Here is a 55,645-nt window from a genome sequence, read left to right as displayed (position 1 = left end):
CGGAGGGGATGCGGTTCGAGGTCGTCATGGGCGACTCGTTCTACACCGCGAGCCGGGTGCTGGCGCTGGACAGCGTCGTACACCAGGTCACCGGGCGCCGACTCGGCACGGACGGGGCGCTGGTGGCGTTCCCGTTCCGCCATCAGCTCGCGTTCCACGTCATACGTGACGCCACGGTCATCCCGTCGCTGAACGCGATGGCGTCGTTCGCCGCGTCCGGCTTCGAGGACACGCCGGGCGCGATCAGCCCGTACGTCTACTGGTGGCGCGACGGCACGCTGACGCAGCTCAGTGACAAGGACGAGGGGAACACCGAGGCGGGCGGGCTGCGCATCGTGGTCGGTGACGACTTCCAGGAACTGCTGGAGCGCCTGGTCTCACCGTCGGGCCCCGACGAGGACTGAGCGGGGACCGGGCGGGGTCCGAGCGCCCGCCGGGGGTCAGAGGACGGCCAGCAGGTCGTCGAGCGGGGCGGGTACGCGGTCGGGGTCGAGGGCCTCCACGAGGACACGGCCGTAGTGGATCTTGCGGCCCTTCTTCGTACCGAGGAAGCGCCGCAACTGCTGCTGTGCGGAGCGGCCTTGCTGCGCGGGCTGCCGCAGGAAGGTCTGCAGGGGGCGCAGGTCGCCCTCCGCGCGGACCAGCTCCTCGACCCGTGTCACGCCCAGCGCGCGGATCAGTTCGTCCTCAAGATCCGCCGCGCAGACGAAGAACCCGTCCTGCGCCGCCCCCGCCCGCTCCCAGCCTCGGGTGTAGTAACGACGCTCGCGCTCGTCGCACAGTCCGGTGAGGCGCAGGCCGAGGCCGGACGGCCCGAGGAGCTGGGCGAAGCGCCCGACGCTCATCGCCCCGCCCATCGGCAGGACGCAGACTCCCTCGGCCGCCAGATCCCGCCCGCGGCTCGCCGCCAGCGCGTCGACCGCGGCGACGTCGCTCGGCCCTTCGAGCAGCACGACCGCCCGCACGGGCAGCCTCGCGGCCAACTCGCGCGCGGAGTCGCCGGGGTGGTGGGGGCCGTGGGAGTCGCCGGGGTCCTTCGGGCCACCGGCCGCCCACGCGATGACCGCCTCGCGGAACGCCCCCATGTCAGCCATGGGACGAGTCTCCGCCGTTCCCGCCCACCACGCCAAGGAATTTCCGGCGGCACGCCGGTCTCCCACCGGATGTCGGGGCCGGCGACCGCACACGCCCTCCTACAGCGCGCGCAGCCACGCGGCTCCCCGAGGGGAGAGCGTGTAGCCGGTGTCGAGGCTGAGCGTGAGACCGAGGTCCTTCAGCTTGCGGATGTCGCGCTTGAGCGTGTCCTTCTCGACGCCGAGGGACGCCGCGAGATCCACGGCACGCGTACCCGGGTTGCCCTCGATCAGCCGCAGCGTCTCGCGCGTCCACGGACCGCGCGCGGCGCGTCCGTCGAGCCGGTCCAGCGCCGCGCCGATGTGCGCGACGTCGTCGGCGCCGAGGTCGGTGTCGGCCGCCATCGCGTGCCGGGGGTCCGGGCCGCCGTAGGACAGGGTGATCCGGAAGACCGGATCACGGGAGGTGCCACGCAGCGCGGCCAGCACGTCCTCGACGTGGCGGGCGCCCGCGGCGTGGGCCTCCTCGGTGGTGATCGTCGCCGGATCGACGCGCTCGACGGCGTCGATGACGATCACCCCGGCGACGGAGAGGAACGTACCGCCGGGGGAGACCCTGCTGGTCGCCCAGCGCCGGAACGCGAGCGTGATGTCGCCCCGGGCGACGCCTTCGGCGACGACCCGTGTGAGCATCACGGCGCTGTGCCGTTCCGAGCGGTCATGGGCGTACTCCTGGCGGCCGGTGGGCTGGTCGCCCTCCATCCTGCCGTACGCGCCGCCGCCTTCTCACAGACGACCCGCCTCCACGATCCGCCGCAGGAACTGCCGGGTGCGCTCCTCCCGGGGGCCGCCGAAGACCTCCTCCGGGGTGCCCCGCTCCAGCACCACCCCGGCGTCCAGGAAGCAGACCTGGTCGGCGACCTCACGGGCGAAGGCCATCTCGTGGGTGGCGATGACCATCGTCATGCCCTCGCCCTTCACCTCGCGTACGAGGCCGAGCACCTCGCCGACCAGCTCGGGATCCAGCGCGGCGGTGATCTCGTCCAGGAGCAGCAGGCGGGGGCGTACCGCCAGCGCCCGTACGATCGCCGCCCGCTGCTGCTGTCCGCCGCTGAGCCGATCCGGGTACTCACCGGCCTTCGCCCCGAGGCCGAGCCGCTCCAGCAGTTCGCGGGCGCGTGCGTCCGCCTCCGTGCGGGAGAGCCCGTGGACGCGCCGGGGAGCGAGGGTGATGTTCTGCAGGACGGTGAGGTGCGGGAAGAGGTTGTACGCCTGGAACACCACCCCGATCCGGCGGCGCACCGCGTTCGTGTCGGTGCGCGGATCGGTGATCTCCTCGCCGTCCAGCCAGATGGCCCCGTCGTCCACCTCCTCAAGGAGGTTGACGCAGCGCAGCAGGGTCGACTTGCCGGACCCCGAGGCGCCGATGAGCGCGGTCACCGTGTGCGGGGCGACCTCCAGGTCCACGTCGCGCAGCACCGGTGACGTGCCCGTGCCGAACGACTTGCGGACGGCCTCCATCCGCAGCACGGGAGCCCCGGGCGCGGCGGCCCCTGCCGCCCCCGGTCCCGTGCCCGATCCCGTGTCCTGTGTCGCGTCCGTCGGCGCGCTCATACGATTCCTCCCTGTGCCCGTCGCCGGTCCATCCGGGCCGTCACCCAGTCGGTGAACCGGGTCATCGGGATCGTCAGCGCGACGAAGACCAGACCGGCGACGACGTACGGGGTGTAGTTGAAGTCCTTGCCCGCGATGATCTGCGCCGCGTACACGGCGTCGACGGCGCCGGCGATCGATACGAGACCGGTGTCCTTCTGCAGCGACACGAGGTCGTTGAGGAGCGGCGGCACCACGCGCCGCACCGCCTGGGGCAGTACGACGAAGCGCAGCGCCTGCCCGCTGCTGAGCCCGAGGGAGCGTGCCGCGGCCCGCTGGGAGGCATGGACGGACTCGATGCCCGCCCGGAAGACCTCCGCGACGTACGCCGAGTAGGTCAGTACGAGGGCGGTGCCGGCCAGCAGTACGGGATCGTTGGTCACCCCCTGGAGGCGCAGCGCCGGCACTCCGAAGACCACCATCAACAGGCAGATGATGAGCGGCAGTCCGCGGAAGAAGTCCGTGTACGCGGTGGCCAGCGCCCGTACCGGGAAGAACACCGGCCCGCGCAGGGTACGCGCCACCGCGAGCAGCAGCCCGAGCGCCAGCACGGCGGCACCGCACACCGCCAGCAGCCGCAGATTGAGCCACAGGCCCTCCATGACCTGGGGGAACGCCACGCGCGCGTAGTGGGCGCTGAAGAAGGTCTCCTTGGTGCGCTCCCAGCCGGGGGAGTTGGTGATCAGGACGAACAGCACCGCGCCCGTCACAAGGGTGCTGACCGCGGCGATCGCCGTCGCGCGCCGGGCGCGGGCCCGCCGGTGGCGTTCGCGGGCGAGGCGGCGCTCCGAGGGGACGTAGCCGTCGTCGCTGCCGGGCCCGGCGAGTCTCTTCTTCAGCGTTTTGTGCGGCGACTTGTCCGGGGTCTTGTCCAGCGTCACTTGAGTACCGGTGCGTCGACGGCGTCCGAGAGCCACTTCTTCTCCAGGGCGGCGAGGGTGCCGTCCTTACGGAGGGCGTCCACGGCGCCGCTCACGCAGGAGGTCAGCGTGCTCTCCTTGTCGAGGACGAGACCGAACTGCTCCGGCTTGTCGCCGGAGTCCGGGAACTGACCGACGACCTCCGCCTCCGGCACCTCGGCGCCGGTGATGTAGAAGGCGGTGGGCAGGTCCACGACGATGGCGTCCACCTGGCCGCTCTTCAGGGCCGACTTGGCGAAGTCGTTCTTCTGGTAGACGGCGGCCCGCTGCGTGGGCTTCACCAGGTCATTGATGAAGTCCAGGCTGGTGGTGCCCACTTGGGCGCCCAGCTTCACGTCCTTCAGATCGGCCACGCCGGTCGCCCGCGCGGCCTTCGACGACTTGAGGGCGACGACGGCCTGGCGTACGTCGTAGTAGCCGGAGGAGAAGGCGACGGCCTTCTTACGCGACTCGCTGATGGAGACCTGGTTGATGTCGAAGTCGAACTTCTTGGCGCCCGGCGCGAACGAGGTGTTGAAGGGCACGGTCTGCCAGACGACCGCGTCGCGCCCGTAGCCGAGCCGCTCGGCCACGGCGTACGCCACCGCCGACTCGAACCCCTTGCCGTTGGACGGCTCGTCGTCGGCGAACCAGGGGGCGTACGCGGGCTTGTCGGTGCCGACGGTCAGCTTCCCCGCCGCCTCGGTGGCAAGCCCGCCGGGTGCGCAGGACTCCGCCGTGTCCTGCGTGCCGGACGCCTTGCCGGACGCCTTGTCGTCCGGCTGCGGGGAGCAGCCGGTGAGGGCGGCGCCGAAGGCGAGGGCGGAGCACAGAGCGGTGACCAGGGAACGGTTGACGAGATGCATAGCGGGAGACTCGCAGTGCTCGGGCCGGTCTGTCGAGAGATCAGGGCAGCTGTCCGCATGTTGGGAACGGGTGTTGCGGCACTGTGAACAGCACCGCGACACCCGCCTGTTACACGCCGCCCGGCACCGTACAGCGGAGCCGTACCCGTGCCGTCAGGGCCGTACCGCGGCGCCGTACAGGATCCTCAGACGAAGCGCGCCAGCACGTTGTACGGATACGGCAGCGGGCGGGCGCTGGCCTCGTCCAGCCGGCTCGTCTGAGCCGCCGTCAACTCCCACCCCACCGCGCCGAGATTGTCCGTCAGCTGGTCCAGTGTCCGCGCGCCGATGATCGGGGCCGTGACTCCCGGGCGGCCCAGCAGCCAGCGCAGTGCCACCTGTGAGGGGGTGCGGTCCGACTCGGCGGCGACGGCCTGGACCGTCTCCACGACCCGCCAGGTCTCCTCGTTGTCGCGGCCCCGCCAGCTCTCGCCGTCGCCGTGGGACTCACGGCTGCCGGGCGGGACCGACGTCATGCCGCGCCGGTACTTGCCGGTCAGCCAGCCGCCCTGGAGAGGGCTGTACGGGATCACCCCGACGCCCGCCGCCTCGCTCTGCGGCAGCAGCTCCCACTCCACCTCGCGCGCGAGGAGGTTGTAGATCGGCTGGAGGCAGACGTACGGCGCCCAGCCCCGCCGGTCGGCCACGTCGAGCGCCCGCTGGAGCTGGCCGGGGGAGACGTTGCTCGCGCCCAGGTAGCGGACCTTGCCCGCCGTCACGAGGGTGTCGAGCGTGCCGAGGGTCTCCTCGATCGGGGTCCGGAAGTCCCAGACGTGCGTCTGGTAGAGGTCGATGTAGTCGGTGCCGAGCCGCCGCAGGCTCGCCTCCACCGACGCGATGATGTGCTTGCGGCCCAGCCCGGCCTCGTTGGGGCCCTCGCCCATCGGGAGAGCCACCTTCGTCGCGATGACGAGCCCGTCGCGGTCGCGGCCCTTCAGCCAGCTGCCGAGAACCTCCTCCGAGACGCCCCGGCCGTACGCGTCCGCCGTGTCCAGGAAGGTGCCGCCGGCTTCCGTGAAGGTGTCGAGGATGCGGTGCGCGCCCGCCTCGTCGTCCTTGGTGAAGGTCATCGTGCCGAGGCAGAGTTCGCTGACGCGGAGCCCTGTCCTGCCGAGAGATCGCTGCTTCATGGTGCAGACGCTAGGCGTTCGAGCGCACACGAGGGCGTCGATTTTCCTTGCCGCAGAATTCCCTTCCCGACTCTCCGCCCTCCTGACTCGCTTTCTGCCGGTGGCGGGAGTTCAGCCGCCCGCGAGTACCGCGCACGACTCCGGCGGCAGCCGCAGCACCCCGTCCCGGCCGGGCGGCTCCACCGGGCCCCAGGCCACCAGCACCTGGCCGGTCCGGCCGCCCAGGGGGATCTCGACCGGCCGCGCGGACAGGTTCAGCGCGATGCGCAGATCGCCGCGCCGGTACGCGAGCCAGCGCGCGCCCTCGTCGTACGCCACCTTCACCGTCGCCAGGTCCGGGTCGGACAGGTCCGGATGGCTGTGGCGCAGGGCGATCAGGTCGCGGTGCCAGGCGAGCAGGCGGGCATGCGGCTCGCGGGCCGCCTCCGCCCTGTCCAGGCACGAGCGGTCGCGCGTGGCGGGGTCCTGCGGGTCGGGAATGGACTCGGCCGCCCAGCCGTGCGCCGCGAACTCCCGCCGCCTGCCGTTGCGTACGGCCTCCGCCAGCTCCGGGTCCTGGTGGTCGGTGAAGAACTGCCAGGGCGTACGGGCGCCCCACTCCTCGCCCATGAAGAGCATCGGTGTGAAAGGCCCCGTCAGTACGAGCGTCGCGGCGCACGCCAGCAGACCGGGGGAGAGCGTCGCCGACAACCGGTCGCCGAGCGCGCGGTTGCCGATCTGGTCGTGGGTCTGGGCGTAGCCGAGGAAGCGGTACGAGGAGGTCCTGCCGGGATCGACGGGGCGGCCGTGCGCCCGGCCCCGGAAACTCGAATACGTACCGTCGTGGAAGAAGCCGCGGGTCAGGGTCTTGGCCACCGCGGCGACCGGCCCGGCCGCGAAGTCGGCGTAGTAGCCCTGTGATTCGCCGGTGAGCGCGGTGTGCAGCGCGTGGTGGAAGTCGTCGTTCCACTGGGCGTGCAGCCCGAGACCGCCCTGCGGGCGCGGCGTGGTCGTCCGGGGATCGTTCAGATCGGACTCGGCGATCAGGAACAGCGGTCTGGCCAGCTCCGCCGAGAGCGCGTCGACGGCGGTGGACAGCTCTTCCAGGAAGGTCAGCGCGCGAGTGTCGGCGAGGGCGTGCACCGCGTCGAGACGCAGCCCGTCGAAGCGGTAGTCACGGAGCCAGGCGAGCGCGCTCTCCAGCAGATACGCGCGCACCTCGTCCGAGCCGGGGGCGTCGAGGTTGACGGCCGATCCCCAGGGGGTGTGGTGCGTGTCGGTGAAGTATGGGCCGAACTGCGGCAGGTAGTTGCCGGACGGGCCCAGGTGGTTGTGCACCACGTCGAGCACGACGCCGAGTCCCAGCCCGTGCGCCGTGTCGACAAAGCGCTTCAGTGCCTCGGGTCCGCCGTACGGCTCGTGCACCGCCCAGAGCGACACACCCTCGTACCCCCAGCCGTGCGTCCCCGGGAAAGGGCACACCGGCATCAGCTCGACGTGGGTGATGCCCAGCGCGGCCAGCGGGGCGAGATGGGCCCCCGCCGCGTCCAGGGTGCCCTCGTCGGTGAACGTGCCGACGTGCAGCTCGTAGAGGACCGCGCCCGGCAGCGGCCGGCCGCGCCACGGCGTGGACCACTCGTACGAGTCATGGTCGACGACCGCGCTGAGCCCGTCCGGGCCGTCCGGCTGGCGGCGGGAACGGGGGTCGGGCAGCACAGGCCCGTCGTCCAGGGCGTAGCCGTAGCGGGTGCCGTCGGCGGCGGGCGAGTCGGCGGTCCACCAGCCTTCGCGCAGCGGGTCGCGGGTCATGGTGGTGTGGCCGGTGGCGTCTTCCAGGTGGAGCGTGACGCGGTCCCGCGCCTGCGGTGCCCAGACCTCGAACTGCATGAGTCGTCCCCCTCTGTCGCCGATGTCGTCGGCACTCATCACCCACATAGTGACAAGAGTGCAGGCAGGAGGCTCGGTGATCGCGTCGATTCGGAGGACACGACCGGATCCGGCCAGCTGGGTCCCGCTGCCGGACGGGTCCCGTGGTCGGACCGACCCGGCCCGACCGATCCGACCCGGCCGATCCGCCCGCTCACACCAGGTTGATCCGCTCCGTCACCACCGGATACCCCGCGCGCGCGAATTGCGCGGCCATCGGGAAGTTCCCCCGGTCCGTCGCGCCCGCGATGAACGTCGCTCCGTTCTCCGCCAGCACGTTCGTGCACTCGACCAGCAGGTCGTACGCGTACCCGTGACCGCGCTGCTCCGGTACGACTCCGATGAACGCGACGCACGGCCCCGACGGGTTGTGCGCGGGTACGTGGATGCCGACCAGCTCGCCCGCCGGGTCGTACGCCAGCTGCCACCACTCGCGCGGCGACGGGCACCAGCGGAAGAAGTCCAGCTCCTCCTGGGCGGCGCTGTCCGGCCCCGACGTGTCGATCGCGCGCAGCGCGTGCGCGTCGAGCGTGCCCGCCTGGACGCGGCGCAGCACGTCGAAGATCACGTCGTCGTCCGGCTCGGGGCGGAACTCCAGCCGGCCCGGCCGCGCCGGCAGCGCCAGATCGGACGTCCACCGGTAGGTGAAGCGCTCGACCAGCGGCTTCATCCCGGCGGCCCGTGCGGCGTCCGTCCGGGACTCGACGGCCGCGCGGAGCTTCGCGTCCTCGCGCCAGCCGGCGGGCGCGATCAGCTCGTACTCGACGTTCCACGGGGCGCGGCGGAGCAGTTCCGCGCCCGCCTCGTCCTCGCCCTCCGCGATGTCGAGCCAGTTGAGCACCAGCGGCTCCCGGTCCTCGGGTCCGCCCCACCAGGCGGCGCGGGCCACGACGACGCCGTCGCGCAGCGCCACCCAACTCCACTCGGGGCGGTAGTCGCCGCCCTCGGCGACGGTGCGGTACTCGACCCCGGTGATCGCGCGGCCGACGAGTCCCGCGTCGGGCAGAGAACGGAACAGCGGAGCTTCGGAATCGGCGATCTGACGGAAGACCGGATCGGTCATGTAAGTGAGCCTCCAGGAAGGGGCGCTCACCGTAAACGAGCGGCAAGTGGCCGGTCGAACCAATTTTGTCACCGTGCGATGGCCGTTCTGGACACCTCACCGACTCGGCCCGACAATCAGTCATGTGACGTCCTCGTTCGAGTTCAACACGTATCCCGCGCGGCTCTCCGACGCCGAGCGCGACCGTGTGCTCGCGGTGCTGAGAGAAGGAGCGGCACAGGGCAAGCTGTCGCACGACACCTTCATCCGCCGCATGGATCTCGCGCTGGCCGCGCGCAGGTCGGACGAGTTGCAGGTGCTCACGGCCGACCTGGACACCGACGGCCGTTGGACACGGCGGTTGTTCGGCGCGGTGGGGCGGGCGTCCGCGTTCTCCGTACGGTTGCGCAGGGCCTGGCAGGTCGAGCGGCTGCCGAAGCTGCTGCTGCCCGACCCGGGCCCGATTCCGCTGCGTATCGGCCGCGATCCGATGAACGGGCTGCGGCTCAGCCACGACACCGTCTCCCGGCTCCACGCCGAGTTGGGTATGCAGGGCGGGCGGTGGATCCTGCGGGATCTGGGGTCGACCAACGGCACGACGGTCAACGGGCGTCGGGTGACGGGGACCGTCGTGGTGCGCGACGGCGACATGGTGAGTTTCGGTCAGCTGAGCTTCCGGCTCGCGGCGCACTGACGGCGCCCCTCGCGGCGCCGGTGCCGCGCCGAACCGCCCGCCGAACCGCGTGCTGAGCGGCTCGCCGAGCGGCTTTCCGTAGCCGCTTGCTGGGGAAAACCGCAGGCAGGTTGTGCGGTGTACCCCAGTGACCCGGATACACCCCGGGCGGGAACCTGATCATCAGCAGCGAATCAGGTTCGTCCAGGGGGAGGTGCCCGTCATGTCGGGCAGAGAGCAGTTCACCGTCGGAGTCGCGCGCTGGTGCGCGACCCACCCATGGCGCGCGGTCGTCGGGTGGGTCGTGTTCCTCGCGCTCTGCGTCGGCGCGGGCGCCGCCGCGGGCACGAACAAGGGGAAGTTCGAGGACTTCTGGGTGGGCGAGGCGGGTCGCGCGGAGGCCATGGCCCAGCACAGCGGTCTCACGCCCGCGCCCCAGGAGGACGTGCTCATCACCTCCCGCGGGGGGCCGCTCGACACCCGGGCCGCACGGGCCGCCGCGAGCGCCGTCGAGCAGCGGATGGAGAGGCTGCCGGCCGTCGTGTCCGTCGCCGGCCCGGTCGCCTCCAAGGACGGCGGGTCGCTGCTCGTCACCGTCACCCTGCGCGGTGACAAGGAGACCGCCAAGACCGACGTCGACGCGCTGCTCGCGCAGACCGAGGCCGTACGCGACGCACACCCCGGCCTGACGATCGAACAGACCGGCAGCGCCTCCATCTCCAACGGAGTCAACGACAAGCAGGGGACCGACCTTCAGCGGACCGAGATGATCAGTCTGCCGATCACGTTCATCATCCTGTTCGTCGTCTTCGGCACCGTCCTGGCGGCCGGGATCCCGCTGCTGCTCTCGGTCTCCGCGATCGGCGGTGCCATCGGGCTGTACGGGCTGGCGTCCTGGGTCTTCCCCGACGCGGGCGGCGCGGTCATCAGCGTCGTCTTCATGCTGGGCATGGCCGTCGGTGTCGACTACTCGCTCTTCTATCTCAAGCGGGCCAGGGAGGAGCGCGAGCGGTCCGGCGGCACCATCAGCCACGTCGCCGCCGTGGAGCTGGCCGCCGCCACCTCGGGGCGCGCGGTCGTCGACTCCGGACTCGCCGTCGTCCTGGCGCTCGGCGGCCTCTACGTCGTGGACGACGTCATCTTCTCGTCCATCGCCACCGGCGCGATCCTGGCGACGCTCGTCGCCGTCGCCGCGTCACTGACCGTCCTGCCCGCGCTGCTCGCGAAGCTCGGCCCCCGGATGGACGGCCGGAAGAGCCGCCGCGCCGGACGGCCGGGCGCCGACGGCTCCCGGATGTGGACGGCCATGCTGCGCCCGGTGATGCGCAGGCCGCTTCTCACCCTCATGGCCGGCGTCGCGGCGACAGCGGCCCTCGCGCTGCCGGCGCTGGGCATGGTCATGGGTACGGAGGGCAAGGAGACCTTCCCGGACAGCGTCCCGTCGGTCGCCGCGTACGACAGGCTGACGGAGGCGTACCCCGCCCGGGGAATCGCGCATCTCGTCCTGGTGAGGGCGGACGACGCGCACGCCGACGAGGCACGGACAGGGCTGCGGCAGCTCGCCGCCCGCACCCAGGGCGATCCGCTCTTCGCCCAGGACGGTCCGCCGAAGCCCGTCGTGTCCAAGGACGGCCGAACGGCCCTGCTGCGGCTGCCCGTTCCGTACACGCAGAACTCCGACGAGGCGGAGCGTTCACTGACGCGCGTACGGGACGTACTCATCCCCGCGACGGTCGGGCGGGTCGACGGCGCCGAGACCGCCGTCTCCGGGGAGACCGCCGGCGGTGTGGACTACGCGGCCCATCAGGAGGGGCGACTGCCCTGGGTGATCGTGCTCGTCTCGCTCACCACCCTGGTCATCATGTACATGGCCTTCCGCTCCGTCGTCCTGGCGGTGCTGGGCGTGGCGCTCAACGTGGCCGCCGTCGCGGTCTCCTGGGGTGTCCTCGCGCTGGTCTTCCAGGGGACGTGGGCCGAGGGGCTGCTCGGCTTCGACTCCACCGGCTTCGTCGGCTCCCGCAACCCGTTGATGATCTTCACGATCCTGGTGGGGCTCTCGACGGACTACCAGATCTTCGTGGTGAGCCGGATCAGGGAACGGGTGCGGCGCGGGGTGCCGACGCGGGAGGCGGTGGTCGAAGGCATAGCCGGTTCGGCGAGTGTCGTCACGAGCGCGGCGGTCATCATGGTCTCGGTCTTCGTCAGCTTCCTGTTCATCGACCGGATCGAGATGAAGCAGATCGCCGTCGGGCTGACGGTGGCCGTGCTCTTCGACGCGATCGTGCTGCGCGCGCTGATCCTGCCGTCGGCGATGGCGCTGCTGGGCGACCGGGTGTGGTGGCCGGCCAAGCCGGAGCGGCTGCGCGAGGCGGCCCCGGCACCGGCTCCGGTGCCGTCCGGAGCGGTGCCCGGTGCGGCGGCGCGCGGGGACCGATGATTTCCGCCGCCGCGGACGGTCATGACCTTGTATGTGCGTATCAGGCGCACGGCCAGGACCTGGACACGCGTGGACAGGCGCAAGGACAAGAGGGAGGCACACCTCATGGCAGCCCAGAGCAACATCACCGGACTCGGCGTCATCCTCGGCAGCACGGACCCCGAACCGCTCATCGAGTGGTATCGCGCCGCGCTGGAGCCGTTGGGTGCCCGCTGGGACGAGCACATGCTTGTCGTCGGGCAGGAGACGATCATCGGTTTCGACCGGCGTGACGACGTCGCGGACAAGGCCGCGGAGCCCGGGAGGCATCTGATCAACATCACGGTGCGCGACATCCGAGCGGCCGAGAAGCACCTCAACACGCTCGGAGTGACCTGGGTGCGGCCGGTCGAGGACGTCGGAGGAGGGTGGATCTTCTCCACCGTCTCGGACCCGGTCGGCAACTACCTCCAGATCCTCCAGGCCCCAGCGGCGGGCTGAGCCGCCGGAGCACCCGGCCGCCGGACGGACGCCCGTCACGCCCCTCACGTCCGTCCGGCGCCCGCGCCCGGCCTCCGCACCCCGCCCCGCGGCGCTACTCGCGGCGGGACAGCAGCGCCACCGGGCTCGCCGACAGCAGCTCCGTCAGGGAGATCGGCCCGCCCGGGAACTCACGGTCCGGGGAGAGCGCGTCCGTCCAGCGGCCCGCCGGGAGTTCCAGCACCGTGCCCGACCAGCCGCCCGCCGCCGCCAGGCGCAGGGACAGCCGTGTGACCGCCGTGATGACCTCACCCGAGCGGGAGAACGCCGTGCAGTGGTCCGCCGCCGGGCCCGTCGCGTTCAACGGTGTGTACGTGGCCGACTCCGCGAAGGCGTGGGGGCGTTCGCGGCGCAGTCGCAGGGCCGCCACCGTCAGCACCGTCTTCTCGTCGGGCGGGCCCGTACGGAAGCGTTCGCGGTTGTCCGGGTCGACCAGGGCCAGATACTCCCGCTCCGTGCGCTGGTAGATGTCCGGCACGCCCGGCATCGTGAGATGGACCAGCGCCGCGCCGAGCGTGTTCGCCCGTACGTACGGGGCGAGTTCACGGGTGAGCCGGGCCACCGCCTCACGCGGCCGGCCGGCCGGGCCGGCCGCCACGAAGTCCCGTACCGCCTGCTCGTACACCGGATCCGGCTCCGTCCAGCTGGTGTGCAGCCCCGCCTCCCGTACGGACTTGAGCAGCGCCGGCTCCATCCGGGCGCCGTCCGGCGGCGCCTCCGCCGGGGTGAAACCGACGGCCGTCTGCCACGCCTGCCAGGCGAGTTGGGCGTCCGGCGCGGCGACCCCGGCCAGCTGGCGCAGCAACGCGTCCCACCGCTCGGGGCACTCGGACAGGACGGTGATCCTGGCCCGTACGTCCGCGCTGCGCTTGGTGTCGTGCGTGGTCAGCACGGTGCCGGTGGCCGGCCAGTCGCGGGCCAGGCGCGCACAGTAGTCGTGGAAGCGCTCCGGGCTCACCGCCGGCCGCCCGGGGTCACCGCCGACCTCGTTCGCGGACAGCAGCGGCACATGGCGGTAGAACGCCGTGTCCTCCACGGCCTTGGCGCGCAGCGCGGACGACGTCTGGGCGAAACGCGCGCAGAACGCCGTCCGGTCGGGGCCGCCGCCGAGCCTGCCGAGCGCCAACTCCCGTACGACGTCTACCGCCGCGGCCTCCTCCGGTACCGCGAACGCCGCCTTCGCCTGCCGCGCCGCCTCCTCCGACACCGCGGCCTCGTCGGACTTCCGGCAGGGCCCGCCCGCGACCGTGTAGGGCCGGTAGACGGGCACCCGTACCAGCAGCTCCCTGATCGCCGTCCGCAGCGCCCACGGCGCGTGGTCGCGCAACGTGACGTCCGCCGCGCAGATCCGCTCCGCGATCCGGGCCAGCGCCCCGGTCTCGGCGGCCAGTTCGTCGATGACGACCTTGTACATCGCGCGCCGCACGGTCGCTTCCCAGTAGCCGCCCCGGTCGCCCGCCGGGCCGGTGAAGTCCCGGAAGCGCTGGGCCAGTTCGTCGGCGCCGACCGGATCGGTGAACAGCCCGTCGATGCGGTGCAGCGCGTCGTACCCCGTCGTGCCCGCCACCGGCCAGCTCGCGGGCAGCGGCTCGTCCCCGGTGAGGATCTTCTCCACCACCGTCCAACAGGCCCCGCCCGTGGCCTCGTTGAGGCGGCGCAGATACGCCTCCGGGTCGGCCAGGCCGTCCGGATGGTCGATCCGCAGACCGTCGACGACCCCGTCCCGTACGAGTTCGAGGATCTTGGCATGGGTCGCGGTGAAGACCTCCGGGTCCTCCACCCGCACCCCGATCAGCTCGGAGATGGTGAAGAAACGCCGGTAGTTCAGCTCGGTGCGCCCCAGCCGCCACCACGCGGGCCGGTAGTGCTGGGCGTCGAGGAGCGCGGGCAGCGGCAGCTCCTCCGTGCCGGCGGCGAGCGGGAAGCTCTGCTCGCCGTGGTGCAGCATGCCGTCCTCGACCCGCAGTTCGGCCAGTTCACCACCCACCGGCCCCGGCAGCACGGGCAGCAGCAGCTTCCCGCCGCCCGCCTCCCAGTCGATGTCGAACCACCGCGCGTACGGGGACGCCGGACCCTCCCGCAGCACCTCCCACAGGGCCCTGTTGTGCCGGGGCGCGGTCGCCATGTGGTTGGGCACGATGTCGAGAACGATCCCGAGCCCGTACTCGTGGGCCCGGTCGGCCAGCTTCCGCAGCCCCTCCTCGCCGCCCAGCTCGGCGCGTACGCGCGAGTGGTCGACGACGTCGTATCCGTGGGTCGAGCCCGGTACGGCCTCCAGCACGGGTGACAGATGGAGGTGCGAGACCCCGAGCGCGGCCACGTACGGCACCGCCTTGGCGGCGGCGGCGAAGGGGAAGTCCGGCTGGAGCTGGAGTCGGTAGGTGGCAGAGGGCGTCATGCGAACGTACGTACCCCGCTGAGCGGCTTCTGTGTCATCCGCTCATGCATTCGGCAGCCCGGCCCGACCGGAGGTATGCCCGGAGACCTGCCCGGAGACCCCGGGGGCCCGTCCGACGGGCGGGCCCGACCGGGGCGGGGCACGGACCCGCACCCCGCCCCGGTCCCGGTCACACCTGCCGCATCAGCACGGTCATGCTGCGGCCGATCATCGTGATCCGCTCGCCCGCGTCCACCTTCGGACCGTCGCCCGGCGGCACACCCTCCGGACGGGCCGTGTCCACGACGATCCGCCACTGGCTGCCGTGATTGGCGGGCACGGCGAACTCCAGCGTCTCGGCGCTCGCGTTGAACATCAGCAGGAACGAGTCGTCCGAGATCCGCTCACCACGCGGCCCCGGCTCCGAGATGGCCTGCCCGTTCAGGAAGACCGACATGGCCTTCGCGTCGGTCGCGTCCCAGTCGCCCTGGATCATCTCTTCACCCTCAGGGGTGAACCACGAGATGTCCGACAGCTCGTCGTGCGTCCCCTCCACCGGACGGCCGTGGAAGAACCGCCGCCGCCGGAACACGGGATGGTCGCGCCGCAGCCAGACCATGGTCTGGGTGAAGGCGAGCAGACCCTTGTTCTTCTCGTCGCCCTTCTCGGGCCAGTGCACCCAGGCGACCTCGTTGTCCTGGCAGTACGCGTTGTTGTTGCCGCCCTGCGTACGGCCGAACTCGTCACCGTGACTGAGCATCGGCACGCCCTGGGACAGCATCAGCGTCGCGATGAAGTTGCGCACCTGACGGTCGCGCAGCTCCAGCACCTCCGGGTCGTCGGTGTCCCCCTCCGCCCCGCAGTTCCACGAGCGGTTGTGGCTCTCGCCGTCCCTGTTGCCCTCGCCGTTCGCCTCGTTGTGCTTGTCGTTGTAGGCGACCAGGTCGTGCAGGGTGAAGCCGTCGTGGCAGGTGGTGAAGTTGATGGACGCCAGCGGACGCCGCCCGTCGTCCTGGTACAGGTCGGACGAGCCGGTGAGCCGGGACGCGAACTCCGCCAGGGTGCGCGGCTCGCCCCGCCACAGGTCGCGGACCGTGTCGCGGTACTTGCCGTTCCACTCGGTCCACAGCGGCGGGAAGTTCCCCACCTGGTAGCCGCCCTCACCGACGTCCCACGGCTCGGCGATCAGCTTCACCTGACTGACCACCGGGTCCTGCTGGACCAGGTCGAAGAACGACGACAGCCGGTCCACCTCGTGGAACTGGCGGGCGAGTGTCGCGGCGAGGTCGAAGCGGAAGCCGTCGACATGCATCTCCTCCACCCAGTACCGCAGCGAGTCCATAATCAGCTGGAGCACGTGCGGACTGCGCATCAGGAGCGAGTTCCCGGTGCCGGTGGTGTCCGTGTAGTAGCGCGGATTGTCGGCGCCGAGCCGGTAGTAGGAGGCGTTGTCGAGGCCCCGGAAGGAGAGCGTCGGGCCCAGATGATTGCCCTCGGCCGTGTGGTTGTAGACCACGTCGAGGATCACCTCGATGCCCGCCTCGTGCAGCGCCTTCACCGCCTGCTTGAACTCCAGCACCTGCTCGCCCCGGTCTCCCCAGGAGGCGTAGGTGTTGTGCGGGGCGAAGAAGCCGATGGTGTTGTAGCCCCAGTAGTTGTTGAGGCCGGCGTCCACCAGCCGGTGGTCGTTGACGAACTGGTGCACCGGCATTATTTCCAGCGCGGTCACACCCAGCTCGGTCAGATGCTCGATCACCGCCGGATGGGCCAGCCCCGCGTACGTACCGCGCAGCTCCTCCGGCAGATCCGGGTGCAGCATCGTCAGGCCCTTCACATGGGCCTCGTAGATGACGGTGCGGTGGTAGTCGGTCCGCGGGCGGCGGTCGTCGCCCCAGTCGAAGTACGGGTTGACCACGACGGCCGTCATCGTGTGCGGCGCCGAGTCCATGTCGTTGCGCGAGTCCGGCTTCCCGAAGTGGTAGCCGTACACCGACTCGTTCCAGTCGATGCTGCCGCTGATCGCGCGGGCGTACGGGTCCAGGAGCAGCTTCGCCGAGTTGCAGCGCTGCCCGTTCTCGGGCTCGTACGGCCCGTGGACCCGGAAGCCGTACCGCTGACCAGGCATGATGCCCGGCAGGTAGGCATGCCTGACGAAGGCGTCTGTCTCGCGGAGCTCCACCGCCGTTTCTGAACCGTCGTCGTGCAGGAGGCACAACTCGATCCGGTGCGCGGCCTCTGAGTAGACCGCGAAGTTGGTTCCGGCGCCGTCGTACGTGGCGCCGAGGGGATACGTCTGTCCCGGCCAGACCTGCATAGATATGACTCTTCCACTTCTGATCCGGGTGCTGGGGCTTTCTTCGATCAGATACTCCCCGAAAGAAGCGCAACCTCCTAGGAGGCCGTCGCCGAAGCCGGGCCGGAAGCAGTCGGACCGACCCGGCGGGTCAACTTCGCGTTCCCGGAGCACCACCCCGTTGCCGGACCGTGTCCTGACGTCGTATATGGCCGGATTCAGACCATACGCCGCCCCTGAGTCGACCATCCGTCACCAGGCCCAATCGCTATGAATCATCCCACTCCGGCCGAGATCGGCACACAGAACGCCCGGCCGCGCCTGGGCAGTTGAGAAACGAGCCTGCGCATCCGGCTGCGTCTCCTCCTGTTTGCGCAGTACCCTTCCTTGATCGTTGAAAGGGGAGGGAAGGCGGTGCGCGGGTGAGCTCGGGAGGGCTGGAGCTACCCCCAGGTGACCCAGGTCACGAGGGGGTTTCCGGCGACATCCCGCCCGGAGCGGTCTCCCTCGCACGGCCGATGGAGATCGGGGCGGAACTGGACTGGGGCCCGGAGGCCTGGAGCGAGGTGCGTACACGCGCCCAGCGGGCCGGCCGGGCCTATATCTGGCTGAATCTGGTCGAACAACGGCTTCGTGCGGTCGTCTCGGCGATCCTCAAGCCCATCTACGAGCCGGTGCACGGCGACGACTGGGTGGTGGCCGCCGCCGGACCGGCGGGGCAGGAGTGGGTCCAGCGCGCCGTCGCCGTCCGCGAGGTCTCCCGACGTAAGGGCTATCTGCTCGACCCGGCCGACGACAACGTCCTGAGCTTCCTGACGCTCCCGCAGCTGCGGGAGCTGATGGTCCAGCACTGGCCGGGCTTCCAGCCGTACTTCGACGACCGCAGGGACGTCGAGCTGGCCCTGGACGAGCTGGAGGTGGCCCGTAACGTCGTCTCCCGCAACCGGGCGCTGTCCGAGGCCGTCCTCGCGCAGGCCGAGCGGGCGTCGGCGCGGCTGCTGGAGATCCTGGGCAACGGGACGCCCGTGCCGTCCGCCGAGCGGCTCAGGGTGGACGCCGTGGAGGACCTGGTCGGCGACCGGTACGCGGACGTGGTCTCCGTCCACCCGGACCGGGTCCGCCTCCAGCGGCAGATCCCCGCCGAGGACCTCTTCGGGGGCGCCCGGCGCCTCGACGCGGTCGGGATAGGCCTGAACCTCCTCGTGCAGAACTTCTCCGGCCGGCGCCTCGTGAGGCTCGCCGAGTCCGGCTGCCGGATACGGCTGCTCTTCCTCAACCCGGCCAGCAGCTCGGTCAAGCGCCGCGAGCGCGAACTGGGTCTCAAGAAGGGCGAGCTGAGCCGCTCCGTGGAGATGAACATCCTCCATATGCGCCGGGTCCGCTCCCGGCTCCGCGACCCGGGCGCCTTCGAGATCCATGTCTTCGACGAGACCCCGCGCTTCACGGCGTATCTGGTCGACGGGGACGGCGCCGACGGGCTGGCGGTCGTGCAGTCGTATCTGAGACGGGCCCGCGGCATGGAGGCGCCGGTGCTGGTGCTGCGGGGTGCCGGGCGCGATGTCGTACGGGTCGGCCAGGACCAGGAGCACGGGCTGTTCCAGACGTATCGCGAGGAGTTCGAGTCGGTGTGGGCCGACTCGCGACCGGTCTCCTGAAGCCGTGTCTCCTGAAGCCGCGTCAAGGCTCCGGCCGGCGTTGTCAGTGCCGCGTGCGAGGGTGAAAGCCGAACGGGGAGAAGCATGAGGGAGGACCGGGATGGGCTGGCACGGGGAGCCGTTGGTCGGATTCGATCTGGAGACGACGGGCACGGAGCCGCTGGAGGCGCGCATCGTGACCGCCGCGGTGATCGCGGTGCGGGACGGTGCGGTGGAGGAGCGGCGGGACTGGCTGGCGGACCCGGGCATCCGGATCCCGGAGCAGGCGTCGGCGATCCACGGGGTCACCAGCGAGCGCGCGTCGGCGGAGGGCCGGCCCGCGCGTGAGGTGGCGGACGAGATCGCTTCGGCGCTGGCCGGCTACTGGACGCGGGGCGTGCCGGTCGTGGCGTACAACGCGTCGTTCGATCTGACGCTGCTCGCGGCGGAGTTGGCGCGACACGGGCTGCCGTCGCTCAACGACCGGACGGGCGACGGGCGGATCGGCCCGGTGATCGATCCGTACACGATCGACCGCGCCGTCGACAAGTACCGGCGGGGCAAGCGGAATCTGGAGGCGGTCTGCACCGAGTACGGGGTGGTGCTGGACACCGCGCACGACGCGGGCGCGGACGCGCTGGCCGCCGTGCGGGTGGCGACGGCGATAGCGGGCCGCCACCGCCAGGTCGCGTCCCTGACGGCGGCGGCGCTGCACGAACAGCAGATCGTCTGGTACGCGGAGTGGGCGGCCGACTTCCAGAGCTTCCTGCGCCGCAAGGGCAACACGGACGCGGTGGTGAACGCGGACTGGCCGCTGCGGGAGCTGGTCCCGGCGGCGGGCTGATCGCGCGGCGGGGCATTCAGCCCGTCGGCCCTCTCCGATCCTTCCGGCGCCACGGAGCCACGGAGCCCCGGAATCCAGCCCGCCCGGCGTTCGAGGGCACGGCCGAAGGCCGTAAGGGGTCCGGGGCGGAGCCCCGGTTGAGGGAAGGGGCGGGCAGGCGACAGGCCCGCGCGGCGACCGCCCGTCAGAACCCGTCAGAAGGGGTACCAGCGGACCTCGGGGTCGCCGTCGCGCAGCGACGCGACCCGGCGGCGGAATTCCATGAGCGCCTTCGGGTTCGTCGGGGCGTGCTGCGCCACCCACGCGCAGCTCGCCGTCTCACGGGCGCCGCGCAGCACGGCGCAGCCGGACCAGTCGCGTACGTCCCAGCCGTAGGTGTCCGTGAAGGTGTCGTACGCCTCCGAGGGCATGCCGTACCGGTCGCGGGAGAGCGCCATCACCACCAGGTCGTGCTCGCGCAGATCGGTGGAGAAGGTCTCCAGGTCGACCAGGACCGGTCCGTCCGGGCCGACATGGACGTTGCGGGGGAGCGCGTCGCCGTGGATCGGGCCGGGCGCGAGGTGCGGTGCGAGCGCCGCGGCGGCGGTGGCGAAGCCGTCCCTGCGCTCGCGCAGATAGTCGGCGTCGGCCGGGTCGACCGCGTCGCCCGCGAGGCGCAGCCACCGCTCCACGCCGCCGAGCAGTTCCCTGCGGGGCAGCTCGAAGGGCGGCGCGGGCAGGGCGTGGACGAGGCGGAGCAGGGCCGCGAGATCGGCCGGGCCTGCGGGGCGTACGGCGTCGGCCAGCCGCCGCCAGAGCGTCACCGGGTGGCCGTCCACCGTACGGACCTTGGGCTCGGCCGCCCGGACGGCCGGGACGCCGTTCTCGGCGAGCCAGTCGGCGACGGCCAGTTCACGCTCGGCACGCTCCAGCAGCTCCGGCGCGTCGGCGAGGTTCCGGCCGACCTTGACGACCAGCCCGCCGACGCCGAACACCGCGTTCTCGCCCAGCGCCAGCAGCTCGGCGCCGCGTGCCGACAGGCCCGTGGCGTTCAGTACGGCCCGCGCCTGTGCCTCGTCCATCGAAACTCTCCCTCGGTCCTGCCGTTCGTGGCCCCAGTCTCGCATTCACGCAGGTTGGCTTGACGAACCCACCGCTCGTCAGCACGATGACGGGGGCCGCAAGACACCCCCTCGGGCGGCCATCCCCACAAAGCCGCCCGAAGGAGCCGAATTCGTGACAGTGGCGACCGCAAAGGCGCGGTCCGGCAAGAGGACACCGGAGGACGGACGGCCACGGGAGAAGGTGGTCGACCGCGGTGCCTGGTTCCTGGTGCTGCCGGCTCTGATACCGATCCTCGTCCTGAGCGTCGGCCCCCTGCTCTACGGCATCACTCTCGCCTTCACCGACGCGCAGTCCGGGCGCACCGAGCCCACCGAGTGGATCGGGACGCTCAACTTCCAGGACCTGTACCACGACACGCTCTTCTGGGAGTCCTTCCGGATCGGTCTGCTGTGGGCGGTCGGCGTGACCGTCCCCCAGTTCGTGCTCGCGCTCGGCCTCGCCCTGCTGCTGAACCAGCGGCTCCGCTTCCGCTGGCTCGCACGGGCGCTGGCGATCATCCCCTGGGCCATGCCCGAGGTGGTCGTCGGCATCATGTGGCGCCTCGTCTACAACGCCGACGCCGGGATCCTCAACGAGACCATCCGCGACTTCGGTCTCGGTGACGGCCGCGACTGGCTCACCGGTCTCGCCACCGCCCTGCCCGCCGTGATCGTCGTCGGGATCTGGGCCGGTATGCCGCAGACCACCGTCGCGCTCCTCGCCGGACTCCAGAACACCCCGGACGAACTGCACGAGGCGGCGGCGCTGGACGGCGCGGGCGCCTGGCGCCGGTTCCGTACCGTCACCTGGCCCGCGCTCAAGCCGGTCGCCCTCGCCATCACGGCGCTCAACTTCATCTGGAACTTCAATTCATTCGCCCTGGTCTACGTGCTGACCAACGGCGGGCCCGGCGGCCGCACCCGACTGCCCATGCTCTTCGCCTACGAAGAGGCGTTCCGCTACGGCCAGTTCGGCTACGCCGCCGCCATGGGCTGTGTCATGGTCGCCGTGATCTCCGTTCTCCTCGCCTTCTACCTGGTGGGACGTCTCAAGTCGGGGGAGGAGAAATGAGTCTCCGCACCAGTAGACCCGCGCGCGCCGGGCAGTATCTCGCGCTCCTCTGCTACCTGGTCTTTCTCGCCTTCCCGTTCCTGTGGCTGATCTCCACCGCCTTCAAACCGGCGCGTGAGCTGGGCAGTCTGCATCCCACCTGGATCCCCGACAGCCCGACCCTGGAGAACTTCCGGCAGGCGTTCGACGAGCAGCCCCTGCTCAGGGCCGCCGGCAACAGCCTCACCGTCGCGCTCTGCGCCTCGCTGATCGCCGTCGTCATCGCGACACCCATGGCGTACGTGATGGCCCGGCAGCGCAGCAGGCTCGCGACGGCGGCGACCGGCTGGGTCGTGATCAGCCAGGCGTTCCCGTTCGTCCTGGTGATCATCCCGCTCTTCCTGGTGCTGAAGAACCTCCATCTGATCAACTCCCTGTTCGGGCTGATCATGGTGTACGTGGTGTGGTCCCTGCCGTTCGCGCTGTGGATGCTGGTCGGTTATGTACGGGCCGTACCGGCCGAGTTGGAGGAAGCGGCGTCCGTCGACGGCGCCGGCCGGCTCCGTACGCTCGTCTCCGTCACGGCCCCGCTGCTGGCGCCGGGCATCGTCGCCACCGCGATGTTCGCCTTCATCACGGCGTGGAACGAGTTCTTCTTCGCGCTGGTCCTGCTCAAGAGCCCGGAGAAGCAGACACTGCCGGTGATCCTCACCCACTTCCTCGGCGCCGAGGGCGTCGCCGACCTGGGGCCGCTCGCGGCGGCGGCGTTCCTCGCGACGATCCCCTCACTCGTCATCTTCGCGATCATCCAACGACGGATCACGGGCGGCATGCTCGCCGGGGCGGTGAAGACCTGATGCGTATCAGAGCGAGGTGGGTGGCCGCCGCGGCCACCCTCGGACTGCTGCTCAGCGGCTGCTCGGGCTCCGACGGCGACTCGGCGGACGGGCGGATCACCCTGCGCTTCCAGTCCCTCGCGTGGCAGGACGAGTCGGTCGCCGTCAACAAGGAGCTGGTGAAGGAGTGGAACGCCGCCCACCCCGACGTGCGCGTCGAGTACGTGCAGGGCAGTTGGGACAGCGTCCACGACCAACTGCTCACCTCTTTCGAGGGCGGTGAGGCGCCCGACATCATCCACGACGCCTCCGACGACCTCGCCGACTTCGCGTACGGCGGCTATCTCGCCGATCTCGACGGGCTGCTGCCCGACCGGCTGAAGCGGGACATCCCGGAGCGCAGTTGGGAGACCACGGAGTTCGGCGACGGGGTGTACGGCGTGCCGTTCCTCCAGGAGCCGCGCGTGCTGATCGCCAACAAGAAGATCCTGGAAGCCTCCGACGTCCGGATCCCGACCGTCGAGAAGCCGTGGAGCTGGGCCGAGTTCAGGGCGGCCGCCAAGGAACTCACGGCGGGAGAGGGGCGGAAGCCGGGGGCGGGGCAGGCGGAGTACGGGGTGGCCTGGCCGCTCAAGGACCCGGTCTCCGCGACGCTCAACCTCAGCCGGTCCACCGGCGGGCAGCTCTTCCACCGGGGCGCGGACGACAAGGTGACGATTCTGTACACCGAGGCCGACGCCGAGGTTCCCGCCGTCATCCACGACCAGGTCAACAACGACGGCAGCGCGTCGGGTGCCACGCTCGGCATGGGCGGTTCGGACACGCTGCCGGGGTTCTTCGGGAAGAAGTACGCGATGGTGCCGCTCGGTTTCTCGTACCGTCAGCAGATCATCCAGCAGGCGCCGAAGGGCTTCGAGTGGACGGTGCTGCCGTCGCCCGCCGGAGCCGACGGCGCGACGCAGGGCGTCAGCCCGCAGACCCTGTCGGTCTCCGAGGACACACGGCACAAGGAAGAGGCCGTCGCCTTCATCGACTTCCTGCTCCAGCCCGAGAACATGGTCCGCCTCGCCCGGGGCGACTGGATGCTGCCCACGGGTACGGCGGCGCTCGCCGACCCGTCCCTGCGCACCGAGAAGGACGGCTGGTCGACGGGCGCCGCGCTCGCGCGCGAGCTGCTGCCGGCGCCCGCGCAGTCGGTACGCGGCTATCCGGAGTGGAAGGACAAGGTCGCGACGCCCGCGCTCCAGGAGTACTACAGCGGCTCGATCGACCGCGCCGAACTGGAGAAACGGCTGGTGAAGGACGGCAATCTGGTGCTGGCCCGCTATCAGCGCTGATCCGGGCTGATCCGGGCCGGGCGGCCGGGCGGTCAGGCGGCGGTCGGTGGGCGCCGACCCCCGGCCGCCCGGCCGTCGCTCAGGCCGAACCGGCGACCCCGACGACATTGCCCTCGGGGTCGGCGAAGTGCCCGACCACCAGGGTGCCGGGCGCGGGGTCCGCGGGTTCGGGGCCCATCCGGCGGGTCCCGCCGAGCGCCTCCGCCTTCCGGAGCGCGGCCTCCACATCGGGGACGCCGATGTAGAAGAGAACCCGCGGCCGGAAGCCCGCCCCGCCGGCGACCCCGCCGTTCATGCTGGGCACGGTTCCGTCCGTGGCCTCACCCGGCACGGGGTTCGCGCCACCGTGCACGAAGCCGTACTCGCCCGCCTGCGACACCACCGGCGTGCTCGCGTCCCCCAGGTCGAAGTCCCAGCCGAACAGCTCTCCGTAGAAGGCGCGCAACTTCGCGGGGTCGGCGCCGACGATCTCGAAATGCACCACGGGCAGTCCCATGACCGCTCCTCTCCTCGTACCTCGTACGTCCCTGGTGGACGACTCACAGCCAGGTCGGAGCCTACGGACCGATCTCCGCGTTCCGCCGCGTTTCCGGCGGGAAGTAATTCCGGTTGTGCGAGACGATCCGGCTCGTCTAGCGTCCGGGGCATGGGTAGCAACTTCATGGCGATCGTAGAGACCGGCTCCTTCCGGGGTTCCGTCGCCGCCTTCACCCGGCTGCGGCGCGCCCCCGGCGCCCTGACCGGACCGGGGATCCTCGACCGCTGACACGCGACGTCCCCCCGCGCACCGATCTGTGATCGGTGCGCCGCTCCACCCTGCTCCGGTCAGGGCCTTCGTCTGCCCACGAAGCCCTTTCAGGAGACAGGACGCAGGCCATGGCCCGCAGCCGGCAGCAGCACCGATCCCGCACGCTCTCGCAGAACTTCCTCGTCGACCCCGCCACCGTCGCCCGCTTCGTACACGCGGCCCGCCCCGACCCCGCCGGGCTGCTGCTCGAGGTCGGCCCCGGGAAAGGCGCGTTGACCACCGCGCTCGCACCGCACTGCCGCGAGTTGCGCGCGTACGAGATCGACCCCGGGCTCGTCCCGGAACTCCGCTCCACCCTCGCCGCCACACCCCATGTACGGGTGTACGAGCGGGACTTCGTCGCCGTACCCCCGCCCCGCGAACCCTTCGCCGTCGTCGGCAACGTGCCCTTCTCGCGTACCGCCGACATCGTCGACTGGTGTCTGCGCGCGCCCGCCCTGACCGACGCCACGCTCATCACGCAGCTCGAATACGCCCGCAGGCGCACCGGCGACTTCGGGCGCTGGTCGCTGCGGACGGTGGAGACCTGGCCGCACGTCGACTGGCGGCTGCTCGGCCGGATCGGGCGCCGGGAGTTCCGTCCGGTTCCGCGCGTGGACGCGGGCATCCTGCGCGTCGAGCGGCGCCCGCGCCCGCTGCTGCCGGCCGGCCAACTCGCCGACTACCGGCGGCTGGTGGAGGTGGGCTTCTCCGGGGTCGGCGGGTCGCTGTACACGTCGCTGCGCCGGGCCGGCCACCCGCGCCGACGGCTCGACGCGGCATTCGACACGGCGCGCGTCGACCGCGCCGAGATCGTCGCGTTCGTGCCGCCACGGGCGTGGCTGACCCTGCATTCAGAACTGAACGAGACGTCTCGTCTCGTTTGATGTTACGGTGGGGGCATGACCTCACCACAGCGTGCCCATATCGCCATGTTCTCCATCGCCGCCCACGGGCACGTGAACCCGAGCCTCGAAGTCATCCGGGAACTCGTCGCCCGTGGGCATCGCGTCAGCTACGCGATTCCCGCCGCCTTCGCCGAGAAGGTCGCCGTCACCGGCGCCGAGCCGGTGATCTACACCTCCACCCTGCCGATGGACGACGACCCCGACGCCTGGGGCACCGAGCTGATCGACAACTTGGAGCCCTTCCTCCACGACGGGACGCAGTCGCTGCCCCAGCTGGCCGAGTTGTTCGGATGCGACCGTCCCGATCTCGTCATCGGCGACATCACGTCCTACCCGGCGCCGATCCTGGCTCACCGGTGGGGCGTCCCGTATCTCCAGCTCTCACCGAACATGGTCGCCTGGGAGGGATACGACGAGGAGGTCGCCGCTCCTCAGAACGCCCAGCTCGCCGAGTCCGAACGCGGCCGGGCCTACGTCGCCCGCTTCCAGGCGTGGCTGGACGAGAACGACATGAACCTGCCCCTGAGCCGGTTCGTCGTCCATCCCGATCGCGCGATCGTGCTGATCCCGAAGGCACTCCAACTGTTCGCCGACCGGGTGGACGAGTCCGTCTACACCTTCGTCGGCGCGTGCCAGGGGGAGCGGGCCGACCAGGGGGAGTGGGCGCGGCCGGCCGGGGCGGAGAAGGTGCTGCTGGTCTCGCTCGGCTCGGCGAACACCAAGCAGCCCGACTTCTACCGGGCCTGCGTCCAGGCGTTCGGCGCACTGCCCGGCTGGCATGTCGTCCTTCAGATCGGCAAGTTCGTCGATCCGTCCGAACTGGGCGAGATCCCCGACAACATCGAGGTGCACTCCTGGGTGCCCCAACTCGCCATCCTTAAGGAGGCCGACGCGTTCATCACCCACGCGGGCGCGGGCGGCAGTCAGGAAGGGCTCGCGACCGGCACGCCGATGGTCGCCGTACCGCTGGCCGTCGACCAGTTCGGCAACGCCGACACGCTCGTCTCGCTCGGCGTCGCCCGGCAGCTTCCCATGGAGGAGGCGACGGCCGAGGCGCTGCGGGAGGCGGTCACCGCGCTCGTGGCGGACCCCGAAGTCGCCCGCAGGGGCGAGGAGATCAAGCGGGACATGGCGAAGGAGGGCGGCACGCGCCAGGCGGCCGACATCATCGAGGCCGCGCTGCCGACGACCGGCTCCTGACGCGCGGTCCGGCTCCTGAGGTACGACACAGCGCGCCGTACGCCCGGCCGGGAGACCGGTCGGGCGTACGGCGCGCTGTGTACGGGACGTCCGTGCGGGGGCTGGTGCGTCAGACCCGTACGGGATCGGGCTGTTCGCCCGCCTTCCTGTGGTCCTCGCCGCCGGACGCGGACTCCGACTCGGGCCCGGACTCGGGTCCGGACTCGGGTCCGGACTCCAGCTCCGCGACCACCGACTCGTCGTGCGTCAGGTCGGGCAGCCACCGCAGCCAGCGGGGGAAGTACCAGTTCCGCTCGTCCAGCAGCGCCATGATCGCCGGGAGCAGCACACCCCGGATGATCGTCGCGTCGATCAGCACCGCCGCCGCCAGACCGACGCCCATCTGCTTCATCGACTGCATCGACAGCGTCCCGAAGATGGCGAACACGGCGACCATGATCACCGCCGCGCTCGTCACCACCCCGGCCGTGGTCACCACGCCGTGGGTGATCGCCTCACGGGTGGTACGTCCCTGCAGCCGCGCCTCGCGGATCCGGGACACCACGAAGACGTGGTAGTCCATCGACAGCCCGAACAGGATCACGAAGAGGAACAGCGGCAGCCAGGAGATGATCGCCCCGACGCCTTCGGCGCCGACCAGCGAGGCGCCCCAGCCGTGCTGGAAGACGATGGTGAGGATGCCGTAGGCGGCGCCGACCGACAGCAGGTTCAGCACGATCGACGTCACCGCGATCGTCAGTGACCTGAAGCAGAGCAGCATCAGTACGAAGGCGAAGATCACGACGAAGGCGAAGACGGGCGCCACGGCCCCGACGAGCTGGTCGTTGAAGTCCTTCGACCCGGCGACCTGACCGGAGATCGGCGCCTCGACGCCGTCGACCGCGCCCAGTGTGTCCGGCCGTACGGTGTCCCGCAGCAGCGCCAGACTCTTCTCGGCCCGGTTCTGGTCCGAGCCGCCGACCAGCGGCACGTCGATGATCGCGATGTTCTGGGCGTCGTGCGTGACGATCTCGACAGGCCCCTGCGAGGCGCCCGAACTCACCGCCTGGGCACGGAAGTCGGCGAGCGCCTGCCGTACGGGCGCGGCGTTGATGTCGTCCGCCCGCACCACGACCTCGGCCGGTTCGGCGCCTCCCGGGAACGCCTCGTTGACCCGCTCGTACGTCTGGACGATGGGCAGCGAGTCGCCGAACTCCTGGTCCAGCGTGAAGTTCTGCGTCTGCATGCCGACGGCGGGCAGGGCGATCGCGACGAGCGCGCCCGCGGCGACCACCAGCGACAGCTTCGGCCGGCGCAGTACGCGGCCGAGTACCGCGCGCCAGAACCGGCTCTCACCGGTCCCGCCGCCACCGGCGCCCGCCGCGGTGGCGGCGCGCTGCTTCTTCGACTGCTTGAGGCGGTTCAGGAAGGGCACCCGGCCCCGCTCCACCCGCTCACCGAGCAGTGACAGCAGCGCGGGCAGCACGGTCACCGAACCGACCATCGCCACCGCGACCACCATCAGCGACGCGAGACCCATCGCCTTGAACTCGGCCAGCCCCGTGAAGAGCATGCCCGCCATGGCGACACAGACCGTCACACCGGACACGATGACGGCCCGGCCGCTCGTCGCCGCCGCGATCCGCAGCGCCGTCGCGGCGTCGCGCCCGGCCTCGCGCTCCTCGCGCTCACGCCGCAGATAGAACAGGCAGTAGTCGACGCCGACCGCCAGACCGACCAGCAGCATCACCGAGTTGGCCGTGTCGGTCATCGGCATGACATGGCTGACCACGCCCATGAGACCCATCGTCGCCATGATGGCGGTCAGCGCGAGGGCGACCGGCAGCAGAGCGGCGACCAGGGCGCCGAAGGCGATCAGCAGAATCCCCAGCGCGACCGGCACGGCGGAGATCTCCGCCTGCTTGAAGTCGTCCCCGAACGCCTCGTCGAAGGTCTTGTTCATGCTGGCGCCGCCCAGCTCCGCGATGCGCAGCGTGTCCTTGTGCTGTTCCTGCACGCCCTCGACGGCCTTGAGCACCGGCTCGACGCGCTCGCTCGAAGTCCCCGGATCGCCGCGCATGTTGAACTGCACCAGCGCGCTGCGCCCGTCCTTCGAGATGGTCTTCGTGTCGTACGGCGAGGTGACGTCGGCGACCTCGCCCGTACGCTCGACCGCCGCCATGACCGCGGCGACCCCGGCGCGGAACTCCTTGTCGGTGGCGGACGTTGACGAGTCGACACCCTGGATGAGAACCGACTCGCTCACCGGTTCATCGAGACCCCCGTCCTCGATGATCCGTTCGGCCTGGCTGATCTCGCCGGACATCTGCTCGCTGTCCTTGACCTCGACGGTGCCCGCCGCCGACCCAAGTCCCATGGCGAGTACGACGAACAGCACCCAGACGGTGACCGCCGTCCACCGGTGCCGTGCGCTCCAGACACCGGCGCGCGCCGCGATCCCACGCGGCGCGGACACCGCCCCCGGAGGCGTCCCCGTTCCCGCCCCCGGACCCGTTCCCGACGGCGTACCGCGGTCCCGTCGTCCCCGTCGTCGTCTCTCTGTCGTCCCCATCGCCGGTCCGTCCCCTCGGGCCTGAGAGCGGCCGTGCGCCGCGGTCTCCTTCTCGAATTTATGGTCGGATTCCAGCCTTCTCCTCCTGCTCCCCGGTGACCCGGAGGGCGTGGAATCTCCTCCTCATGGGGTGGGCACATCCCTGACAAGAGGGATCGAAGCCCCTTACAACTAACGCGCCACGGACGGAGATCGCGCGCGCGGTCCGAGTTGCGTACGGATGGCCGATTTCGTATTAAGAAACGTTGTTTTCTAAGTCACAGCAGCCTGAAGGTCTTGATCTGAGCGCGACAATCGGCCAAGGTTTCGAATCAGCCCGCCGGAAGTTCTTCGTCCGGCGAGCCATCCCCCCACAAATGCTCACGAGGAGAACCCTCTTCATGACAACTCATAAGCGCGCCACCCGGATGAGACTCACCGCGGCGATAACCGCAGTGGCAGCCGTGGCCGGTATCACCGCCTTCACCTCCCCCACGGCGGGGGCGGCCACCCCCCTCGGCACGGTCTACGGGGCCGACGCCAAGGGCGCGGTCGCGGGCAGCTACATCGTGATGCTGGACCAGAAGGCGGACAAGAAGGACCTCGCCGCGGAGTACGGCGGCAAGCTCAACCGCACCTACAAGTCCGCCGTCAACGGCTTCTCGGCCAGCGGGCTTTCGGAGACCGAGGCCAAGCGCCTCGCCGCCGACCCGGCCGTCTCCAAGGTCGTCCAGAACAAGAAGTTCTCGATCAGCGCCACCCAGGACAGCCCGCCGTCCTGGGGCCTGGACCGGATCGACCAGACCGCGACCGCCGGTGACAACGCCTACACCTACCCGGACAGCGCGGGCGAGGGCGTCACGGCGTACATCATCGACACCGGAGTCCGCGTCAGCCACGCCGACTTCGAGGGCCGGGCGTCGCTCGGCTACGACGCGGTCGACAACGACGAGAGCGCCGACGACGGCAACGGCCACGGCACGCATGTCGCCGGCACCGTCGCTGGCGCGGCCCACGGCGTCGCCAAGAAGGCGAAGATCGTGGCCGTCCGGGTCCTCGACGACACGGGCAACGGCACCACCGAGCAGGTCGTCGCCGGCATCGACTGGGTCACCGCGAACCACACCGGCCCGTCCGTCGCCAACATGAGCCTCGGCGGCGGCGCCGACCCCGCCCTCGACGAGGCCGTCCGCGCGGCCATCGCCTCCGGCGTCACCTTCGGCGTCGCGGCGGGCAACGACAGCGGCGACGCGAGCACGACCTCCCCGGCACGCGTCGAGGAAGCCATCACGGTCGCCTCGTCCGCGGTGGACGACACGCAGTCGTACTTCTCCAACTACGGCCCGATCGTGGACATCTACGCCCCGGGCTCCGACATCACGTCGACGTGGAACGACAGCGACACCGGCACGAACACCATCTCCGGTACGTCGATGGCGACCCCCCACGTCGTCGGCGCCGCGGCGGTGTACCTCGCCGGACACCCCGACGCCGCACCGGCCGACGTCGCCACCGCCCTCACGGACGGTGCCACGCCCGACGCCATCACCGACGCCGACGCGAGCACCCCGAACAAGCTGCTGAAGATCGTCGAGTAGCAGGCGGCCGAGCGGCACGGCGCAGCACACACAGCACAGGACCGGCGGTCGTCGCGCTCTCCCCCACGGGGCGCGGCGGCCGCCTTCCGCATGCCGGAGCGGTCCCGGCCGCCCGTCGACCTATCGTGGACCCCATGACGACGACCAGGTACGGGGCACTGCTGCGCGGAATCAATGTCGGCGGGAGCCGGAAGGTCCCGATGGCCGCGCTGCGCGAGGTGCTCACCGGCCTCGGCCACGGCGGCGTCGCGACATACCTCCAGAGCGGCAACGCCGTCTTCACCGACACCACCGGCGCCGACGAGTCCACACTCGCCGCCGCGCTCGGCGACGCCATCCACGAGAGGTTCGGCTTCCCCGTCGAGTGCCTGGTGCGCGACGCCGCCTATCTGAAGGCCGTCGCCGACGACTGCCCCTTCCCCGCCGCCTCGCTCCAGGGCAAACAGCTCCATGTCACGTACTTCTCCGAGGCGGTGGCCCCCGAACGCTTCGCCGCCGTCGACCAGGAGTCGTACCGCCCCGAGGAGTTCCGCCTCGGCGACCGGGCGCTGTATCTGTACGCCCCCGACGGCCTCGGCCGCTCCAGACTCGCCGAGGCGCTGTCCAGGCCCCGCGTGTACAAGGGCCTGATCGCCACCTCCCGCAACTGGAACACCGTCGTGAAGCTGGTGGAACTGACCCATGACTGAGTCGCCCGCGGTCGTCGCCGCCATCGAGGCCGAACTGCGCCTCCTCGACCCGGCCGTCCGTTCGTCGGCCGAGCTGATCGGGGAACTGCTGCACCCCGAGTTCACCGAGTTCGGCTCGTCGGGCAGGCACTGGGACCGCCACTCCATCATCGTGGCGCTCACCTCGCACGACGCGCCCGCCGCCCGGCCCGTCACGACGACCGGGATGCGGGGTGTCGAACTGGCCCCGCATCTGGTGCTGCTGACCTTCGACACCGAGTACAAGGGGGTCTGGGCCCACCGGAGCTCCCTGTGGATGCTGACCGGCGGCAACTGGCTCCTCTACTTCCACCAGGGCACGGTCTTCACGCCGGAAGAGCCCTGAGTCACCCCTGAGCCACCCCTGACCCGGGCCCCCTCGGCCGGTTCAGGGGCGGCATTGTCGTGGACGGGGGTGCGGAGTTACCGTGACGGCATGTACTCCCGGCGCCACATCGACCTGCTGCGCGTCGCCGGCGCGCTCTGTCCGGCGTACGGCGACGCCGCCCCGCGGCACACGGCCCCACCGCGCACCGCCCTCTGACGCACCACCCCCGCTGTCCGTTCCGGGGGTGACGACTGTCCGGCGCGCGTGTCCATCCCGCCGAGTTCCCGTACTCCCGGACAGCAGGAAGCGGTACCTCCCATGCCCCTGTCCCCTCCGCCCCTCCATCTCGCCGTCGCTCTCGACGGCGCGGGCTGGCACCCCGCCGCCTGGCGCGAGCCCGCCGCCCGGCCCGCCGAACTGTTCACCGCCCGCTACTGGACCGATCTGGTGGCCGAGGCCGAGCGCGGTCTGCTGGACTTCGTTACCTTCGAGGACTCCCTCAGCCTCCAGTCGTCCCACCCCGACGGACCGGACGGCCGCACCGACCTCGTACGCGGCCGGCTCGACGCCGTACTGATCGCCGCCCGGGTGGCACCACCGACCCGGCACATCGGGCTCGTCCCGACCGCGCTCGTCACCCACACCGAGCCGTTCCATCTGTCGAAGGCGATCGCCACGCTCGACCATGTGAGCCGCGGACGGGCCGGGATACGGGTCAGGGTCTCCGGCCGCGCCGACGAGTTCGCGCACGTCGGACGCCGTACCGCGCCCGCCGGACCCATCACGCCCGCCGCGATCGGGGAACTGTTCGCCGAGGCGCGCGACTACGTCGAGGTGCTGAAGCGGCTCTGGGACAGCTGGGAGGACGACGCGGAGATCCGCGATGTCGCCACCGGCCGCTTCATCGACCGCGCCAAACTCCACTACATCGACTTCGAGGGCACCGAGTTCAGCGTCAAGGGCCCCTCCATCACCCCGCGACCGCCGCAGGGCCGGCCGCCCGTCGCCGCGCTGGCGCACGACACCGTGCCGTACGAACTGGTCGCCTCCTCCGCCGAGATCGGGTTCGTCACGCCGCGCGACGCCGACGACGCCCGCGCGATCGTCGCCCGGATCCACGACGCCCGGTCGGCGGCGGGCCGCCCCGACGGGACGGCGCACATCTTCGGCGACCTCCTCGTGTATCTGGACGACGTCCCGGGGGCGGCGGCCGACCGCCGGGCCCGCCTGGACGAGCGGGCGGGCGCCGCGTACACGAGTGACGCCCCCGTCTTCACCGGCACCCCCGCCGAGCTGGCCGACCTCCTCCAGGAGGGACAGGAGGCCGGGCTCACCGGCTTCCGGCTGCGGCCCGCCGCGCTGCCGCACGACCTGGAGCGGATCACCCGCGGGCTGGCGCCCGAACTGCGGCGCCGGGGCGTCTTCCGTACGGCCTACGAGGCGGACACCCTGCGCGGGCTGCTCGGCCTGCCGCGCCCGGCCGGCCGGTACGCCGCGGCCTGAGCGCGCGCCCCGCCCCGCGTCACCTGACTCCTGACGACTCGAAGGACCTCATTCTCATGAGTAAGCCCGTCAAGCAGATCCATCTCGCCGCCCACTTCCCCGGCGTCAACAACAGCACCGTATGGAGCGACCCGGCCGCGGGCAGTCAGATCGACTTCAGCTCCTTCACCCACTTCGCCAGGACCGCCGAGCGCGCGAAGTTCGACTTCCTCTTCCTGGCGGAGGGCCTGCGGCTGCGCGAGCAGAACGGGGAGATCTACGACCTGGACGTCGTCGGCCGGCCCGACACGTTCACCGTCCTGAGCGCGCTGGCCGCCGTCACCGAGAAGCTGGGCCTCGCCGGCACGGTCAACTCCACCTTCAACGAACCCTACGAAGTGGCACGGCAGTTCGCCTCGCTCGACCATCTCTCGGCGGGGCGCGCCGCGTGGAACGTCGTCACCTCGTGGGACGAGTTCACCGGCCAGAACTTCCGGCGCGGCGGCTATCTCGCACAGGAGGACCGCTACGAGCGCGCCAAGCAATTCCTCGCGGCGGCCTGGGAGTTGTTCGACTCCTGGCACGGCGACGAGATCGTCGCCGACAAGGAGTCCGGTCTCTTCCTCGCCCACCCGGACCCTGGCGGCTTCGACCACCACGTACGGCAGTTCGACATCAGCGGCCACTTCAACGTGCCGCGCGGACCGCAGGGCCGGCCGGTCATCTTCCAGGCGGGCGACTCCGACGAGGGCCGGGAGTTCGCGGCGTCGGCGGCCGACGCGATCTTCACCCGGCACGGCACGTTCGAGTCCGGGCAAGCCTTCTACGCCGACGTCAAGGGCCGCCTCGCCCGGTACGGCCGTTCCCCCGACGAGCTGAAGATCCTGCCCGGCGTCACCTTCGCCCTCGGCGACACCGACGCCGACGCCAAGGAGAAGGCGGCCGTGATCCGCCGGCAGCAGGTGAGTGGCCAGACCGCGATCCGGCTCCTCGAACAGCTGTGGAACCGCGACCTCAGCTCCTACGACCCCGACGGGCCGCTGCCCACCGTCGACCCCGTTCCCGGCGAGAACACCGTCGCGCGGGGACGGGCGAGCGTACGGATGCACCGCGACCCGCTCGCCACCGCCGCGCGCTGGCGCGCCCTGGCCGACGAGAAGAAGCTCTCGATCCGGGACCTCATCATCGAAGTGACGGGCCGTCAGACCTTTATCGGCTCCCCGGCGACGGTGGCGGCCGCGCTCGACGACTTCGTACAGGCCGATGCGAGCGACGGGTTCATCCTGACGCCCCATCTGACACCGGGCGGGCTCGACGAGTTCGCCGACACGGTGGTGCCGCTGCTCCAGGAGCGGGGCGTGTTCCGTACCGAGTACGAGGGCGACACCCTGCGCGACCACCTCGGCCTGCGCACCCCCGTGACCGCCGGCCAGTCCGCCGCCCACTGACAAGGAGCACCACCGTGGCCACCACCGCCCGTACCCCCCTCGCCGTCCTGGACCTCGTGCCGGTGCCGTCCGGGTCCACCCCCGGCCAGGCCCTGTGCAACAGCGTCGACCTCGCCCAGCGGACCGAACGGCTCGGCTACACGCGGTACTGGTTCGCCGAGCACCACCTCAACCCCGGCGTCGCGGGCACCTCCCCGGCGGTCGTGCTCGCGCTCACCGCCGCCGCCACCTCCACCATCCGGCTCGGCTCCGGAGCCGTACAACTCGGCCACCGCACCGCCCTGTCCACCGTGGAGGAGTTCGGGCTGCTCGACGCGCTGCACCCCGGCCGGTTCGACCTCGGACTCGGCCGGTCCGGCGGCAGGGCGGAGCCGACGACGCCCGCGCCCGTGCCGGAGCAGGTGACCCCCGTCGTGGACGGCCGCACACCGAACGGGCTGCGTATCCCCGCCCGGTTCTCCGTCGCGAACCTGCTGCGCTCCCCGCGCTTCGCCCTGCACCGGAAACTGCTCCAGCAGCCGGGCGCCGAATCGCAGCCGTACGACGAGCAGATCGCCGACATCCTCGCCCTGCTGGCGGGCACCTACGCCACCGAAGGCGGCGTCGAGGCGCACATCGTGCCGGGGGAGGGAGCCGACCTCCAGGTGTGGATCCTGGGCAGCAGCGCCGGTATCAGCGCACAGGTCGGCGGGGCCAACGGCCTCCGGTTCGCGGCGAATTACCACGTCAGCCCGGCGACCGTGCTGGAGGCCGCCGAGGGGTACCGGGCCGCGTTCAAGCCGTCCGCCGAGCTGGACCGGCCCTACGTCAGCGTCTCGGCGGACGTCGTCGTCGCCGAGGACGACGCCACCGCACGCGAACTGGCCACCGGCTACGGCCTCTGGGTGCGCAGCATCCGCAGCGGCGAGGGCGCGATCCAGTTCCCCACACCCGAGGAGGCCCGCGCGCACCGCTGGAGCGCGGCGGACCGGGAGTTGGTCGCCGACCGGACGGAAACGCAGTTCGTCGGCTCACCCGAGAGCGTCGCGGACCAGTTGGAGGTCCTGCGCGACGCCACGGGGGCCGACGAACTTCTCATCACCACGATCACCCACGACCACGCGGACCGGGTCCACAGCTACGAACTGCTGGCCGAGGAGTGGGCGCGGCGATGACCCTGTTCAGCCCGTCCGGCGATTGAGGACAAGCGCGGCCCGCGGGCCGCGCAACTCGGTCGACCGGCCCAGCCGCCGCGTTAGCTGTCGACGCCCAGCTCCGCCAGCAGCCGCTCGCGCAGCGCGGCGTACGCGGCGCTGCCGTGGGCGCGCGGCGCGGGCAGCTGCACGGGGATGTCCGCGCCGATGCGCCCCTCCGCCAGGACGACCACGCGGTCCGCGAGGACGATCGCCTCGTCCACGTCGTGCGTCACGAGCAGGACCGCCGGGCGGTGCTTGGCGCACAGCCGGCGCAGCAGGACGTGCATCCGGATACGGGTCAGCGCGTCCAGCGCCCCGAACGGCTCGTCGGCGAGGAGCAGTCCCGGCTCACGTACGAGCGAGCGGGCCAGCGACACGCGCTGCTGCTCACCGCCGGACAGCTCGACGGGCCACGCCTTCTCCCGTCCCTCCAGGCCGACTTCGGCGAGAGCCGCCCGGCCGCGCTCCACCGGATCGGGCCCGTCGAGGCCGAGGACGACGTTGTCGAGCACCCGCTTCCAGGGCAGCAGCCGGGCGTCCTGGAACACGACGGAGACCGGCTCGGGGGAGCTGAGTTCGCCGGTGCCCGTGACGTCGTGGTCGAGACCGGCGAGCGCGCGCAGCAGCGTGCTCTTGCCGGAGCCGCTGCGGCCCAGCAGCGCGACGAACTCCCCGGCGCCGACGTCGAGATCGAGCTGGTCGAGGACGTTCCGGTCGCCGAAGGACCGGATGAGATTCCTGATCTGTACGGTGCCGGTCCCCGTGGTGGGGGCGTCGGCGGTCAGCCCGCCAGTGTGCGTCGCCATGACAGCGTCCTCCGTTCGACGAGACGTACCAGCGCGTCCGAGAGCAGCCCGAGGAGCCCGTACACGACCAGACCGACGATGATGACGTCGGTCTGCCCGTACGTCCGGGCCAGCTCCATCATGTAGCCGATCCCGCTGGTGGCGTTGACCTGTTCGACCACGACCAGGGCCAGCCAGGCACCGGTCACGGCGAACCGCATGCCCAGCAGGAATCCGGGCAGCGCGCCGGGCAGGACGACATGGCGCAGGAACGCCGTACGGCTCAGCCGCACCGTCTCGGCCAGCTCCACATAGCGGTTGTCGATGGTGCGCAGTCCGTTGTGCGTGTGGATGTAGACGGGCACGAAGACGCCCAGGGCGATCGTGATGACCTTCATGGACTCGCCGATGCCGAACCACAGGATCAGCAGCGGGATCAGCGCGAGGGACGGGATGGCCCGCTTGATCTGCACCGGGCCGTCGATCACCCCCTCGGCGATCCTGCTGAGCCCCGACACGAGAGCCAGGATCAGACCCGCCAGAACACCGAACAGCAGCCCGAGCGCGGCGCGTTGGGCCGAGGTGGCGAGATTCGACTGCAGCCGGCCGTTCTCGATCAGATCGCCCGTCGTCGTCACCACCGTCCAGGGGGCCGAGAGATTGCGGGCGTCGATGAGGCCGGTGGCGGAGCCCGCCGCCCAGACGGCGAGCAGCAGCAGCGGGCCCAGTGCCCAGCCGTACGGGACGGGACGCCCCAGACCGAGTCGGCGGCGCGGCCCGAGCCGCCGGGCGGCGCGCGAGCCGCGTGCCTTGCGGGAGGTGTCCGCGGGCTGCGGCGCCCGCCCCGGCTCCGGGTCCGCGCCGGTGTCCGGTCGCGTGTCGGCCACCGTCAACTCGGCCTTGGACAGGGTGACTTCCTCGGCTGCTTCGGTGCTCATGATCCGGCTCCCGTCTTGGCCCCGGTGTCGGAGGTGTCCGCTCCCGTGCCCGCGATGGCTTCGGCCCCGACCTTCTCGAAGCGCCGGTCGAAGAGGATCTTCGCGTCGAACGACTTCTTGTCCGTCTCCTTCGACAGCAGGTCGACCGTCTTCTGCTGATTCGCGATGGTCTCCGTCCAGTCACCCGGAATGGCCGGGTGACCGCCGGTCTTGACCAGATATTCGCCGTCCTGGCGCGACAGTCCCTGGTCCTTCACGTAGTAGCCCTCGATCCACTCCTCGGGATGGGTGTCGATCCAGACCTCGGCCTTGGCCCAGTACGTGACGAACTCCCGGATGGCGGCGGCCTTCTGAGGGTCACTCACCGACTCCGTCGGCACCCAGAGATGGCTGGGGTCGTCCCGCAGCCCGTGCGGGATCGTCTTGCCGCCGTCCTTGCCGTACTTCGCCGGATAGCGCTTGATGTTGACCCCGCCGAGCGGAGCCGCGTCGACCTGCTTGCCGCCGAGCGCGGTCGGATAGACGTCGCCGGTGCTCGGCAGCTCGACCAGCTTCACGTCTTCCTTGGTGAGCCCGGCCTTGGCCAGGATGCGCAGGACGAGCGCGCCCTGGGCCTGGCCGGGGCTGTACGCGATCCGCTTGCCGCGCAGATCCGCGAGGGTGTCGATGCCGGCGCCCGGCGCGATGCCCAGCTCGTAAATCGGGTTCTTGATCGGGTCCGTACGGAACGCCGCGGCGACCAGCTTGGTGTCGAGCCCGGTCCAGTGCGCGTGGATGGACGGGATCTCGGCCGCCGAGCACACGTCCAGGGAATTGGCCCGGAATGCCTCGGAGCACTGCGGACCGCCGCTGAGATTCGCCCACTTCACCTTGAAGGGGAGTTTGTCGATCTGTCCGGAGAGCTTGAGCGCGACCTGGATCTCCGGACTGCCGATGGTGATCTCGGTGTCCGGATCCACCGTCTCCGGTATCTCGACGTCGGAGAGGTCCTTCGAGGACGCGGTGGTGGTCGTGGTGTTGTCGGCGCAGCCGGTGAGCACGGCCGAGCTGATCAGAACGGAGGCGAGCAGGGCAGCACGGAGTGCTCTGGACATGTCTGTTCCCGGGTTCTCTGAATTGCTGGGACCTTCACGGCACGGGGCGGTGAGGTCAGCTACAGAGCGCGGTCGCGACGCGCATGAGATCGACCGCGCGTCGTTTGCTCAACCGCTGGGATTTGGACATGTTCGTGAAGCTAGTGGCGGTACGAAGCCATGGGCAAGAGGCCCGGTTCGAATATGCGATACGGCAACAATGGCTTCGTACCGCCGCTATACGCCTGACACAGAACCCGGTACGGAACCGGACAAAGCCAGGCGTCAGTTCACCGTGACCGGGACCCTGATCACCGCGTCGAAGAGGTAGCCCTGCGTGTTGGGCACGGAGCGTTCGGGCTGGGTGTTCCCCGCCAGATCGGTGGCGCGCGCGAGGAGATGGGTCTGCCCCTTGGCCTGCGGTCGCCAAGGGGCGTACCAGCGCACCCAGTTGTTACGGCGCGGAGTGTCCCGCAACCGCGCCCGCTGCCAGCGCGCCCCGCCGTCGGTGCTGAACTCGACCTGACGCACGGGCGCGTGGCCCGACCAGGCGCGGCCGGTCAGCCGGTGGGTGCGCCCGGCGGCCAGCACGGTGTCCGGGGCGAGTTCGAAGCCGGACTTGATGGTCTGCCGGGTCAGCGGGGCACTGCCCCCGGGCGGGTAGGAGGGGCCGAACAGCCGGTAGAAGTCGGTGTTCCAGGGCGAACTCAGCGGCTCGGCGCTCACCTCGATGTCACCGACCCACTTGATGGACGCGATCCCCACCCAGGACGGCACGACGACCCGGACCGGATACCCGTGGTCGTACGGCAGCGGCTCGCCGTTCATCTCGTACGCCAGGATCACGTCGTCCAGCGCCTTCGCCACCGGCAGCGGGCGGCGCACCCGGCCCAGGTTGACGCCCTCGGTGACGTAGTCGGCGTCGAGCCCGCGCGGCATCACGTCGACCGCGTGCCCGCCGATCCCGGCGCGGCGCAGCACGTCGGAGAGCCGCACGCCGCGCCACCGGGCGACACCGATCGCGCCGAGCGTCCAGGCGGTGCCGGAGGCGGCGTCGCCCTGCTGGGAGGTGTAGAAGCTGCGGCCGTTGCCGGCGCACTCGACTGCCACGTCACGGGTGACGGAGGGAAGCCGGCGGAGCTGGTCGTACGTGAAACGGGCCGGGCCGCCGCTGAGGCCGCTGCCCCACACCGTCAGGGTCCAGGCACTCTTGTCCAGGACGGGGGTCGACGTGTGGTTGCGGACGAAGAAGCGCTCCACGGGCGTATGGGGGCCGGTGTCGCGGAGGGCGGCGAAGTTGGCCTCGGCGTTGGTGCCGCGGATGGTGAACAGCTCGGGTGGGAGGGGCTTGACGATGCCGGGGGCGGCAGGTGGGGCGGGGGCGGCGGTGACGGGCGTGGCGGTTACGACCTGCGAGGCCACAGAGGCCACCGGTGCGGCCGCGAGCATCTTCAGTACGGAACGACGGGCAGGGGTCATCGCGGGACTCCTCGAAGGAGGGGAGGAACGGGGGGAGACCGGGTGGGAATGGCCGGGAAACGGCGTGAGAAGCAGGCGTCAGCGACAACAACAGCGGCGCGGCGAAAGGCGCGACATGACAGCCATGCGGAAATCCTAGTACCAACGGGGGCCGCGTCAGGCGGTGTTCGCGCAGCTCGTGGACCGTCGGACGGTGACCATGGCGACGTCGTCATCGAGGTGGGCGTGACGGCGCAGGTCGGCCTGTACGGCATCGAGCATCACGGCCGGGGGGCGGGTGGCCCACTGGCCGACGCGTTCGGCGAGCGGATAGAACTCACCGGCCGCGTTACGGGCCTCGACCAGGCCGTCCGTGTAGAGCAGCAGGGTGGCGCCCGGTGCCATGGGGTGGGTCTCGACGTGCACGGGGTCCGCGTCGAGGCCGAGCAGTCCGATCGGCAGCGCCGGCTTCGGGGACGGAAGTTCCCGCACGGTGCCGTCCTGTAGGAGGAGCGGCGCCGGGTGACCGCAGTTGACCAGCTGTACATCGTCCCCTTCGCCGACGACCTCGGCGACGACGGCGGTCACGAAGCACTCCTGCATCCGTTGCTCCGTCTCAGGTTCCCGCGTGACGTCGTCGTTCTCCTCCGTCAGGTCTCTCGCGCGGGCCAGTTCGTGGCGCACGGAGTCGTCGAGAAAGGCGGGCAGATCGGCCAGGGCGACGCCCTGCCGGGCACTCTGGCGGAAGGCGTTCAGCACGAACAGCACGACTTCCAGGGTTGCCAGCCCCTTGCCCTGGACGTCCCCCACGATCACCCGAGGCCGTCCGCCGACCATCGCACAGGCGTAGAGGTCACCGCCGAGCGTGGACTCCGCGTCGGACGCCAGATAGGTGGACGAGATCTCCATCGGACCGAGCCGGGGTGGCAGCGGGCGCAGGAGTATCCGCTGTGTCCGGGCGGTCACTCGGCGCGACTGTGCGAGCTGGCGGTCCCGTTTCTCGCGCACCGCCGCCGCGCCCACCGAGGCCGCGCTGATGACCAGCGCCGTCGCGATAGCGACCGGAGCGTCTTCCCAGGTCAGGCGCCCGTTCTCGGCGAGGGACATGACGTAGGCCGGCAGCATCGTCCCGGCGATCAGCAGTACCGCCCCGGGGCCGGTGAAGACCGCCGCCAGAGCCGGCAGGGCCAGCATCATGCCGCCGAGCCGGACCCTGGACCCGCCGAACGCGTCGGCGGCCAGGAGCAGCAGCAGGACGACGACCGTCAGGCCCACGAGGACCTGCGGTCCGCGCCACAGCGCCTCGGAGTCGCGCCTCTGCGCGTCGACGGACGGCATGTATTTCACGGTACAGGGGTCAGCCGATCGTGCCCGGTGGGCAGCGCCTCCGTGACCGGCCCCCCCGCCGCCCCGCGCCGGATCTATGCTCGGCACGGATCAGACCCCGCGGTCGAACGGAACGGAGTCGGGATGCGCTACATCATCATCGGGGCGGGTGCCGTCGGCGGCAGCATCGGCGGCCGGCTCGCCGAGTCCGGCCACGACGTCGTCCTCGTCGCGCGCGGCGCGCACCACGCGGCGCTGCGTGACCACGGTCTACGGCTCACCACACCCGACGGCACCCACGTACACCGCCTGCCGGTCGTCGAACGGCCCGACGAGGTCGAACTGCGCGCGGACGACGTCCTGTTGCTCTCGGTGAAGACACAGGACAGCACCGCGGCCCTGGACGCCTGGGCCGCGCGACCGGTCGCCGGCGGCGGGACGGCCGGCGAGACGCTGCCGCTGGTCTGCGCGCAGAACGGGGTGGAGAGCGAACGCCTGGCCCTGCGCCGCTTCCGGCACGTGTACGCCATGTGCGTCTGGCTGCCCGCCACCCATGTCGAGCCGGGTGTGGTCGCCGCCGGAGGCACCCCGTACACCGGCACCCTGCATATCGGCCGCTACCCGTCCGGCACCGACGGGACCGCCGTCCGGATCGCCGCCGACCTGGAGAAGTCGCGGATACTGGCGCCGGTCGTGCCGGACGCGATGCGCTGGAAGTACGGCAAGCTGATCGCCAACCTCGCCAACGCGGTGGAGGCCGTCAGCGGCCGCATCGTCGGCGACGAGGCCCGTGACCTCGCCGCGCGCACGCTCGCCGAGGGCCGCGCGGTGCTCGCGGCCGCCGGTGTCGACGCGGTCAGCGGGGCCGAGCAGGACGAGGTCCGGAGCAGGATGAGCTTCGACCCGTACGCCGTACCGAAGGGCGGAGGCGGCTCGTCCTGGCAGAGCCTCAGCCGGGGCACCGGCACGATCGAGTCGGACTACCTCAACGGCGAGATCGCGCTCCTCGGCCGGCTGCACGGCGTGCCGACACCGATCAACGAGGCCCTGCAGCGCCTCGCCAACACCTTCGCCCGCGAGCGTCGCCCGGCGGGTTCGCTGCCGGTCGACGAACTGCTGAGGATCATCGACGCCGGTGCGTGAGCAGGCTGGTCGAACCGCCGTCGTCCCCGGGAACGTTCCGTACACGCGTGTAGCCGAGCCCCGCGAGCAGTGACAGCGAGGGCGCGTTCGCGGGGTCGACGGTGGCGTGGACCTCGGCCAGGCCGAGCGTGTCGTGCCCGTACGCGGTGAGCGCCGCGGCCAGTTCGCGGCCGAGCCCCCGGCCCCGGACGGCGGGCGCGAGCGCGTAGACCAGCTCGTGGCCGTCCAGCCACGGCTCGGGCGACGGTTTGATCTCGGCGTGCCCCGCGTACGCGCCCTCGTGCCGTACGGCCCACACGTCGAACCGGTTCGCGGGATACACCTCGGTGAAGACCCGCCCGAACAGCGCCCGGTCGGCGGCCTCGCTCTGCGGCCCGTCGCCCATCCAGCGGGACACCCGGGTGTCCTGGAAGAGCGCGACGAAGTCGTCCTCGTCGGCGGGGACGTACGGGGACAGTTCGAGGCGCTCGGTACGCAGGTCGGGAGTCACGGTCCCGGAGGCTAGGCGGGCCCGCGCCGGCGCCGCAACCGGGTTGTGGTGTGTCGCCTTTCTTCAAGACCACCGTCCCGCGCGATTCCTACGCTGGGGGCATGAACAACGACAGCACGGTGTACCCGGCGATGCGGGAGTGCGCGGCCGAGGCCGCCCGGATCGCGGCCGCCGTCCCCAAGGACCGCCTCACGGCGCCCACACCCAGCGCGGAGTGGGACGTCCGGGCCCTGGCCAACCATCTGGTGCTCTATACCTCGCACGGCCTGGAGCACCGCGCCCACCGCACGGAGATGCCGGAGACACTCACCGCGCGCGACTTCACGACGGACCCGGAATGGCCCGAGCATTACCGGGTCGCGCTGGACCGCGCCGTCACCGCCTGGGCGGATCCGGCCGTCTGGGAGGGGGAGATCGGTGCGGGCGGGGGAGCGACCCCGGCGACCGCCGTGGCCGCCCTCATGACCCTCGAAATGGCGCTGCACGGCTGGGAGTTGGCGCGAGCCACGGGCCAGGACGTCCGGCTCTCGGAGGAGACGGCGGCGTTCGTCCTCGGCGTGGTGGAGGAGTACGCCGGGATGTACCGCGAGTACGACGGCTTCGCCGATCCCGTCCGGGTCCCCGCGACGGCCGGCACCTTCGCCCGCGCACTGGCGGCGAGCGGCCGCGACCCGCACTGGACGCCCTGACCCCCTGATTCCCCGACGTACCGGGGCCGCGCGAAGTGGCCCACCCGATCGCCACACGAATGGCCCGTGGGACGGGGCCATCGGCCGTCTAGCCTCGCGGGTATGAGCGATCAAGAGCCCCGCACCACCGTCGACTTCTACTTCGATCCCGCCTGCCCGTTCGCCTGGATCACCTCGCGCTGGATGCTGGAGGTCGAGCGGCATCAACCGCTCGACCTGCGCTTCCACGTCATGAGCCTCTATCTGCACAACGCCGGCAACGAGCTGCCCGACTGGTACCGGGATCTGGTGGACCGGTCCATCGGGCCGGTGCGGGTCGCCGTGGCCGCCGCGCAGCGCCGGGGGGACGGCGTACTGCGTGACCTCTACACCGCGCTCGGCACCCGGATCCACGAGCGGAAGAACGAGGACTTCGACGCGGTCGTCGCCGAGGCCCTGGCCGAGCTGGGACTGCCCGCCGATCTCGCGGAGGCCGCGCACGACCCGTCGTACGACGAGGCCGTGGGCCGCAGCCACGACGCGGGCAAGGACCCGGCCGCCGACGCGTACGTCGGTACGCCGACCATCCATGTCGACGGAACGGTCTGGTTCGGGCCCGTCCTGCGGGCGATCCCGCGCGGTGCGGAAGCCGTCCGGCTCTTCGACAGCTTCCGGGTGCTCGCCCGCCACCCGGACTTCTTCGAGCTGAAGCGCACCCGCACCGGTGGTCTCGACTTCAGCTGACCGATCGACGGGCCGACCGCCCGGATGACAGACCGACCGCTCGCACGACCGCCCGACCGCCCCGGAGAATCAGACGGACGCCAGTTCCCTGACCGCCTTCGCCGCCTCGTACCGCCGCACCAGCAGCCGCGCCAACTCCGGTGCGGGGCCCAGTACATCGGCCAGTACGTCCGCGCCCGACTCGTGCGCGCCCCGCGCGATGCGGTCGGGGAGGCGGCCGGGGGCGATCACGTACGGGGCCACGGCCACCCGCCGTACCCCCTCCGCCCGCAGCTCGCGCACGGCGTCCTCCGTGCGCGGCAAGGAGGCGGAGGCGAACGCGGGTCGCACGGCGCACCAACCGGTGCGACGCCACTCCCGCGCGACATGGGCGATCACCGCGATCGCCTCCGGGTCGCTGGAGCCCGCCGAGGCCAGGACGACCCCGGTCGAGCCCTTGTCGCCGGGCGTGAGCCCGGCCTCGTACAACCGCCGCTCCAGCGCGTCCGTCAGCAGTGACGACGGGCCGAGGACGTCGGCCTGCCGTACGGCCAGTCGGGGCAGCCGCGCCCGTACCTCGCGCAGCACGGCCGGGATGTCGGACTTGGCGTGGAACGCCCGGGTCAGCAGCAGCGGCAGCGCCACCACGTCCCGTACGCCCTCCGCGTCCAGCCGTTCCAACACCGCGGGCACCGAAGGGGTGTTGAAGTCCAGGAAGCCCGCCTCCACCCGCAGCCCCGGACGCAGCGCGCGCACGCGGCGAAGCAGCGCGTGCACGGTCGCGGCGTGCCGCGGGTCGCGGCTGCCGTGCGCGACGACGACGAGCACGGGCCTGCCGGGCGTACGGGGCACGGGGATCAGCTCCTGACCAGGAGACCGCGGCTGCGCAGGACGCGGCGCTCCAGGGGCGAGAAGAACAACAGGTCGATGCCGATACCGACGATCAGGATGAGGATGATCGTGGCCAGCACACCGGACATGTCGCTGTAGGTGCGGAAGTTCTCCATGAGCTGGCCGAGTCCCGTACCGAGGTCCGGCGAGCTGGCGATCAGCTCGGCGGCCATCAGCGAACGCCACGAGAACGCCCAGCCCTGCTTCAAGCCTGCCAGATAGCCGGGCAGGGCCGCGGGCAGCAGCACATGCCGGATGCCGTTGATCCCGGTCGCGCCGATGGTCCGGCCGGCCCGCAGATACAGCGGCGGGATCTGGTCGACACCGGCCACCAGGCCGTTGGCGATGGACGGTACGGCGCCCAGCAGCACCACCGCGTAGATCGTGGCGTCGGTCAGCCCGAACCAGATGATCGCCGCGGGCACCCACGCCACCGAGGGCAGCGACTGGAGCCCGGACAGGATCGGCCCGATCGCGGCCCGTACCACCTTCACCCGCGCGACCAGCAGCCCCAGCGGCGTACCGATGGCGACGGAGACGGCGAAGCCCAGCGCGCCCCGCGAGACGCTGGTCCAGATGTAGCCGAGCAGCGTGCCGTCCAGCCACATGTCCTCGATGGAGCCCCAGACGTCGAGCGGCCCGGGCAGTACGTAGTCGGGCTTGAGGTCGGAGGCGGCGGCGAGCTGCCAGGCCGTGACCACCAGGACGACCGCCACGAGCGGCGGTAGAAGCTTGGAGAGCAGGATGCTGCCGAGCGACACCCGCTCGGTGGTCCTGGTCTCCAGCGCGTCCAGGCCGGCCTCCAGGCCCGCCAGGTCCTCCTTGGACACCGCGCCCCTCGGAGCCGCCGGAGCCCCGGAGGTCCCCGTTTCAGTTCTGGCCATGGCGGCGAATCTCCCCACGCAGCTCCTCGGTGATCTCCACCGACAGGTCCGCCACCGCGGCGTCCTCGATCCGGCGCGGCTGCGGGATGTCGATCCGCCACTCCCGCGCGATCCGCCCCGGCCGGGACGACATCAGCACCACGCGCTCCGCGAGCCGGACGGCCTCGCGTACGTTGTGCGTGACGAAGAGGACCGACACGTTCGTCTCGGCCCAGATCCGGGTCAGCTCCTCGTGCAGCACGTCCCGGGTGATGGCGTCGAGCGCGGCGAACGGCTCGTCCATCAGCAGCAGTTGGCTGTCCTGCGCCAGCGCGCGGGCCAGCGCGACCCGCTGGCGCATACCGCCGGACAGCTCGTGCACCCGCTTGCCGTACGCGCCCTTCAGCCGTACCAGCTCAAGGAGCCGCTCGGCCTCGCCACGGCGCTCGGCCTTGGGCATGCCCCGCATCTTCAGGGCGAGTTCGATGTTCTTGCCCGCGGTGAGCCACGGGAACAGCGCGTGCTCCTGGAACATCAGGGCCGGCCGGCCGCCGGGAACGTCGATCTCCCCCGACGACGGCAGGTCGAGCCCGGCGACCAGATTGAGCAGAGTGGATTTGCCGCAGCCGGACGCCCCCAGCAGGGTCACGAACTCGCCGTGCGCCACATCGATGCTGACGTCGTCGAGCACGAGCTGCTGGGCGCCGGGCCGGCCGAACGACTTGGACACATGGTCGAGACGGGTGGCGTACGGCTGTGTGCCGACGGTGGTGGCCTGCTTGACGAGAGTGGTGGCCATGAGTCGCACCTCCTGGGGGCGGTCCGGTTGCGGGACGGGTCGAACGGCTGCTCGGGCCCGGCTACTTGACGCCGAGACCGGCGTCGTCGATCGCGGGCTTCCCGTCCGCCTTCAGCACCTTGTTGAGCAGCGTCAGGTCGTAGATCCCGTCGAGCAGCGGGTCTTCGAGCAGCCCCGCCTTCACGGCGTGCTCGGACGACACGCTCAGCGTGGAGGCCAGCGGGTCGTCGGTGATGTCGACGTTCTTCCACGCCGGGTCGATCACCTGGGGCGGCAGCGCCGCCCCCGAGTCCGCCTTCAGCTTGGCGTTGGCCGCCGTCTTGGCCTCGTCCGGGTTCTCGTTGATCCAGGCGTTGGTCTTCACCGAACCGCGCAGCACGGCCTCGACGACGTCCGGGTGCTCCTTGAGGAACTTCTGGGAGACGATCACGTTCGTGATGACGAACTTGCCGTCCTTCCACAGCTTCTTCTCGTCCAGCAGCACCGAACCGCCGCCCGCGACCAGCTTCGACGCGGTCGGCTCGGGCACCCAGGCGCCGTCCAGCGAACCGGACTCGAAGGACGCGGGGATCTGCTTGTTGTCCTGGCGGATGACGGTGACATCACCCTTGCCGGTGTTCGTGTCGACCTTCAGGCCCTTGTCCGACAGGTAGTTGAGCAGCGCCACGTCCTGCGTGTTGCCGAGCTGCGGCGTCGCGATGCGCTTGCCCTTGAGGTCGTCCAGGGACTTGATCTTCTTCGGGTTGACGACGAGCGAGACACCGCCGGAGGCCGAGCCCGAGATGATCCGGAGGTTCTGGCCCTTCGACTTGGTGAAGCCGTTGATCGAGGGGGAGGGGCCGATCCAGCCGATGTCTATCGCGCCCGCGTTGAGCGCCTCGATCTCCGAGGGGCCCGCGTTGAAGACCTGCGGCTTGATCTTGGTGCCGCCCAACTCCTTCTGGATCAGGCCCTCCTGGAGGCCGACCAGCGCGGTGGCATGGGTGATGTTGGCGAAGTAGCCGATCTTCACCTCGCCGAGGCCGCCGATCTTCTCGCCCTCGGCGGCGGGGGCGACCTTGTCGTCCTTCTCGCTGTCGGAGCCGTAGCCGCAGGCGCCGAGGACCACGGCGAGCAGGGGCAGGGCGGCTACCGCGGCGAGGGTACGTCGGCGGCGCAGGGCGGTACGGGTGGCTGGCACGGGAGGGTTTCCTCTCGTCGGCCCGTGCTCACGTCCCTCGGTGACGAGGCGGCGTGGCCGGGCGGTCGGCAGTGTCGGAAGGTCTTCGGCGATACGGGTACTGCGGGCATGGCACCGCGATGTCGCGGGTTCTCTGGGCGCGCGTGCGGTGCGCGTACGTCAGCGCGCACATCGCGCCACCCCGCCGGTCCCCGCGCCGAGGGCGCCGCTGCCGACCCGGCCGCCCTCCTTCGCGAACGTCGCGAACATGTCCACGGGCATCAGAAGTCCCAGCCCTCGTCGTCGTCGGTGTCCGCCTCGACGGGCGGCGGCTCGGCGGCGAACGAGTCGCCCGCCATGCCGGCCGCCAGCGTGGTGCCGTCGGCCGGGTCGATCAGGAGGAAGGAGCCGGTACGGCGGGAGTCGCGGTACGCGTCGAGCGCCAGCGGCTCGGCCGTACGGATCACCACCCGGCCGATGTCGTTGGCGACGAGCTGCGCCGGCGCCGGGTGCTGGGACAGGTCGTCCAGGGTGAGCCGGGACGGGATGTCCTTGACGATCGCCTTCACCGTGCGGGTGGTGTGCTTCAGCAGCACCCGCTGGCCGACGGTCAGCGGCCGGTCGGCGACATGGCAGACGGTCGCCTCGACGTCCCGGGTGATGGCGGGGACCCCGGAGCTGGGCGCGATCAGATCGCCGCGCGAGACGTCCACGTCGTCGCTGAGCCGGATCGTCACCGACTGCGGTGCCCACGCGATGTCGACGCTCTCGCCGAGCGCGTCGATGCCCTCGACGGTGCTGGTACGGCCCGAGGGCAGCACGGTCACGGCCTCGCCGACGCGCAGCACACCGGAGGCGATCTGGCCCGCGTAGCCGCGGTAGTCGGGGTGTTCGGCGCTCTGCGGGCGGATGACGTACTGGACGGGGAAGCGGGCCGGGCAGCCGGACAGGTCGTGGCTGACGGCGACGGTCTCCAGGTGCTCCAGGACGGTCGGCCCGCCGTACCAGTCCATGTTCGCCGAGGGCTCCACCACGTTGTCCCCGGTCAGCGCCGAGATCGGGATCGCCGTGATCTCGGGGACGCCGAGCGTGGCGGCGTACGCGGTGAACTCCTTGGCGATCGCGGCGAACACGGGCTCCGCGTACTCCACGAGGTCCATCTTGTTGACGGCGAGCACCACGTGCGGGACCCGGAGCAGGGCCGCGACGGCCGCGTGCCGGCGGGTCTGCTCGACCACCCCGTTACGCGCGTCGACCAGCACGACGGCCAGCTCGGCCGTGGAGGCGCCGGTCACCATGTTCCGCGTGTACTGCACATGCCCGGGGGTGTCGGCGAGGATGAACCGGCGCCGGGGCGTGGCGAAGTAGCGGTAGGCGACATCGATGGTGATGCCCTGCTCGCGCTCGGCGCGCAGCCCGTCGGTCAGCAGCGCGAGGTCGGGCGTGTCCTGGCCGCGGCCGAGCGAGGCGCGCTCGACGGCCTCCAACTGGTCGGTGAGCACGGACTTCGAGTCGTGCAGGAGCCGCCCCACCAGCGTGGACTTGCCGTCGTCGACGGATCCGGCGGTGGCGAAGCGCAGCAGGGTGGTGGCCGACAACTGCTCGGCCAACTGCTCGGTGGCCGGGGGCCCGGTGGTCGTCATGGTTAGAAGTACCCTTCGCGCTTGCGGTCTTCCATGGCGGCCTCGGACATCTTGTCGTCGGCGCGGGAAGCGCCCCGCTCGGTGAGGCGGGATGCGGTGATCTCCGTGATGACGGCGTCCAGCGTGGTGGCCTCGGAGTCGACGGCGCCCGTGCAGGACATGTCGCCGACGGTGCGGTAGCGCACCAGACGGGTCTCGGTGGGCTCGCCCTCCTTGGGGCCGCCCCAGTCGCCGGCCGTCAGCCACATGCCGTGGCGGTTGAAGACCTCACGCTCGTGCGCGAAGTAGATCTCGGGCAGTTCGATGCCCTCGCGTGCGATGTACTGCCACACGTCCAGCTCGGTCCAGTTGGAGAGCGGGAAGACCCGCACGTGCTCGCCCGGCGCGTGCCGCCCGTTGTAGAGCTGCCACAGCTCGGGGCGCTGCCGGCGCGGGTCCCACTGGGAGAACTCGTCGCGCAGCGAGAACACCCGCTCCTTGGCGCGTGCCTTCTCCTCGTCGCGGCGCCCGCCGCCGAAGACCGCGTCGAACCGCTCGGCCTGGATCTTCTCCGTCAACGGGAGGGTCTGGAGCGGGTTGCGGGTGCCGTCGGGACGCTCGCGCAGGGTGCCCGCGTCGATGTACTCCTGCACCGACGCCACATGCAGACGCAGCCCGTGTTCGGCCACCGTACGGTCGCGGTAGGCCAGCACCTCGGGGAAGTTGTGACCGGTGTCGACGTGCAGCAGCGTGAAGGGCACCGGCGCCGGCGCGAACGCCTTCAGCGCCAGATGCAGCATGACGATGGAGTCCTTGCCGCCGGAGAAGAGGATCACCGGCCGCTCGAACTCACCCGCCACCTCACGGAAGATGTGCACACCCTCCGACTCCAGGGCGTCCAGATGGCTCAGGGCGTACGGCGCCACGCTGCCGCCGGTCCCCTCGGTGACGGATGCGACGGTCGTCGTCATCAGGCCAGACCCCTCTCGGTGAGCAGCGCGTGGAGCGCCGCCGCGGACTCCTGCACGGACTGCGTGTGCGACTCGATCCGCAGGTCGGGCTCCTCGGGGGCCTCGTAGGGGTCGTCGACGCCGGTGAGACCGCTGATCTCACCGGCCGCCTGCTTCGCGTACAGGCCCTTCACGTCCCGTACGGAGCACACCTCGACCGGAGTCGCGACATGCACCTCCAGATACGCGGTGCCCTCGCTCTGGTGGCGCTTGCGCACCGCCTCGCGGCTGTCGGTGTACGGGGCGATCACCGGCACCAGCGCCTTGACGCCGTTCGACGCGAGCAGTTCGGCGACGAAGCCGATCCGCTGCACGTTGGTGTGCCGGTCCTCGCGGCTGAAGCCGAGGCCCGCGGAGAGGAATTCGCGGATCTCGTCGCCGTCCAGGACCTCCACGCGGTGCCCCTCGGCGCGCAGCCGGTCCGCCAGTTCGACGGCGATGGTGGTCTTGCCGGCGCTGGGCAGACCGGTGAGCCAGATCGTCGCGCCGTGCTCGGTCCGGCTCATCAGTGCAGCCCGCATTCGGTCTTGGAGTTGCCCGCCCAGCGGCCGGCGCGGGCGTCCTCGCCCGCCAGCACCCGGCGGGTGCAGGGCGCGCAGCCCACGGAGGCGTAACCGTCCTGGAGCAACGGGTTGGTGAGGACGCCGTGTTCGGCGACGTACGCCTCCACGTCCTCCTGCGTCCAGCGGGCGATCGGCGAGACCTTGACCTTGCGGCGCTTCTCGTCCCAGCCGACGACGGGGGTGTCGGCGCGGGTCGGCGACTCGTCGCGGCGCAGGCCCGTCGCCCAGGCGTCGTACGCCGTCAGGCCCTCTTCGAGGGGCTTGACCTTGCGCAGGGCGCAGCACAGGTCGGGGTCGCGGTCGTGCAGCTTCGGGCCGTGCTCGGCGTCCTGTTCGGCGACCGTGGCGCGCGGGGTGAGCGTGATGACGTTGACGTCCATCACGGCGGCGACGGCGTCGCGGGTGCCGATCGTCTCGGGGAAGTGGTAGCCGGTGTCGAGGAAGACGACGTCGACGCCGGGCAGGGCGCGGGAGGCGAGGTGGGCGACCACCGCGTCCTCCATGGAGGAGGTGACGCAGAAGCGGGCGCCGAAGGTGGTGGTGGCCCAGGTGAGGATCTCCAGGGCGGAGGCGTCTTCGAGTTCGCGGCCCGCTCGCTCGGCGAGCGCCTTGAGTTCGGCGTGCTTCCGGTCGTCGGTGTTCGCCGCATCCGTCGTGTTCGTGTTCGTGGTCTTCGTCGGAGCCGTCATATCCGTTCCCCTCCGTCGTCCGTCGTCAGCCCGCGGGTCAGCAGCCCGAGGAACTTCAGTTGGAAGGCCCGGTTGCAGGCTCCGCATTCCCAGGCGCCGTGGCCCTGTTCGTTCGGGCGCAGGTCCTCGTCGCCGCAGTAGGGGCAGTAGAACGGGGCGGCGCGCTCGCTCACGACAGCGCCTCCTCGGACGCGCGGGCCGCCCAGGTGGCGAAACGCTCGTCGGCCTCGCGCTCCTTGCTGAAGCGGGTGAGCACGCGCTCGACGTAGTCGGGGAGTTCGGCGGCGGTGACCTTCAGACCGCGGACCTTGCGGCCGAACGCGGGCTCCAGACCGAGCGCGCCACCGAGGTGCACCTGGTAGCCCTCGACCTGATTGCCGTCGCCGTCCAGCATCAACTGGCCCTTGAGACCGATGTCCGCGACCTGGATCCGGGCGCAGGCGTTGGGGCAGCCGTTGACGTTGATGGTGATCGGCTGGTCGAAGTCGGGGATACGGTCCTCGAGTTCGTCGATCAGGGAGGCGCCGCGCGCCTTGGTCTCGACGATCGCCAGCTTGCAGAACTCGATGCCGGTGCAGGCCATCGTGCCGCGCCGGAAGGGCGACGGCTTGACCCGCAGGTCGAGCGAGGCCAGGCCCGCGACGAGCGAGTCGACCCGGTCCTCGGCGACGTCGAGGACGATCATCTTCTGCTCGACGGTGGTCCGTACCCGGCCGGAGCCGTGTTCCTCGGCGAGGTCGGCGATCTTCTTCAGGGTCGGGCCGTCCACCCGGCCGACGCGCGGCGCGAAGCCGACGTAGAAGCGGCCGTCCTTCTGGCGGTGCACACCGACGTGGTCGCGCCACTCCTCCACGGGCCGCTCGGGCGCCGGACCGTCGACGAGTGTCCGCTTCAGATACTCGTCCTGCAGGATCTGGCGGAACTTCTCGGCGCCCCAGTCGGCGAGGAGGAACTTCAGCCGGGCGCGGGTGCGCAGCCGGCGGTAGCCGTAGTCGCGGAAGATCCCGATGACGCCGGCCCATACGTCGGCGACCTCGTCCAGCGGGACCCAGGCGCCGAGGCGCTGGCCGATCTTGGGGTTGGTCGACAGACCGCCGCCGACCCACAGGTCGAAGCCGGGGCCGTGGTCGGGGTGCTCGACCCCGACGAAGGCGATGTCGTTGATCTCGTGCGCGACATCGAGGAGCGGCGATCCTGAGATGGCCGTCTTGAATTTGCGCGGGAGGTTCGAGAACTCCTTGGTGCCGATGAACCGGGCGTTGATCTCGTCGATCGCCGGGGTGCCGTCGATGATCTCGTTCTCGGCCACGCCCGCCACCGGGGAGCCGAGGATCACGCGGGGCGTGTCACCGCAGGCTTCGGTGGTCGACAGTCCGACGCCCTCCAGCCGGCGCCAGATCTCCGGGACGTCCTCGATCCGGATCCAGTGCAGCTGGATGTTCTGCCGGTCGGTGATGTCGGCGGTGTCCCGGCCGAACTCGTGCGAGATCTGGCCGATGACGCGCAGCTGCTCGGTGGTCAGCCGGCCGCCGTCGATCCGGACCCGCAGCATGAAGTACTTGTCGTCCAGCTCCTCCGGCTCCAGGATCGCGGTCTTGCCGCCGTCGATCCCGGGCTTGCGCTGGGTGTACAGCCCCCACCAGCGCATGCGTCCCCGCAGGTCGGCCGGGTCGATCGAGTCGAATCCGGCCTTCGAGTAGATCGTCTCAATGCGTGTCCGCACATTGAGACCGTCGTCGTCCTTCTTGGCCTGCTCGTTCGCGTTGAGGGGAGTGAAGTGACCAACGGCCCACTGCCCCTCGCCGCGGTGACGGCTCACCTTGCGGCGGGGCGTGGCGGCGGCGGGCTTCTCAGGGGTGGCGGCCATGGCGGGATACGTCCTTCGGGACTGCGGAGGGCGGCTCTGACCTGCACACGTGGGCTGACGGCGCAGCGGTGCGCAGAGGAAAATTCGAGCGGGACGAGCGAGGGCGAGCGACGGGGGCTGTGGTGGTCAGCTCGCCCGACAGATCGCGCTGGACATGCGGCAGAGATCGACGTGCCGCCGACTCACCAAGGCAATTCCAGCTGTAGACATGGGGGAAGCCTGGCACGCGGATCTGAGGCCAGTCCACCACGATCCACGATGTGGACGAGACTGTCCCGCTAGCTGAGATGGGGTGTGGCGTGGGCGGTCGGGCGGGCGCCGGCCCACGGCCCCGGGGCCGTCACATCCGGCTCCTCAGCCACCTTCGTGTCGAAGAGGGTGAAGCCACGCCGCAGATAGTTGTCCATCGCGTGCTCCCCGTCCTTGGAGCAGGTGTGCAGCCAGACCCGCTTCGTCGGCGTCCGGCCGGGCCGGCGCTCCGCCAGGTCCCAGGCGCGGGCCACCCCGTACGACAGCAGATGCCCGCCGATCCGGCGGCCCCGGAAGGCCGGGATGAGCCCGAAGTACACGATCTCGACCGTGCCGTCCTCCTGCGCCTCCAGCTCCACGTAGCCGGCCGGGGTGCCCTTCTCGTACGCCACCCAGGTCTCGACGCCCGGCCGGGAGACGGCCTCGTGCCACTCCTCGTACGACAGGGCCAGCCGGTCGGTCCAGCGGATGTCACCGCCGACGGCGGTGTAGAGGAACCGGCTGAACTCCGCGGAGGGGACCTCGGACCGGACGATCTGTACATCGCCCTCGGGCTCCGCGGCCGGCCGCAGATCGGCCGGGGAGGTCTGTTCCAGGGACCAGGTGGTCACAGTGATGCTCATGGTCGCCAGGGAATCACGCGTCCCCGCACCGGCCAAACCGTACGATCGGGCGCCCGCCGAGATCCCTCCGGCGAGCCCTGGGCCGTGTCCGCGAAGTCCCGCCTGGCCCGCGACGCCCGGCACGGCGCCTCGCCCCCGTAGGCCCCGGGGGGCCACGGGAGGTGCCCCCGCGTTGTCGGAATCGACCGAGTACGGCCGGGCCATCCACAACGCCGGTCCTCCGCCTTGCGACGCACCGCACCGACGAGGCATCAGCCGCTCCGCGGCGGGCGCAGGCCCCGCCCTACGGGCGGACGGCGCCACTTCGCGGACCCGCCCTGGGGCGTGTCTCTCGGATCCTGCCGGGCTCGCGGTCCCTGGCGCGCACGCTCTCCGCCGTAGCCCCGAGGGGGGCACCTCCCGTGCCCCCCCTCCGCCTTGCGATCGCACGCACCGACGTGACATCAGCCGCCGCGCGGCGGGCGCTCCCTGATCCGGCCTGATCCGAAGGACACGCCCTAGTCGACCCACCCGCCGTGCGGCCGGTCCCGGTCGTCGGTCACCGCCGGTGCCGTCGAGTGCGGCAGCAGCTCCGCCGGGTGCTCGGGCCGTACGACCTCCACCTCGACCTCCTCGCTGAAGCGGTACGGCCGGTGGGCCAGCACCCCCGCCAGATGACGGCGCACCCGGGACATCTCGGCCCGCACCGTCACCGTCCGAGTCGGGTCCCCGAAGACGTCCGCCGCCAGCTCCGCCGCGCTCCGCCCCTCCCGGTGCACCGCCAGGACGTACAGCAGCTCCGCGTGGCGCGGCGTCAGCTCCTGCGCCCAACTGCCCGCCGCCCCCGAGACGGTCACGGACCAGCGCCGGGGCC

At 71.2% G+C, this 55,645-nt stretch carries 53 protein-coding genes (2 of these 53 cut by a window edge); 21 read left to right on the top strand and 32 right to left on the bottom strand.

Translation table 11 applies throughout. From position 1 onward, the window contains the following. Window positions 1–404, top strand: partial view of a hypothetical protein gene (locus ACFUN8_RS01740; protein ID WP_383630047.1) — the 3' portion only. The gene continues 568 nt to the left of window position 1, outside the view; the window shows 404 of its 972 coding nt (coding positions 569–972); its start codon lies off the left edge, out of view; it ends in the stop codon at window positions 402–404. 36 nt (window positions 405–440) lie between these two features. Here the strand turns inward: ACFUN8_RS01740 and ACFUN8_RS01735 are convergent, their stop codons facing one another. The 8 genes from ACFUN8_RS01735 to ACFUN8_RS01700 all read right to left on the bottom strand — a co-directional run bounded on the left by ACFUN8_RS01735 (window position 441) and on the right by ACFUN8_RS01700 (window position 8,628). After that, window positions 441–1,094: a TOPRIM nucleotidyl transferase/hydrolase domain-containing protein gene (locus ACFUN8_RS01735; protein WP_383630045.1), complete on the bottom strand. Its 654-nt coding sequence runs from the start codon at window positions 1,092–1,094 to the stop codon at window positions 441–443. Between the two features lie 99 nt (window positions 1,095–1,193). After that, window positions 1,194–1,835, bottom strand: a complete 642-nt coding sequence (locus tag ACFUN8_RS01730; RefSeq protein ID WP_383630043.1) for a hypothetical protein — start codon at window positions 1,833–1,835, stop codon at window positions 1,194–1,196. A gap of 24 nt (window positions 1,836–1,859) precedes the next feature. After that, window positions 1,860–2,594 carry an amino acid ABC transporter ATP-binding protein gene (locus ACFUN8_RS01725; protein WP_383630081.1) on the bottom strand — a complete coding sequence of 245 codons (735 nt, stop codon included), beginning with the start codon at window positions 2,592–2,594 and terminating at the stop codon, window positions 1,860–1,862. A gap of 89 nt (window positions 2,595–2,683) precedes the next feature. Continuing rightward, a complete protein-coding gene (locus ACFUN8_RS01720; RefSeq protein ID WP_383630079.1) occupies window positions 2,684–3,565 on the bottom strand; it encodes an amino acid ABC transporter permease in 882 nt (293 codons plus the stop codon). A 38-nt stretch (window positions 3,566–3,603) separates the two neighbouring features. After that, window positions 3,604–4,491 (bottom strand): ABC transporter substrate-binding protein, encoded by an 888-nt coding sequence (locus ACFUN8_RS01715; RefSeq protein ID WP_383630041.1) that lies wholly within the window; start codon window positions 4,489–4,491, stop codon window positions 3,604–3,606. A 185-nt stretch (window positions 4,492–4,676) separates the two neighbouring features. After that, the gene (locus ACFUN8_RS01710) at window positions 4,677–5,660 is read right to left on the bottom strand and encodes an aldo/keto reductase (protein ID WP_383630039.1); all 984 of its coding nucleotides are present in this window, start codon (window positions 5,658–5,660) and stop codon (window positions 4,677–4,679) included. Between the two features lie 111 nt (window positions 5,661–5,771). Continuing rightward, a complete protein-coding gene (treZ, locus tag ACFUN8_RS01705) occupies window positions 5,772–7,526 on the bottom strand; it encodes a malto-oligosyltrehalose trehalohydrolase (RefSeq protein ID WP_383630077.1) in 1,755 nt (584 codons plus the stop codon). A 193-nt stretch (window positions 7,527–7,719) separates the two neighbouring features. After that, the gene (locus ACFUN8_RS01700; RefSeq protein WP_383630037.1) at window positions 7,720–8,628 is read right to left on the bottom strand and encodes a GNAT family N-acetyltransferase; all 909 of its coding nucleotides are present in this window, start codon (window positions 8,626–8,628) and stop codon (window positions 7,720–7,722) included. 124 nt (window positions 8,629–8,752) lie between these two features. Here ACFUN8_RS01700 and ACFUN8_RS01695 point away from each other — a divergent pair, with 124 nt between their 5' ends. The 3 genes from ACFUN8_RS01695 (at window position 8,753) to ACFUN8_RS01685 (ending at window position 12,197) form a co-directional block, all read left to right on the top strand. Further along, complete coding sequence (locus tag ACFUN8_RS01695) at window positions 8,753–9,301, top strand: DUF1707 and FHA domain-containing protein (protein ID WP_383630035.1); 549 nt, start codon at window positions 8,753–8,755, stop codon at window positions 9,299–9,301. 202 nt (window positions 9,302–9,503) lie between these two features. Continuing rightward, window positions 9,504–11,717, top strand: coding sequence for an MMPL family transporter (locus ACFUN8_RS01690; protein WP_383630033.1), 2,214 nt, complete (start codon window positions 9,504–9,506; stop codon window positions 11,715–11,717). Window positions 11,718–11,822: 105 nt separating this feature from the next. Further along, window positions 11,823–12,197: a VOC family protein gene (locus ACFUN8_RS01685; RefSeq protein ID WP_383630031.1), complete on the top strand. Its 375-nt coding sequence runs from the start codon at window positions 11,823–11,825 to the stop codon at window positions 12,195–12,197. A gap of 94 nt (window positions 12,198–12,291) precedes the next feature. Here the strand turns inward: ACFUN8_RS01685 and treY are convergent, their stop codons facing one another. Next, the gene (treY, locus tag ACFUN8_RS01680) at window positions 12,292–14,634 is read right to left on the bottom strand and encodes a malto-oligosyltrehalose synthase (protein ID WP_383630029.1); all 2,343 of its coding nucleotides are present in this window, start codon (window positions 14,632–14,634) and stop codon (window positions 12,292–12,294) included. Window positions 14,635–14,803: 169 nt separating this feature from the next. Beyond that, on the bottom strand, window positions 14,804–16,927 hold the full coding sequence (gene glgX / locus ACFUN8_RS01675) for a glycogen debranching protein GlgX (RefSeq protein ID WP_383630027.1): 2,124 nt from the start codon (window positions 16,925–16,927) through the stop codon (window positions 14,804–14,806). Between the two features lie 401 nt (window positions 16,928–17,328). Between glgX and ACFUN8_RS01670 the strand changes: the two genes are divergently transcribed. Together ACFUN8_RS01670 and ACFUN8_RS01665 are read left to right on the top strand one after the other, a co-directional pair. Continuing rightward, window positions 17,329–18,561, top strand: coding sequence for an SAV2148 family HEPN domain-containing protein (locus ACFUN8_RS01670; RefSeq protein ID WP_383630025.1), 1,233 nt, complete (start codon window positions 17,329–17,331; stop codon window positions 18,559–18,561). 100 nt (window positions 18,562–18,661) lie between these two features. Next, the gene (locus ACFUN8_RS01665) at window positions 18,662–19,384 is read left to right on the top strand and encodes a 3'-5' exonuclease (protein ID WP_383630023.1); all 723 of its coding nucleotides are present in this window, start codon (window positions 18,662–18,664) and stop codon (window positions 19,382–19,384) included. 194 nt (window positions 19,385–19,578) lie between these two features. On the opposite strand, the gene ACFUN8_RS01660 is transcribed toward ACFUN8_RS01665, so the two are convergent. Beyond that, window positions 19,579–20,445 carry a phosphotransferase gene (locus tag ACFUN8_RS01660; RefSeq protein ID WP_383630021.1) on the bottom strand — a complete coding sequence of 289 codons (867 nt, stop codon included), beginning with the start codon at window positions 20,443–20,445 and terminating at the stop codon, window positions 19,579–19,581. 154 nt (window positions 20,446–20,599) lie between these two features. On the opposite strand from ACFUN8_RS01660, the gene ACFUN8_RS01655 reads away from it, so the two are divergent. Genes ACFUN8_RS01655 through ACFUN8_RS01645 form a run of 3 tightly spaced genes read left to right on the top strand, consistent with a single transcriptional unit; the run spans window position 20,600 to window position 23,690 of the window. Next, a complete protein-coding gene (locus ACFUN8_RS01655) occupies window positions 20,600–21,538 on the top strand; it encodes a carbohydrate ABC transporter permease (protein ID WP_383630019.1) in 939 nt (312 codons plus the stop codon). Continuing rightward, complete coding sequence (locus ACFUN8_RS01650; RefSeq protein ID WP_383630017.1) at window positions 21,535–22,374, top strand: carbohydrate ABC transporter permease; 840 nt, start codon at window positions 21,535–21,537, stop codon at window positions 22,372–22,374. Before ACFUN8_RS01655 ends, ACFUN8_RS01650 begins: the two co-directional genes overlap by 4 nt. Continuing rightward, window positions 22,374–23,690: an ABC transporter substrate-binding protein gene (locus ACFUN8_RS01645; RefSeq protein ID WP_383630015.1), complete on the top strand. Its 1,317-nt coding sequence runs from the start codon at window positions 22,374–22,376 to the stop codon at window positions 23,688–23,690. The genes ACFUN8_RS01650 and ACFUN8_RS01645 overlap by 1 nt, the downstream gene beginning before the upstream one ends. A gap of 79 nt (window positions 23,691–23,769) precedes the next feature. Here ACFUN8_RS01645 and ACFUN8_RS01640 read toward each other — a convergent pair whose 3' ends face one another. Further along, window positions 23,770–24,186: a VOC family protein gene (locus ACFUN8_RS01640; protein WP_383630013.1), complete on the bottom strand. Its 417-nt coding sequence runs from the start codon at window positions 24,184–24,186 to the stop codon at window positions 23,770–23,772. 380 nt (window positions 24,187–24,566) lie between these two features. Between ACFUN8_RS01640 and erm the strand changes: the two genes are divergently transcribed. Together erm and mgt are read left to right on the top strand one after the other, a co-directional pair. Beyond that, window positions 24,567–25,364 (top strand): ErmE/ErmH/ErmO/ErmR family 23S rRNA (adenine(2058)-N(6))-methyltransferase, encoded by a 798-nt coding sequence (erm, locus tag ACFUN8_RS01635; RefSeq protein WP_383630012.1) that lies wholly within the window; start codon window positions 24,567–24,569, stop codon window positions 25,362–25,364. A 15-nt stretch (window positions 25,365–25,379) separates the two neighbouring features. After that, the gene (gene mgt, locus ACFUN8_RS01630) at window positions 25,380–26,585 is read left to right on the top strand and encodes a macrolide-inactivating glycosyltransferase (RefSeq protein WP_383630011.1); all 1,206 of its coding nucleotides are present in this window, start codon (window positions 25,380–25,382) and stop codon (window positions 26,583–26,585) included. A 109-nt stretch (window positions 26,586–26,694) separates the two neighbouring features. Here mgt and ACFUN8_RS01625 read toward each other — a convergent pair whose 3' ends face one another. Next, entirely contained in the window at window positions 26,695–29,136 is a 2,442-nt protein-coding gene (locus tag ACFUN8_RS01625; protein ID WP_383630009.1) for an MMPL family transporter, read from the bottom strand. Window positions 29,137–29,516: 380 nt separating this feature from the next. Here ACFUN8_RS01625 and ACFUN8_RS01620 point away from each other — a divergent pair, with 380 nt between their 5' ends. The 7 genes from ACFUN8_RS01620 to ACFUN8_RS01590 all read left to right on the top strand — a co-directional run bounded on the left by ACFUN8_RS01620 (window position 29,517) and on the right by ACFUN8_RS01590 (window position 35,832). Next, window positions 29,517–30,713, top strand: a complete 1,197-nt coding sequence (locus ACFUN8_RS01620; RefSeq protein WP_383630007.1) for a S8 family peptidase — start codon at window positions 29,517–29,519, stop codon at window positions 30,711–30,713. A 134-nt stretch (window positions 30,714–30,847) separates the two neighbouring features. Next, complete coding sequence (locus tag ACFUN8_RS01615) at window positions 30,848–31,402, top strand: DUF1697 domain-containing protein (RefSeq protein WP_383630005.1); 555 nt, start codon at window positions 30,848–30,850, stop codon at window positions 31,400–31,402. After that, on the top strand, window positions 31,395–31,766 hold the full coding sequence (locus ACFUN8_RS01610) for a DUF4440 domain-containing protein (RefSeq protein WP_383630003.1): 372 nt from the start codon (window positions 31,395–31,397) through the stop codon (window positions 31,764–31,766). The genes ACFUN8_RS01615 and ACFUN8_RS01610 overlap by 8 nt, the downstream gene beginning before the upstream one ends. A 90-nt stretch (window positions 31,767–31,856) precedes the next feature. Then, entirely contained in the window at window positions 31,857–31,964 is a 108-nt protein-coding gene (locus ACFUN8_RS01605; protein WP_347242144.1) for a putative leader peptide, read from the top strand. Window positions 31,965–32,066: 102 nt separating this feature from the next. Further along, window positions 32,067–33,251 carry an LLM class flavin-dependent oxidoreductase gene (locus ACFUN8_RS01600; RefSeq protein WP_383630000.1) on the top strand — a complete coding sequence of 395 codons (1,185 nt, stop codon included), beginning with the start codon at window positions 32,067–32,069 and terminating at the stop codon, window positions 33,249–33,251. Between the two features lie 56 nt (window positions 33,252–33,307). Next, window positions 33,308–34,678 (top strand): NtaA/DmoA family FMN-dependent monooxygenase, encoded by a 1,371-nt coding sequence (locus tag ACFUN8_RS01595; protein WP_383629998.1) that lies wholly within the window; start codon window positions 33,308–33,310, stop codon window positions 34,676–34,678. Between the two features lie 14 nt (window positions 34,679–34,692). Continuing rightward, on the top strand, window positions 34,693–35,832 hold the full coding sequence (locus ACFUN8_RS01590) for an LLM class flavin-dependent oxidoreductase (protein WP_383629996.1): 1,140 nt from the start codon (window positions 34,693–34,695) through the stop codon (window positions 35,830–35,832). 80 nt (window positions 35,833–35,912) lie between these two features. Here ACFUN8_RS01590 and ACFUN8_RS01585 read toward each other — a convergent pair whose 3' ends face one another. The 5 genes from ACFUN8_RS01585 to ACFUN8_RS01565 all read right to left on the bottom strand — a co-directional run bounded on the left by ACFUN8_RS01585 (window position 35,913) and on the right by ACFUN8_RS01565 (window position 41,445). Next, on the bottom strand, window positions 35,913–36,659 hold the full coding sequence (locus ACFUN8_RS01585) for an ABC transporter ATP-binding protein (protein ID WP_383629994.1): 747 nt from the start codon (window positions 36,657–36,659) through the stop codon (window positions 35,913–35,915). Beyond that, a complete protein-coding gene (locus ACFUN8_RS01580) occupies window positions 36,635–37,576 on the bottom strand; it encodes an ABC transporter permease (protein WP_383629992.1) in 942 nt (313 codons plus the stop codon). Before ACFUN8_RS01580 ends, ACFUN8_RS01585 begins: the two co-directional genes overlap by 25 nt. Further along, window positions 37,573–38,670 (bottom strand): ABC transporter substrate-binding protein, encoded by a 1,098-nt coding sequence (locus ACFUN8_RS01575; protein ID WP_383629990.1) that lies wholly within the window; start codon window positions 38,668–38,670, stop codon window positions 37,573–37,575. Before ACFUN8_RS01575 ends, ACFUN8_RS01580 begins: the two co-directional genes overlap by 4 nt. A 264-nt stretch (window positions 38,671–38,934) precedes the next feature. Continuing rightward, window positions 38,935–40,128, bottom strand: a complete 1,194-nt coding sequence (locus tag ACFUN8_RS01570; protein ID WP_383629988.1) for a sulfite oxidase — start codon at window positions 40,126–40,128, stop codon at window positions 38,935–38,937. A 156-nt stretch (window positions 40,129–40,284) separates the two neighbouring features. Then, window positions 40,285–41,445, bottom strand: coding sequence for a PP2C family protein-serine/threonine phosphatase (locus tag ACFUN8_RS01565; protein ID WP_383629986.1), 1,161 nt, complete (start codon window positions 41,443–41,445; stop codon window positions 40,285–40,287). 132 nt (window positions 41,446–41,577) lie between these two features. Between ACFUN8_RS01565 and ACFUN8_RS01560 the strand changes: the two genes are divergently transcribed. Further along, complete coding sequence (locus ACFUN8_RS01560) at window positions 41,578–42,576, top strand: ketopantoate reductase family protein (RefSeq protein ID WP_383629984.1); 999 nt, start codon at window positions 41,578–41,580, stop codon at window positions 42,574–42,576. Here ACFUN8_RS01560 and ACFUN8_RS01555 read toward each other — a convergent pair. After that, the gene (locus tag ACFUN8_RS01555; protein WP_383629982.1) at window positions 42,557–43,066 is read right to left on the bottom strand and encodes a GNAT family N-acetyltransferase; all 510 of its coding nucleotides are present in this window, start codon (window positions 43,064–43,066) and stop codon (window positions 42,557–42,559) included. The genes ACFUN8_RS01560 and ACFUN8_RS01555 overlap by 20 nt on opposite strands. A gap of 101 nt (window positions 43,067–43,167) precedes the next feature. Between ACFUN8_RS01555 and ACFUN8_RS01550 the strand changes: the two genes are divergently transcribed. Beyond that, entirely contained in the window at window positions 43,168–43,755 is a 588-nt protein-coding gene (locus ACFUN8_RS01550; RefSeq protein ID WP_383629980.1) for a TIGR03086 family metal-binding protein, read from the top strand. Window positions 43,756–43,857: 102 nt separating this feature from the next. After that, window positions 43,858–44,478: a DsbA family protein gene (locus ACFUN8_RS01545; RefSeq protein ID WP_383629978.1), complete on the top strand. Its 621-nt coding sequence runs from the start codon at window positions 43,858–43,860 to the stop codon at window positions 44,476–44,478. Between the two features lie 69 nt (window positions 44,479–44,547). Here the strand turns inward: ACFUN8_RS01545 and ACFUN8_RS01540 are convergent, their stop codons facing one another. The 13 genes from ACFUN8_RS01540 to ACFUN8_RS01480 form a co-directional block, all read right to left on the bottom strand. Next, window positions 44,548–45,309 (bottom strand): sirohydrochlorin chelatase, encoded by a 762-nt coding sequence (locus ACFUN8_RS01540; protein WP_383629976.1) that lies wholly within the window; start codon window positions 45,307–45,309, stop codon window positions 44,548–44,550. A gap of 5 nt (window positions 45,310–45,314) precedes the next feature. Next, on the bottom strand, window positions 45,315–46,232 hold the full coding sequence (locus ACFUN8_RS01535; RefSeq protein ID WP_383629974.1) for an ABC transporter permease: 918 nt from the start codon (window positions 46,230–46,232) through the stop codon (window positions 45,315–45,317). Continuing rightward, complete coding sequence (locus tag ACFUN8_RS01530; protein WP_382560406.1) at window positions 46,219–47,010, bottom strand: ABC transporter ATP-binding protein; 792 nt, start codon at window positions 47,008–47,010, stop codon at window positions 46,219–46,221. Before ACFUN8_RS01530 ends, ACFUN8_RS01535 begins: the two co-directional genes overlap by 14 nt. Window positions 47,011–47,071: 61 nt before the next feature. Then, window positions 47,072–48,190, bottom strand: coding sequence for an ABC transporter substrate-binding protein (locus ACFUN8_RS01525; RefSeq protein WP_383629972.1), 1,119 nt, complete (start codon window positions 48,188–48,190; stop codon window positions 47,072–47,074). 260 nt (window positions 48,191–48,450) lie between these two features. Next, window positions 48,451–49,812 (bottom strand): sulfate adenylyltransferase subunit 1, encoded by a 1,362-nt coding sequence (locus ACFUN8_RS01520; protein WP_383629970.1) that lies wholly within the window; start codon window positions 49,810–49,812, stop codon window positions 48,451–48,453. A gap of 2 nt (window positions 49,813–49,814) precedes the next feature. Further along, complete coding sequence (cysD, locus tag ACFUN8_RS01515; RefSeq protein ID WP_383629968.1) at window positions 49,815–50,762, bottom strand: sulfate adenylyltransferase subunit CysD; 948 nt, start codon at window positions 50,760–50,762, stop codon at window positions 49,815–49,817. After that, on the bottom strand, window positions 50,762–51,307 hold the full coding sequence (gene cysC / locus ACFUN8_RS01510; RefSeq protein WP_383629966.1) for an adenylyl-sulfate kinase: 546 nt from the start codon (window positions 51,305–51,307) through the stop codon (window positions 50,762–50,764). The genes cysD and cysC overlap by 1 nt, the downstream gene beginning before the upstream one ends. After that, window positions 51,307–52,053, bottom strand: coding sequence for a phosphoadenylyl-sulfate reductase (locus ACFUN8_RS01505; RefSeq protein ID WP_383629964.1), 747 nt, complete (start codon window positions 52,051–52,053; stop codon window positions 51,307–51,309). The genes cysC and ACFUN8_RS01505 overlap by 1 nt, the downstream gene beginning before the upstream one ends. Continuing rightward, on the bottom strand, window positions 52,050–52,226 hold the full coding sequence (locus ACFUN8_RS01500; RefSeq protein WP_189106622.1) for a hypothetical protein: 177 nt from the start codon (window positions 52,224–52,226) through the stop codon (window positions 52,050–52,052). The genes ACFUN8_RS01505 and ACFUN8_RS01500 overlap by 4 nt, the downstream gene beginning before the upstream one ends. Next, window positions 52,223–53,920 (bottom strand): nitrite/sulfite reductase, encoded by a 1,698-nt coding sequence (locus tag ACFUN8_RS01495; protein WP_383629961.1) that lies wholly within the window; start codon window positions 53,918–53,920, stop codon window positions 52,223–52,225. Before ACFUN8_RS01495 ends, ACFUN8_RS01500 begins: the two co-directional genes overlap by 4 nt. Before the next feature lie 126 nt (window positions 53,921–54,046). Beyond that, entirely contained in the window at window positions 54,047–54,130 is an 84-nt protein-coding gene (locus ACFUN8_RS01490; RefSeq protein ID WP_329082446.1) for a putative leader peptide, read from the bottom strand. A gap of 68 nt (window positions 54,131–54,198) precedes the next feature. Next, window positions 54,199–54,792, bottom strand: coding sequence for a GNAT family N-acetyltransferase (locus tag ACFUN8_RS01485; RefSeq protein WP_383629959.1), 594 nt, complete (start codon window positions 54,790–54,792; stop codon window positions 54,199–54,201). A 497-nt stretch (window positions 54,793–55,289) separates the two neighbouring features. Then, window positions 55,290–55,645: the final stretch of a GAF domain-containing protein gene (locus tag ACFUN8_RS01480; protein ID WP_383629957.1), read on the bottom strand. It continues 946 nt past the right edge of the window; 356 of the gene's 1,302 nt are visible here — the last part of the coding sequence; its start codon lies off the right edge, out of view — the gene reads right to left on this strand; its stop codon occupies window positions 55,290–55,292.

Origin of the sequence: Streptomyces sp. NPDC057307, assembly GCF_042667665.1 — a bacterium.
Lineage (GTDB): Bacteria > Actinomycetota > Actinomycetes > Streptomycetales > Streptomycetaceae > Streptomyces.
The sequence above is the reverse complement of the archived record's forward strand: the minus strand, read 5'-3'. Positions and strand labels throughout refer to the sequence as shown.

Excerpts from the sequence above, each read along its gene's own strand:
- ACFUN8_RS01710 (WP_383630039.1), bottom strand. The coding sequence starts at position 5,660 with ATGAAGCAGCGATCTCTCGGCAGGACAGGGCTCCGCGTCAGCGAACTC.
- treY (WP_383630029.1), bottom strand. The coding sequence starts at position 14,634 with ATGACGCCCTCTGCCACCTACCGACTCCAGCTCCAGCCGGACTTCCCC.
- ACFUN8_RS01625 (WP_383630009.1), bottom strand. The coding sequence starts at position 29,136 with ATGGGGACGACAGAGAGACGACGACGGGGACGACGGGACCGCGGTACG.
- ACFUN8_RS01605 (WP_347242144.1), top strand. The coding sequence starts at position 31,857 with ATGTACTCCCGGCGCCACATCGACCTGCTGCGCGTCGCCGGCGCGCTC.
- ACFUN8_RS01535 (WP_383629974.1), bottom strand. The coding sequence starts at position 46,232 with ATGGCCAGAACTGAAACGGGGACCTCCGGGGCTCCGGCGGCTCCGAGG.
- ACFUN8_RS01585 (WP_383629994.1), bottom strand. The coding sequence starts at position 36,659 with ATGGCGACGCACACTGGCGGGCTGACCGCCGACGCCCCCACCACGGGG.
- glgX (WP_383630027.1), bottom strand. The coding sequence starts at position 16,927 with ATGCAGGTCTGGCCGGGACAGACGTATCCCCTCGGCGCCACGTACGAC.
- ACFUN8_RS01545 (WP_383629978.1), top strand. The coding sequence starts at position 43,858 with ATGAGCGATCAAGAGCCCCGCACCACCGTCGACTTCTACTTCGATCCC.
- cysD (WP_383629968.1), bottom strand. The coding sequence starts at position 50,762 with ATGACGACGACCGTCGCATCCGTCACCGAGGGGACCGGCGGCAGCGTG.
- cysC (WP_383629966.1), bottom strand. The coding sequence starts at position 51,307 with ATGAGCCGGACCGAGCACGGCGCGACGATCTGGCTCACCGGTCTGCCC.
- ACFUN8_RS01715 (WP_383630041.1), bottom strand. The coding sequence starts at position 4,491 with ATGCATCTCGTCAACCGTTCCCTGGTCACCGCTCTGTGCTCCGCCCTC.
- ACFUN8_RS01565 (WP_383629986.1), bottom strand. The coding sequence starts at position 41,445 with ATGCCGTCCGTCGACGCGCAGAGGCGCGACTCCGAGGCGCTGTGGCGC.
- ACFUN8_RS01640 (WP_383630013.1), bottom strand. The coding sequence starts at position 24,186 with ATGGGACTGCCCGTGGTGCATTTCGAGATCGTCGGCGCCGACCCCGCG.
- ACFUN8_RS01615 (WP_383630005.1), top strand. The coding sequence starts at position 30,848 with ATGACGACGACCAGGTACGGGGCACTGCTGCGCGGAATCAATGTCGGC.
- ACFUN8_RS01570 (WP_383629988.1), bottom strand. The coding sequence starts at position 40,128 with ATGACCCCTGCCCGTCGTTCCGTACTGAAGATGCTCGCGGCCGCACCG.
- ACFUN8_RS01505 (WP_383629964.1), bottom strand. The coding sequence starts at position 52,053 with ATGACGGCTCCGACGAAGACCACGAACACGAACACGACGGATGCGGCG.
- ACFUN8_RS01610 (WP_383630003.1), top strand. The coding sequence starts at position 31,395 with ATGACTGAGTCGCCCGCGGTCGTCGCCGCCATCGAGGCCGAACTGCGC.
- ACFUN8_RS01690 (WP_383630033.1), top strand. The coding sequence starts at position 9,504 with ATGTCGGGCAGAGAGCAGTTCACCGTCGGAGTCGCGCGCTGGTGCGCG.
- ACFUN8_RS01730 (WP_383630043.1), bottom strand. The coding sequence starts at position 1,835 with ATGGAGGGCGACCAGCCCACCGGCCGCCAGGAGTACGCCCATGACCGC.
- ACFUN8_RS01650 (WP_383630017.1), top strand. The coding sequence starts at position 21,535 with ATGAGTCTCCGCACCAGTAGACCCGCGCGCGCCGGGCAGTATCTCGCG.
- ACFUN8_RS01660 (WP_383630021.1), bottom strand. The coding sequence starts at position 20,445 with ATGGACGAGGCACAGGCGCGGGCCGTACTGAACGCCACGGGCCTGTCG.
- ACFUN8_RS01665 (WP_383630023.1), top strand. The coding sequence starts at position 18,662 with ATGGGCTGGCACGGGGAGCCGTTGGTCGGATTCGATCTGGAGACGACG.
- ACFUN8_RS01520 (WP_383629970.1), bottom strand. The coding sequence starts at position 49,812 with ATGACGACCACCGGGCCCCCGGCCACCGAGCAGTTGGCCGAGCAGTTG.
- ACFUN8_RS01580 (WP_383629992.1), bottom strand. The coding sequence starts at position 37,576 with ATGAGCACCGAAGCAGCCGAGGAAGTCACCCTGTCCAAGGCCGAGTTG.
- ACFUN8_RS01685 (WP_383630031.1), top strand. The coding sequence starts at position 11,823 with ATGGCAGCCCAGAGCAACATCACCGGACTCGGCGTCATCCTCGGCAGC.
- ACFUN8_RS01620 (WP_383630007.1), top strand. The coding sequence starts at position 29,517 with ATGACAACTCATAAGCGCGCCACCCGGATGAGACTCACCGCGGCGATA.
- ACFUN8_RS01550 (WP_383629980.1), top strand. The coding sequence starts at position 43,168 with ATGAACAACGACAGCACGGTGTACCCGGCGATGCGGGAGTGCGCGGCC.
- ACFUN8_RS01600 (WP_383630000.1), top strand. The coding sequence starts at position 32,067 with ATGCCCCTGTCCCCTCCGCCCCTCCATCTCGCCGTCGCTCTCGACGGC.
- ACFUN8_RS01725 (WP_383630081.1), bottom strand. The coding sequence starts at position 2,594 with ATGGAGGCCGTCCGCAAGTCGTTCGGCACGGGCACGTCACCGGTGCTG.
- ACFUN8_RS01490 (WP_329082446.1), bottom strand. The coding sequence starts at position 54,130 with ATGTCTACAGCTGGAATTGCCTTGGTGAGTCGGCGGCACGTCGATCTC.
- mgt (WP_383630011.1), top strand. The coding sequence starts at position 25,380 with ATGACCTCACCACAGCGTGCCCATATCGCCATGTTCTCCATCGCCGCC.
- ACFUN8_RS01495 (WP_383629961.1), bottom strand. The coding sequence starts at position 53,920 with ATGGCCGCCACCCCTGAGAAGCCCGCCGCCGCCACGCCCCGCCGCAAG.
- ACFUN8_RS01530 (WP_382560406.1), bottom strand. The coding sequence starts at position 47,010 with ATGGCCACCACTCTCGTCAAGCAGGCCACCACCGTCGGCACACAGCCG.
- ACFUN8_RS01595 (WP_383629998.1), top strand. The coding sequence starts at position 33,308 with ATGAGTAAGCCCGTCAAGCAGATCCATCTCGCCGCCCACTTCCCCGGC.
- treZ (WP_383630077.1), bottom strand. The coding sequence starts at position 7,526 with ATGCAGTTCGAGGTCTGGGCACCGCAGGCGCGGGACCGCGTCACGCTC.
- ACFUN8_RS01560 (WP_383629984.1), top strand. The coding sequence starts at position 41,578 with ATGCGCTACATCATCATCGGGGCGGGTGCCGTCGGCGGCAGCATCGGC.
- ACFUN8_RS01735 (WP_383630045.1), bottom strand. The coding sequence starts at position 1,094 with ATGGCTGACATGGGGGCGTTCCGCGAGGCGGTCATCGCGTGGGCGGCC.
- ACFUN8_RS01575 (WP_383629990.1), bottom strand. The coding sequence starts at position 38,670 with ATGTCCAGAGCACTCCGTGCTGCCCTGCTCGCCTCCGTTCTGATCAGC.
- ACFUN8_RS01645 (WP_383630015.1), top strand. The coding sequence starts at position 22,374 with ATGCGTATCAGAGCGAGGTGGGTGGCCGCCGCGGCCACCCTCGGACTG.
- ACFUN8_RS01485 (WP_383629959.1), bottom strand. The coding sequence starts at position 54,792 with ATGAGCATCACTGTGACCACCTGGTCCCTGGAACAGACCTCCCCGGCC.
- ACFUN8_RS01700 (WP_383630037.1), bottom strand. The coding sequence starts at position 8,628 with ATGACCGATCCGGTCTTCCGTCAGATCGCCGATTCCGAAGCTCCGCTG.
- erm (WP_383630012.1), top strand. The coding sequence starts at position 24,567 with ATGGCCCGCAGCCGGCAGCAGCACCGATCCCGCACGCTCTCGCAGAAC.